The organism is Aquirufa sp. ROCK2-A2 (genome assembly GCF_054558485.1).
The window spans coordinates 1-57,671 of the sequence record NZ_JBPXKA010000011.1 but is presented as its reverse complement, the minus strand read 5'-3'; the positions used below and the strand labels follow the sequence as shown (position 1 = coordinate 57,671).

The 57,671-nt window shown below is 37.9% G+C and carries 49 protein-coding genes (1 of these 49 running past the window's edge); 22 read left to right on the top strand and 27 right to left on the bottom strand.

Going from position 1 to position 57,671, the window contains the following annotated elements; genetic code table 11:
• Positions 1 to 401, top strand: the 3' portion of a protein-coding gene (locus V7S76_RS12295; RefSeq protein ID WP_459510423.1) for a hypothetical protein. 1,186 nt of this gene lie to the left of the window's left edge; the window shows 401 of its 1,587 coding nt (coding positions 1,187-1,587); the start codon falls outside the window, past its left edge; the stop codon is at positions 399 to 401.
• 3 nt (positions 402 to 404) lie between these two features.
• Here V7S76_RS12295 and V7S76_RS12290 read toward each other — a convergent pair whose 3' ends face one another.
• Both V7S76_RS12290 and V7S76_RS12285 read right to left on the bottom strand, forming a co-directional pair.
• Positions 405 to 1,202: a hypothetical protein gene (locus V7S76_RS12290; protein ID WP_459510422.1), complete on the bottom strand. Its 798-nt coding sequence runs from the start codon at positions 1,200 to 1,202 to the stop codon at positions 405 to 407.
• 122 nt (positions 1,203 to 1,324) lie between these two features.
• Entirely contained in the window at positions 1,325 to 2,839 is a 1,515-nt protein-coding gene (locus V7S76_RS12285; protein ID WP_459510421.1) for a carboxylesterase/lipase family protein, read from the bottom strand.
• A gap of 149 nt (positions 2,840 to 2,988) precedes the next feature.
• Between V7S76_RS12285 and V7S76_RS12280 the strand changes: the two genes are divergently transcribed.
• Entirely contained in the window at positions 2,989 to 3,552 is a 564-nt protein-coding gene (locus V7S76_RS12280; protein ID WP_459510420.1) for a YceI family protein, read from the top strand.
• A 108-nt stretch (positions 3,553 to 3,660) separates the two neighbouring features.
• Positions 3,661 to 4,266 carry a Crp/Fnr family transcriptional regulator gene (locus tag V7S76_RS12275; RefSeq protein ID WP_459510419.1) on the top strand — a complete coding sequence of 202 codons (606 nt, stop codon included), beginning with the start codon at positions 3,661 to 3,663 and terminating at the stop codon, positions 4,264 to 4,266.
• Here the strand turns inward: V7S76_RS12275 and V7S76_RS12270 are convergent, their stop codons facing one another.
• Both V7S76_RS12270 and V7S76_RS12265 read right to left on the bottom strand, forming a co-directional pair.
• On the bottom strand, positions 4,267 to 5,307 hold the full coding sequence (locus V7S76_RS12270; RefSeq protein WP_459510418.1) for an SO2930 family diheme c-type cytochrome: 1,041 nt from the start codon (positions 5,305 to 5,307) through the stop codon (positions 4,267 to 4,269).
• Complete coding sequence (locus V7S76_RS12265; protein ID WP_459510417.1) at positions 5,307 to 6,503, bottom strand: parallel beta-helix domain-containing protein; 1,197 nt, start codon at positions 6,501 to 6,503, stop codon at positions 5,307 to 5,309. Before V7S76_RS12265 ends, V7S76_RS12270 begins: the two co-directional genes overlap by 1 nt.
• Positions 6,504 to 6,621: 118 nt before the next feature.
• Here V7S76_RS12265 and V7S76_RS12260 point away from each other — a divergent pair, with 118 nt between their 5' ends.
• Together V7S76_RS12260 and V7S76_RS12255 are read left to right on the top strand one after the other, a co-directional pair.
• A complete protein-coding gene (locus tag V7S76_RS12260) occupies positions 6,622 to 7,374 on the top strand; it encodes a transporter (protein ID WP_459510416.1) in 753 nt (250 codons plus the stop codon).
• Positions 7,375 to 7,442: 68 nt separating this feature from the next.
• Complete coding sequence (locus V7S76_RS12255) at positions 7,443 to 8,297, top strand: ChaN family lipoprotein (RefSeq protein WP_459510415.1); 855 nt, start codon at positions 7,443 to 7,445, stop codon at positions 8,295 to 8,297.
• A gap of 183 nt (positions 8,298 to 8,480) precedes the next feature.
• Here V7S76_RS12255 and V7S76_RS12250 read toward each other — a convergent pair whose 3' ends face one another.
• The gene (locus V7S76_RS12250) at positions 8,481 to 9,152 is read right to left on the bottom strand and encodes a TetR/AcrR family transcriptional regulator (protein ID WP_459510414.1); all 672 of its coding nucleotides are present in this window, start codon (positions 9,150 to 9,152) and stop codon (positions 8,481 to 8,483) included.
• Positions 9,153 to 9,281: 129 nt separating this feature from the next.
• Here V7S76_RS12250 and V7S76_RS12245 point away from each other — a divergent pair, with 129 nt between their 5' ends.
• From V7S76_RS12245 to V7S76_RS12230, 4 genes are all read left to right on the top strand, one after another.
• Positions 9,282 to 10,925, top strand: a complete 1,644-nt coding sequence (locus V7S76_RS12245) for an ATP-binding cassette domain-containing protein (protein ID WP_459510413.1) — start codon at positions 9,282 to 9,284, stop codon at positions 10,923 to 10,925.
• Complete coding sequence (locus tag V7S76_RS12240) at positions 10,909 to 12,225, top strand: HlyD family secretion protein (RefSeq protein ID WP_459510412.1); 1,317 nt, start codon at positions 10,909 to 10,911, stop codon at positions 12,223 to 12,225. Before V7S76_RS12245 ends, V7S76_RS12240 begins: the two co-directional genes overlap by 17 nt.
• Complete coding sequence (locus V7S76_RS12235) at positions 12,215 to 13,600, top strand: TolC family protein (RefSeq protein WP_459510411.1); 1,386 nt, start codon at positions 12,215 to 12,217, stop codon at positions 13,598 to 13,600. The genes V7S76_RS12240 and V7S76_RS12235 overlap by 11 nt, the downstream gene beginning before the upstream one ends.
• A 75-nt stretch (positions 13,601 to 13,675) precedes the next feature.
• The gene (locus tag V7S76_RS12230; RefSeq protein ID WP_459510410.1) at positions 13,676 to 14,605 is read left to right on the top strand and encodes an AraC family transcriptional regulator; all 930 of its coding nucleotides are present in this window, start codon (positions 13,676 to 13,678) and stop codon (positions 14,603 to 14,605) included.
• Here the strand turns inward: V7S76_RS12230 and V7S76_RS12225 are convergent.
• The gene (locus tag V7S76_RS12225) at positions 14,593 to 14,967 is read right to left on the bottom strand and encodes a DUF779 domain-containing protein (RefSeq protein WP_459510409.1); all 375 of its coding nucleotides are present in this window, start codon (positions 14,965 to 14,967) and stop codon (positions 14,593 to 14,595) included. The two genes, V7S76_RS12230 and V7S76_RS12225, sit on opposite strands and share 13 nt — an antisense overlap.
• 442 nt (positions 14,968 to 15,409) lie before the next feature.
• Between V7S76_RS12225 and V7S76_RS12220 the strand changes: the two genes are divergently transcribed.
• On the top strand, positions 15,410 to 16,399 hold the full coding sequence (locus tag V7S76_RS12220) for a hypothetical protein (RefSeq protein ID WP_459510408.1): 990 nt from the start codon (positions 15,410 to 15,412) through the stop codon (positions 16,397 to 16,399).
• Between the two features lie 188 nt (positions 16,400 to 16,587).
• On the opposite strand, the gene V7S76_RS12215 is transcribed toward V7S76_RS12220, so the two are convergent.
• Positions 16,588 to 18,087 carry an aldehyde dehydrogenase family protein gene (locus V7S76_RS12215; protein ID WP_459510407.1) on the bottom strand — a complete coding sequence of 500 codons (1,500 nt, stop codon included), beginning with the start codon at positions 18,085 to 18,087 and terminating at the stop codon, positions 16,588 to 16,590.
• A gap of 1,285 nt (positions 18,088 to 19,372) precedes the next feature.
• On the opposite strand from V7S76_RS12215, the gene V7S76_RS12210 reads away from it, so the two are divergent.
• A complete protein-coding gene (locus tag V7S76_RS12210) occupies positions 19,373 to 19,828 on the top strand; it encodes a hypothetical protein (RefSeq protein WP_459510406.1) in 456 nt (151 codons plus the stop codon).
• 58 nt (positions 19,829 to 19,886) lie between these two features.
• Here the strand turns inward: V7S76_RS12210 and V7S76_RS12205 are convergent, their stop codons facing one another.
• Together V7S76_RS12205 and V7S76_RS12200 are read right to left on the bottom strand one after the other, a co-directional pair.
• Positions 19,887 to 20,291 (bottom strand): hypothetical protein, encoded by a 405-nt coding sequence (locus V7S76_RS12205; protein WP_459510405.1) that lies wholly within the window; start codon positions 20,289 to 20,291, stop codon positions 19,887 to 19,889.
• Positions 20,292 to 20,368: 77 nt separating this feature from the next.
• Entirely contained in the window at positions 20,369 to 20,974 is a 606-nt protein-coding gene (locus tag V7S76_RS12200) for an LURP-one-related/scramblase family protein (RefSeq protein ID WP_459510404.1), read from the bottom strand.
• 100 nt (positions 20,975 to 21,074) lie between these two features.
• On the opposite strand from V7S76_RS12200, the gene V7S76_RS12195 reads away from it, so the two are divergent.
• The 3 genes from V7S76_RS12195 to V7S76_RS12185 all read left to right on the top strand — a co-directional run bounded on the left by V7S76_RS12195 (position 21,075) and on the right by V7S76_RS12185 (position 26,093).
• Complete coding sequence (locus tag V7S76_RS12195) at positions 21,075 to 21,932, top strand: glycoside hydrolase family 16 protein (protein WP_459510403.1); 858 nt, start codon at positions 21,075 to 21,077, stop codon at positions 21,930 to 21,932.
• A 178-nt stretch (positions 21,933 to 22,110) separates the two neighbouring features.
• The gene (locus V7S76_RS12190) at positions 22,111 to 24,705 is read left to right on the top strand and encodes a TonB-dependent receptor (RefSeq protein ID WP_459510402.1); all 2,595 of its coding nucleotides are present in this window, start codon (positions 22,111 to 22,113) and stop codon (positions 24,703 to 24,705) included.
• Between the two features lie 188 nt (positions 24,706 to 24,893).
• Entirely contained in the window at positions 24,894 to 26,093 is a 1,200-nt protein-coding gene (locus V7S76_RS12185; protein WP_459510401.1) for a multidrug effflux MFS transporter, read from the top strand.
• Between the two features lie 635 nt (positions 26,094 to 26,728).
• Here V7S76_RS12185 and V7S76_RS12180 read toward each other — a convergent pair.
• From V7S76_RS12180 to V7S76_RS12125, 12 genes are all read right to left on the bottom strand, one after another.
• Positions 26,729 to 27,703: a glycosyltransferase family 2 protein gene (locus V7S76_RS12180; RefSeq protein WP_459510400.1), complete on the bottom strand. Its 975-nt coding sequence runs from the start codon at positions 27,701 to 27,703 to the stop codon at positions 26,729 to 26,731.
• A gap of 76 nt (positions 27,704 to 27,779) precedes the next feature.
• A complete protein-coding gene (locus V7S76_RS12175; protein ID WP_459510399.1) occupies positions 27,780 to 29,108 on the bottom strand; it encodes a hypothetical protein in 1,329 nt (442 codons plus the stop codon).
• Positions 29,105 to 31,420: a hypothetical protein gene (locus V7S76_RS12170; RefSeq protein ID WP_459510398.1), complete on the bottom strand. Its 2,316-nt coding sequence runs from the start codon at positions 31,418 to 31,420 to the stop codon at positions 29,105 to 29,107. The genes V7S76_RS12175 and V7S76_RS12170 overlap by 4 nt, the downstream gene beginning before the upstream one ends.
• Positions 31,421 to 31,431: 11 nt before the next feature.
• The gene (locus V7S76_RS12165) at positions 31,432 to 32,265 is read right to left on the bottom strand and encodes an HpcH/HpaI aldolase family protein (protein ID WP_459510397.1); all 834 of its coding nucleotides are present in this window, start codon (positions 32,263 to 32,265) and stop codon (positions 31,432 to 31,434) included.
• 348 nt (positions 32,266 to 32,613) lie between these two features.
• Positions 32,614 to 33,657: a glycosyltransferase family 4 protein gene (locus V7S76_RS12160; protein ID WP_459510396.1), complete on the bottom strand. Its 1,044-nt coding sequence runs from the start codon at positions 33,655 to 33,657 to the stop codon at positions 32,614 to 32,616.
• Positions 33,658 to 33,769: 112 nt separating this feature from the next.
• Positions 33,770 to 35,416: a carboxylesterase/lipase family protein gene (locus tag V7S76_RS12155; protein ID WP_459510395.1), complete on the bottom strand. Its 1,647-nt coding sequence runs from the start codon at positions 35,414 to 35,416 to the stop codon at positions 33,770 to 33,772.
• A 33-nt stretch (positions 35,417 to 35,449) separates the two neighbouring features.
• A complete protein-coding gene (locus tag V7S76_RS12150) occupies positions 35,450 to 36,442 on the bottom strand; it encodes a GRP family sugar transporter (protein ID WP_459510394.1) in 993 nt (330 codons plus the stop codon).
• 11 nt (positions 36,443 to 36,453) lie between these two features.
• A complete protein-coding gene (locus tag V7S76_RS12145) occupies positions 36,454 to 37,410 on the bottom strand; it encodes a nucleoside hydrolase (protein ID WP_459510393.1) in 957 nt (318 codons plus the stop codon).
• The gene (gene rbsK / locus V7S76_RS12140) at positions 37,407 to 38,303 is read right to left on the bottom strand and encodes a ribokinase (RefSeq protein ID WP_459510392.1); all 897 of its coding nucleotides are present in this window, start codon (positions 38,301 to 38,303) and stop codon (positions 37,407 to 37,409) included. Before rbsK ends, V7S76_RS12145 begins: the two co-directional genes overlap by 4 nt.
• Before the next feature lie 6 nt (positions 38,304 to 38,309).
• Positions 38,310 to 39,836 (bottom strand): sulfatase family protein, encoded by a 1,527-nt coding sequence (locus V7S76_RS12135; RefSeq protein WP_459510391.1) that lies wholly within the window; start codon positions 39,834 to 39,836, stop codon positions 38,310 to 38,312.
• 112 nt (positions 39,837 to 39,948) lie between these two features.
• A complete protein-coding gene (locus V7S76_RS12130) occupies positions 39,949 to 40,590 on the bottom strand; it encodes a peptidoglycan DD-metalloendopeptidase family protein (protein WP_459510390.1) in 642 nt (213 codons plus the stop codon).
• A 2-nt stretch (positions 40,591 to 40,592) separates the two neighbouring features.
• On the bottom strand, positions 40,593 to 41,849 hold the full coding sequence (locus tag V7S76_RS12125) for a hypothetical protein (RefSeq protein ID WP_459510389.1): 1,257 nt from the start codon (positions 41,847 to 41,849) through the stop codon (positions 40,593 to 40,595).
• Positions 41,850 to 41,948: 99 nt separating this feature from the next.
• On the opposite strand from V7S76_RS12125, the gene V7S76_RS12120 reads away from it, so the two are divergent.
• The 3 genes from V7S76_RS12120 (at position 41,949) to V7S76_RS12110 (ending at position 43,683) form a co-directional block, all read left to right on the top strand.
• Positions 41,949 to 42,581, top strand: a complete 633-nt coding sequence (locus tag V7S76_RS12120) for a YdeI/OmpD-associated family protein (RefSeq protein WP_459510388.1) — start codon at positions 41,949 to 41,951, stop codon at positions 42,579 to 42,581.
• Positions 42,582 to 42,898: 317 nt separating this feature from the next.
• The gene (locus V7S76_RS12115) at positions 42,899 to 43,177 is read left to right on the top strand and encodes a type II toxin-antitoxin system TacA family antitoxin (protein ID WP_459510387.1); all 279 of its coding nucleotides are present in this window, start codon (positions 42,899 to 42,901) and stop codon (positions 43,175 to 43,177) included.
• A 107-nt stretch (positions 43,178 to 43,284) separates the two neighbouring features.
• Complete coding sequence (locus tag V7S76_RS12110) at positions 43,285 to 43,683, top strand: GNAT family N-acetyltransferase (RefSeq protein ID WP_459510386.1); 399 nt, start codon at positions 43,285 to 43,287, stop codon at positions 43,681 to 43,683.
• A gap of 492 nt (positions 43,684 to 44,175) precedes the next feature.
• On the opposite strand, the gene V7S76_RS12105 is transcribed toward V7S76_RS12110, so the two are convergent.
• Together V7S76_RS12105 and V7S76_RS12100 are read right to left on the bottom strand one after the other, a co-directional pair.
• Positions 44,176 to 45,576: a Gfo/Idh/MocA family protein gene (locus tag V7S76_RS12105; RefSeq protein WP_459510385.1), complete on the bottom strand. Its 1,401-nt coding sequence runs from the start codon at positions 45,574 to 45,576 to the stop codon at positions 44,176 to 44,178.
• 638 nt (positions 45,577 to 46,214) lie between these two features.
• The gene (locus V7S76_RS12100) at positions 46,215 to 47,126 is read right to left on the bottom strand and encodes a TolB family protein (RefSeq protein ID WP_459510384.1); all 912 of its coding nucleotides are present in this window, start codon (positions 47,124 to 47,126) and stop codon (positions 46,215 to 46,217) included.
• Between the two features lie 281 nt (positions 47,127 to 47,407).
• Between V7S76_RS12100 and V7S76_RS12095 the strand changes: the two genes are divergently transcribed.
• Genes V7S76_RS12095 through V7S76_RS12080 form a run of 4 tightly spaced genes read left to right on the top strand, consistent with a single transcriptional unit; the run spans position 47,408 to position 51,806 of the window.
• Positions 47,408 to 48,097: a porin family protein gene (locus V7S76_RS12095; RefSeq protein ID WP_459510383.1), complete on the top strand. Its 690-nt coding sequence runs from the start codon at positions 47,408 to 47,410 to the stop codon at positions 48,095 to 48,097.
• A 15-nt stretch (positions 48,098 to 48,112) separates the two neighbouring features.
• Positions 48,113 to 50,551 (top strand): arylsulfatase, encoded by a 2,439-nt coding sequence (locus V7S76_RS12090; protein ID WP_459510382.1) that lies wholly within the window; start codon positions 48,113 to 48,115, stop codon positions 50,549 to 50,551.
• Positions 50,552 to 50,595: 44 nt separating this feature from the next.
• The gene (locus tag V7S76_RS12085; RefSeq protein WP_459510381.1) at positions 50,596 to 51,072 is read left to right on the top strand and encodes a hypothetical protein; all 477 of its coding nucleotides are present in this window, start codon (positions 50,596 to 50,598) and stop codon (positions 51,070 to 51,072) included.
• A 5-nt stretch (positions 51,073 to 51,077) separates the two neighbouring features.
• A complete protein-coding gene (locus V7S76_RS12080; protein WP_459510380.1) occupies positions 51,078 to 51,806 on the top strand; it encodes a DUF3575 domain-containing protein in 729 nt (242 codons plus the stop codon).
• 1 nt (position 51,807) lies between these two features.
• Here V7S76_RS12080 and V7S76_RS12075 read toward each other — a convergent pair whose 3' ends face one another.
• The 3 genes from V7S76_RS12075 to V7S76_RS12065 form a co-directional block, all read right to left on the bottom strand.
• The gene (locus tag V7S76_RS12075) at positions 51,808 to 52,155 is read right to left on the bottom strand and encodes a VOC family protein (RefSeq protein WP_459510379.1); all 348 of its coding nucleotides are present in this window, start codon (positions 52,153 to 52,155) and stop codon (positions 51,808 to 51,810) included.
• A gap of 18 nt (positions 52,156 to 52,173) precedes the next feature.
• A complete protein-coding gene (locus V7S76_RS12070) occupies positions 52,174 to 54,513 on the bottom strand; it encodes a TonB-dependent siderophore receptor (protein WP_459510378.1) in 2,340 nt (779 codons plus the stop codon).
• Between the two features lie 149 nt (positions 54,514 to 54,662).
• Positions 54,663 to 54,929, bottom strand: coding sequence for a muconolactone Delta-isomerase family protein (locus V7S76_RS12065; protein WP_459510377.1), 267 nt, complete (start codon positions 54,927 to 54,929; stop codon positions 54,663 to 54,665).
• Between the two features lie 107 nt (positions 54,930 to 55,036).
• On the opposite strand from V7S76_RS12065, the gene V7S76_RS12060 reads away from it, so the two are divergent.
• Positions 55,037 to 55,372 (top strand): winged helix-turn-helix transcriptional regulator, encoded by a 336-nt coding sequence (locus V7S76_RS12060; RefSeq protein WP_459510376.1) that lies wholly within the window; start codon positions 55,037 to 55,039, stop codon positions 55,370 to 55,372.
• A gap of 22 nt (positions 55,373 to 55,394) precedes the next feature.
• Here the strand turns inward: V7S76_RS12060 and V7S76_RS12055 are convergent, their stop codons facing one another.
• Positions 55,395 to 57,398 carry a glycoside hydrolase family 3 protein gene (locus tag V7S76_RS12055; RefSeq protein WP_459510375.1) on the bottom strand — a complete coding sequence of 668 codons (2,004 nt, stop codon included), beginning with the start codon at positions 57,396 to 57,398 and terminating at the stop codon, positions 55,395 to 55,397.
• Positions 57,399 to 57,671 lie beyond the last annotated feature (273 nt).

Below are 57,671 nucleotides of genomic sequence, written 5' to 3'. Positions count from 1 at the left end.
CATATAATTTTGGAAAACCATTTAAAAATTTGGCCAATGAAAAACTGGTAGATTGGCTAAAAACACATAAAGACATTTCCAACAACTCCATAGTCATTCTGGGTTGGACGCAAGCTCAAGCTTTATATTACGTTCTTCGAAACGACTTCTCAAGCAATATTCGAACCTCGCATTCATTTTGTATCCGTGATTCATTTGAAAAGAAAAATTGGACGGATTTTCAAAAACAAGAGTCGATTTTTCTAGCAGATATCCAAAAGGAAAATACATTGTATATCGTCGATACTTGGAATCTAATTGAACAATTTAAAGGCCAAAAAATTTCCAATTACATTTCAACTCATTATGATTATCAAATCAGCTTTGATGAGAATAAAGTATATCGAAGGAAAAATAAATAATGATTACAACTTTCTAAACTTGATATTATACAAGTAATGTAAGCTGATATTCCAAACAAAATCATCCCCAGGAATATCCGATGATAATTTTTCGTTCAAAACGGATGAAATGAAAAAAGGCAGTTTTTTATGACTTAAGGTCAATGTCTCCGTCGTATAAAATCCTTGTCGATCATCCATTTTCAAGAAATATATTTGAGGATTTAATCGCAACGTAACATTCTTAACAATCGGAATATTGGAGATTGCACTGTTCAAGGTAATAAAATGGGTATTGTTGGTCGAACCTTCACTTAATCCATGTGAATACAAATAATACATGCCAACTGTGACATTTTTGGAAAGAACATAATTCGGAGCTAATTCATTGGCCCAATACTGCTGGTGTCCTAAAATGGAGGAAGGAACTCCTTTGGCATCAAACACTTGGAAATTTCTAAAAGCAACGGAGGGGTGAGTCCCAAAAGATAATTTGAATTTTTTGTTGTTCACCAACTTAAACCTCCACCAAAAAATAAAGGACCAGGGTTTGCCTTCCAAGGAAAATCTAAATTGTGGTTCAAAAGCTATTTTTTCACTTCCGACAGATAAATCAAAAATGGCCGCTGGTTTGCCCAATGTAAAGGTAGGAAGCAAAGAAATTCCATTATTGGTCACATTGGCTCCCGCTGTCAAATGATAAATTTTTGCTGTACTATCAGCATATTCTGCTGCCTGCACCTTCCAAGAAAGATTCGTTAAAACGTAAATCAATAAGATTTTTAAAAGTTTCGACACACCTATTTTGGAATATGATGGCATGATTGGATTTTTTTAAGAGAATTTATATGCGACACAAATTTAATAGCTTATTTGGCATTATTCTAATATTTATCATTTTGATACAATAAAGGTTTCAGCCATACCACCTTCCAATATTCTATCTATCGAAAATTTTCCAACACTTCCAATGCCTTTCTATTTGGTAGTTCCTTACTTTCTAAGGTTTCATCTAATAACAGAACTTCTTGTTTGTCTAGATCGAATACGGGCCATTTAGGAAGCGAATTTCCATTGGGATTTCCGGTTTTGACAAAATTTGCCCAATAATTCGACATACTTTCACTTAATTTATGATCAATCAATTCCCATGGCCTGTTTAAGGTGTGTAAATTGGCATAGGCATAGACTATTTCACCTGAGTGAAAGGCTCCAAATGCGGTTTTGGAATCGTAAGCAGGAAGCGACCGATTGAATTGATATAAATACACATTGGATTTACCCGTTGATTTTTGCGCCTTTGCCCAAGAATGAACCTGAATGCCGAAGCTTTCATCTCGACTCAAATTAAATTGTGAACTTTCCTGAAAAGAAGGATAATATTTCAAAACTTCACTCGCTCTTTCCAAATATCTCTTTTCTACATTTTTCTGAAATTCATTTTCAGGCAATGCCTTACCTGATACTTTATCGTCAGCATTCCATCCCATGAGCAAGGGTACGTCATTTTGTTTTGACTTTTGATAAATATCTTGAATGGAATGAGGAAGTACATATCCATCTTCATATGGGGAACTCAAACCACCAGATATCGCTTGAATTTTCTCTGCCGGTAATTTTCGTAAGTCCTCTGCATGTTCCACACCCAAAGATTTTGCAAAAGCAATTCCCATGTCCTCGGCTTGCCACTTTGTCAATTTCGGACGCAAAGGACTGGCCAAAATACTTCCACCACTTTCTGCGATAGCAGCTCTAAACAGTCCTTTTGCCAGCGGAGATGCACATAAAAAATTCACCGCAAATGCCCCTGCCGATTGGCCAGCAATGGTCACTTGATTAGGATCACCACCAAATGACTCAATATTTTCTCTCACCCATTTTAATCCAGCAATCAAATCCAATAAGGCATAATTCCCTGATGCTTCCACTCCAGATTCCGCTCTTAATTCAGGATGCGCCAAAAATCCAAAAACACCAACTCGGTAATTAATACTGACAAATAATATATCTTTCTGGGCCATGGATTCTCCATCATAAATAGGACAAGCCGTTCCACCACTTCGAAATCCACCTCCGTAGATATAGACCAAAACTGCTTTTTTCTTTGATTTATTGGTTGGAGCCCACACATTTAGATATAGGCAATCCTCACTTATCGGCGATTCTGGTATTAGGAACTCGGTTGACCAATACATAAAAGGCTGCGGTTTTGCTTGCATGGGACTGGGTCCAAATTCTTTGGCTGGGCGAATTCCTGCCCAGGGATTCATCACCTTAGGGGCTTTCCATCGCAAGTCCCCAATGGGCGCTTGAGCAAAAGGAATACCTAAAAACTTTTCAATTTTCGTTTTTGATTGATAAGTACCTTCTATTTTCCCCAAACGGGTTTGGACAATTACACTTTGGCCAGATAATTGTAGAAAGAATACACTAAAGAAAAGGATAAGGGAAATTTTCATCAATTGATAGGTTTACAATAATCAGCAAATTAGTCATTTTATTTGAAATGCATTTTTTTGTCTATTTTTTGTTTAATTTGGTCGTAAATAACTATGGTTCTGTTAATTATCCCCTAGTTTCAATCTTTCACTATTTAAATGAATACCCTATGAAAAAATTAACCCTAGCTTTAGGCCTTTGCCTAACATCCTTATTCGCTTCAGCTCAAACATTTTCCATTGACAAAGCGCATTCAAAATTAGGTTTTAGTGTTGTTCACCTTTCAATTTCTGATGTTGAAGGTTCTTTCAAAATTACTGATGCAACGCTTACCGCTTCTAAAGACGATTTTTCAGATGCAAAATTTGAATTATCTGCCGATGTAAATACCGTAAATACGGACAATGAAAGACGCGATACGCACTTAAAGAGTCCAGATTTCTTTGACGCAGCCAAATTTCCTGCTATCACGTTTAAAAGTAAATCGATTACCAAAACTGGCGATCGCAAATTTACGCTTGCTGGCGATTTAACTATGCATGGAGTAACCAAAGCGGTTAATTTAAATTTGACTTTAAATGGTGTAACCAAAAATCGTGCAGAGAAAAAAGTAGCAGGATTTAAAGTAACGGGCACATTGAATCGTACAGCTTGGGGTGTTGGATCTATGCCAGCAGCAATGGTTGGAGAAGAAATTGAAATCCGTGCAGGTGGAGAATTTATCCAAAACTAATTCCAAATAGCTTACTTGATTAACATAGGAGATGGATAATTCGTTATCTATCTCCTATTTATTTTGCAATAAAAAATAAGTTTGAATATCTTTGGTAAAATTTTTACCATGACCACTAATACAACAGAACCACAAGCGTTATCGACGCGTACACTTTTCAGCATTTTAGCTTTGTCAGAAATAACTCCTTTGTCCAAAGGCTTAAAAGTATTTTTGTCTCAAAAAATTCAGCAAGTCAACTACAAACGAGGAGAGATTTTTTGCCGCGAAGGTGAAATTTGCAATCGATTTTTCCTATTGAAAAAAGGAGCAGCAAGAGGATTTTTGAATTTCCAAAAATCAGAAATTACGAATTGGCTTTGCTTGGAAAAAGAGTTTGTCATTTGTTTTGATAGTTTTTTCAAAAACGAACCCTCTAAAGAAAATTTTCAAGCCTTGGAAGACTGTTATTTCGATTATCTAGAATTAGACGATTTAAGGTATGGAATGACCCATTTTCCTGAAATGGAAATCCTTTATCGGTCTATTTTGGAGAAGTATTATATGGCATCTCATGACCGAGAATTCGTTTTCAGAATCACCAATGCAACCGAAAGATTTAAGTATTTTAAAGAACATTTTAACAATGCCTTGTTGGAAAAAATTCCGGCCAAATATTTAGCCTCTTACTTAGGCATGCGGGCAGAAACCTATTGTCGTATCACAAAAGAATAACTATTTTAAGGAAGCAATCCAACTTCGAACCAATTCTACTCCTTCCTCGTGTGTCAGATTACGTCCTAATTCAGGCATCATGACCCCAGGATCTCGAGAGGACATTCGATAATGCATGATACTTTCCTCTGGCTTGCCAGCAACTATGTCATACGTTAAATTTCCAGAACCGCGCCCAGCCGCTACTGGTGGCTTGTTAAAACCATAGGAACTTGGATTGGTATTGTCCCAATTCAAAAATAATCCAGAGGACCGCGCAGGGCCTACAGAATTGTGACAATGAGCGCAATTAATATCTAGATACGCTTTTACTCGGTCGTTCAAAGAAGCGCTTAGGTTGGAATAAGTGACCAGATAGGGAATAACTTTTTTGTCGGAAGGAAGATTACTCAGCCATCCTTTTTCCGACCAATGTTCCAATTGATTTTTAGAACCCTCCGTATAAGCAAATTCTCCATTTAATTGTCGTACAGATGGCCCAATTGGGGTCATTTTGCCACTTCTTTCATGGCATCCTTTGCACTGATTCATGTTAGGCACCGCATACTCAAAACTTTGTTTTTGACCTTTTTGATTGACCCATGAAATCATTTCCTCGCCTCCAGCCACCTCTAAGACTGCCTCCGTTTGTTCTTTGTTCCAAATATAAGGCAAGGCTACCCAACCTTTCGGCTCATGCAATAACACCCTGGTTTCCATGATTTTTCTGCCCAATTTGTCATTTCGCTCATCGTTTTTGTAATAGAACGTTTTGATGATAGCCGTACCCACAGGAAATTGCAAAACAGAATCTGGATTGTAATTGACCTTCGTACCATTGGGCAATCGGACGAAACGTAATTTATAGGCGTAATCGGAAAACAAAGCGGAATTCAACTGGTAAGGAACAACTCCTTCTGCGGGTATTTGCTGTTTTATATCTCCTTGAAAAAAACCATATTCAGACAAATTTTCTTTGTAATTGAATTCTAATTTTTGAAAAGATGTCAAAAGCGACAAACTTATGCCTATCAACAAGAAGGATAAAAAAATGTTTTTCATTAAAATTTAACCGATTTGACTCTTCCTAATTCGCAATTAAATAAATCCGCGCCAACAACGATATTTTTAAAATCATGCTCTGCATCTAAAAAAGCAGATTTCTGATGGGTATTGTTTCGGACACAAATGCGATCTTCCGGATAATATTGACCATCTGGACCTATTTTTGCCGGATTTAAAATTCCATCATAGACCACAAATGGCAAATTCCGTCCAAATCTTAATTTAAATCGATATAATTTCCCAAAGCGACTATCTGCCGGTGCACGACCTGCTTGGCGTTCGAATTGATTGTCGTGAATAAATACCCCTGTAGGATATGGGTCATATTCTTTGTCTTTAATTTTTATTTCGGTCATAAAATAACTGATAATCGAAACTCCGATGGTCATATTATTCAAAATTTGATTATCAAAAATTTCAACATCACTAGTGGCTAAAACCATCATTCCCGTTCCTTTGGGAACATTCCCAACAATATTGCCTTTTGGAGCAAAATTCTTGAGATTATTTTCTTGGACCAAATTGTGATAAACTCGCACATGCCCACCTTTTTTCTGTATTAAATCCGGTAAATCAAAAACCAATATTCCACCCGTATTGCCTATGGCCTTATTGTTATAAACCTCTGCATTCAATGAATTTTCAATTTCAATACCAGCCACATTTTGATAGGCTTCACAATTTCGGACAATGATATTTTTCGATTGGCCAACATATATCCCAGCATCAGATGCTCCAATGGCGATGCAGCTATCAATTAAAATATTTTCACATAAAACGGGATACAAGGCATAACTACCGTTGGTCGATTTGGGGCCACCCGTCCATGCCGTTTTTAATCGGCGGAACGTCATCCCTTTTACATGCATGGTTTTGATTAAATCTCCTTTAGAATCCTCTGCCGTTAAATCTTCAATGATGATATTTTCACAATTAGAAATTTTAATTCCTTCAGCACCTTGAATTTGTCCTTTGAAACTTAAAACGGTTTTATCGATACCTTTTCCTCGAATGATGATATTTTTTTTCCCTTCCAAGGAAAGACTTTTCGTCAATTGGAAATTCCCCTCTTCAATTTGAATGGTGGAGCCATCTTCGGCCAAAATCAATTGCTTTTGCAATTTTTTCTCAAAGTCTACCTGGCCAAATGTCGCAGAAGAAAGGAAACAAAAAAGAAAGATATATTTTTTCATTGTTAATCGGTTTGAATAAGAATGGAAATTTAAACAATTATTGAAAGATAAAAAATTCAGAATTTTTATACTTACATAAAATATTTTTTAGGCTTATCTAAAATTTATATCTTGCAACATGAAAATGTGGATTCTAATCATATTGTCGATTTGTTGCCTGCAACATGTTCAATGTCAAGAAATTGGGAGAATTGAAACCGATCGACCCGATCAAACCGAATGTCCTTTTATTGTAAAAAAGGGCTATATACAAGCAGAAATTGGTTTCAACCAAGCCGTAAGTCAAAATGATCGCAGTTATTTATTACCCACCTCCTTGATCAAATATGGGCTTCATAAAAACTGGGAATTGCGATACACCTCAACTATTTCCACCAGTGTTCCTTTCCACCCTGTTTTTCAAACAGAATCGATGGGATTTAAAGTCCACTTGTTCAGTGGAGAAAAGTCGATTTTACCACGTACAGCCTTAATCGTTCAATACCATTGGGACAATGATAATAGAGATTTAAGTGAAAAAAATAAAGTACCCCATTCGATTGGGGAAACGATTTTTACTTTCCAAAACAATTGGACAGAAAAATTGGGCATTGGTTATAATTTTGGTGCGGAATACCATTCCAATGGAAAAGTGGAAGGAATCTATCGCATAGCGCCCAACATGAATATAGGAAAAAGAGGATATGCTTATGTGGAACTATTTGGCAGATTTCCTGCTTCATCCGATACGGAACAATGGGGCGATTTTGGACTTGCATATTATCTTTCAGAAGATGTTAAAATTGATTTTTCGGCAGGAAAAAGTATTCGGAGTAATTCAGAATGGTATGCGGCTCTAGGCTGCTCATTTCGCATGAAGGTAAAACCTTAGAAGAACTACGAATGTATCAATTGCCATAAAAAATATCTAAATTGATCCTCATAATCCCAAAACAACCTATGAAGAACCTCTTACTTTGGATTTTGCTATTATTCATCAGTCCCATGCTGTACGGGAAAGATCTACCTGCTTATCAACTTTTTGATGCAAAAGGAAAGAAAATTAGCTTTGAAAAAATGCTCAAAAAATTGGTTCAACAAGATGTCGTTTTGGTTGGAGAGCTTCACAACAATGCGATTAGTCACTGGATGGAATTAGAAATTACAAAAGCCTGTCAGCTTCAAAGATCCTTGGTATTGGGAGCAGAAATGTTTGAACACGACAATCAAAATGCCCTAAACAATTATTTGCAAGGAAAAATAAGTGCCAAAGGATTGGATTCTTCCGCTCGATTATGGAAAAATTACCCAACGGATTACGCCCCTTTGGTCAATTTTGCCAAAGAGCAAAAGATCGCATTTATTGCTACCAATATTCCTAGAAAATTTGCCAGCTTAGTGTCCAAGCAAGGTTTCGAAGCCTTGGAAAAACTTTCGGTAGAAGAAAAAACATGGATAGCACCATTGCCAATCCCTTATGATGCTGAATTACCCGGATATAAAAAAATGTTGACCATGATGGGTGAGCATACTTCTCCAAATATGCCCAAAGCTCAAGCGAGCAAAGATGCTACCATGGCCCATTTCATCGATACCCATTTGGGCGAAAATCAGCTTTTTATCCATTATAATGGATCCTACCATTCCGAAAATTTTGAAGGCATTTCTTGGTATCTGAAAAAATCAAAGCCCACAATAAAAATTGCGACCATCGCCACTGTGAGCCAAAAAGAATTGAAAAATCTAGAGAAAGAAAATCGCTATAAAGCCGATTTTATTTTGTGTGTGGATGAAGATATGACGAACACCTATTGAAGAGAGAAAAGAGAAAAGAGAAGAGCGAAGACGGGAAAAGAGAAAACGGGAAAAGAGAAAACGGGAAAAGAGAAAAGAGAAGAGAGAAGACAGGCAAAGAAACTCCTTTTACCTATTACCTATTACCTATTACCTTTTACCTATTACCTTTTACCTATTACCTTTTACCTATTACCTCTTCCATCATCCTACTACCTTAAAAATCAAATCTTTTAAATAGCGCTCAACAAATTTTTGCTTGTTTTCTTCCCCTACATCCGTCAATCTAGGTAAATAATTACTGAAAAAAAGTTGAGAATGCGATGTTTCCACCAAAGTGGAACTTAAAGAATGCGGGAAAGCATAATCCGGATGATGGGCCTTAATTATATCAGAAATACGTGCACATAAATCTTTGTAGGGTTTATATACCTCATTTTGATTGATCTCCTTGACCTCCTTGACAAGGTAAACCTTACTGCTTTCCGTAATGACAATTTGATGTAAATACTTTTTATTATAATCAGCCTGGCCAGCGCTATCGGGTAATTCTTGCGTTAGTAACTCGACCAAGCGATTTAATTTTTCCTGTGAATTAGCAATGGGTTGCAGCTGGAATACCACCAAATATTCCATATACGACCAATACCAATTCAATATATACAATAATAAACGATGTTTGTTTTCAAAATAACGGTAAATAGTAGCCTCGGTGGTGTTTAGTTCCAACGCTAATTTTTTAAAAGTAAAATGCTCAAAGCCCAATTGATGGATCAAATCAATAGCCCCTTTCACAATTAATTTCCCTAATTCCGTCCCTTCAGGGTCTCTTAAATAAATGCTTTCGTTAACTTTGAAACTTAAAGAATAATCCATGATTGATAGATTTAGATGACAAATCTACATGATAGATTTACTAACACAAAAAATATTTTTAATTTTATTTATAATAGTAATACTATTATTTAAAAAAGTATTTTTATTTTTGCCAACAAATTAATTCCGATGGAAAAGAAAAGCAGCTTTAAACGTATTTCTGAATTAGTCATTAGCAATAAAAAGGAGGTAATATCCATTTATTTATTTTCGATGCTAAGTGGTGTGGTGAATTTAAGTTTGCCGTTAGGCGTGCAAACCATCATCGGTTTGGTGATGGGTGCCACCATGGTAACTTCCATTTATGTGTTAATTGCCTTGGTTGTAATTGGTGTATTTTTGGTTGGTGTTCTACAAGTGAATCAGATGAAAATAATTGAGCGTGTACAGCAAAAATTATTCACGGAATATGCCTTTGAGTTTGCTAATCGACTACCCAAATTCGATTTAAAGAAAACGGATCATTATTACATTCCAGAGAAAATCAATCGTTTTTTTGACACGATGAATATCCAAAAAGGATTTGCCAAGCTTTTATTGGACATTCCCATCGCAAGCGTACAAATCATACTTGGAATTATATTATTATGCTTATATCATCCTCTATTTATCGTTTTAGGCATTGTTCTGCTTCTCATTTTAGGCCTCATCTTAAAATATACAAGCAATAAAGGAATTGAAACAAGCATCGAAGAGTCCAATTATAAATACAAAGTAGTAGGATTTTTTGGCGAAATGGCACGTACGTTAAAGTCGTTCAAATCTATTCAAAACTCCAAATTAAATCTAAATAAAACAGACAAAAATGTGGAAGGCTACTTGATTGCCCGTACCAAACATTTTCAAATTTTACTTTTTCAATATCGATCTTTGATATTTTTCAAAGTCAGCTTAACTATTTTAATGCTAACCCTAGGGACCTATTTGTTATTAAATCAACAACTTAATATTGGGGAATTTATAGCCGCAGAGATTGTTATTTTAATGGTCATTTCAGCTGTAGAAAAACTCATTGTGAGTTTGGATAGTCTATATGATGTAGTTACGGGTTTGGAAAAATTAGCCAGCGTTACGGAACTACCTTTGGAGGCGACAGGAAATTTGGATGCCGCACCGAATCAAGCGGTGGAAATCAAAATGGACAAATTTAGTTTTCAATTTGATCCTGCCAAAAAATTATTGGATTCCATTTCGGTACACATTTTACCAGGACAAAAAGTGAGTGTGAGTGGTGAAGAAGGTTCAGGTAAATCCTTGTTTTTACGTATTCTGACAGGAAACTACCAAGATTTCGAGGGCTCTTTTTTAGTCAATCAAATTCCCATTCATAATTTCAATTTAACTAACTTCCGTGGCATGACGGGTGTTTTGTTCCAAGGACAAGAGATTTTTGAAGGAACTGTTTGGGAAAACATTAGCCTAGGTAATCAAGAAATCCAAGCGAATGAAATTCTGCAATTAGCCAATCGATTGGGCATAGAAGACTTCATTGCTCATTTTAAAAACGGATTTGACCAAGTGATTGAACCCATTGGTAAAAAAACGCCCCATTCAACTATCCGGAAAATATTGCTACTAAGAGCTTTATCAGGCAAAAAGAATCTCCTACTTTTGGAAGAACCATGGAATGGCTTGGACGCGCAAAGTACTGAAAAAATTAAACAGTATTTATTAAATGAAACACCTTGTACATGTGTGGTAATTTCCAACGACCAAGTTTTCAATCAAAAAACAGACCTTCAATTGCGATTCAACCATGGAAAATCAATTTAAATCATTTAGATATATTTATCCGCTCGGAAAAGGAACTGCCATCAAACCTTGGCTGATCGGTTTTGGCCTATTTTTATTGGGCATTATTTTCCTGCCTTGGACTCAAAATATTAGGTCCAAAGGTCAAATCACTAGTCTTTTCCAAGAGCAAAGACCTCAAAAAATTTATAGCCCGATTGCCGGAAAAATTGCAAATTGGAGAGTAAAAGAGGGCGATTTTGTTAAAAAGGGCGACACTTTAGTGAAAATTTCTGAGATAAAAGCGGAATACTTGGATCCTAAATTGATTAATCGGACTCAAGAACAATTGGATGCCAAGAAAAATTCGATGGCTTATTATGAACAAAAAGTAGAGGCGACTCTTTCCCAAATCGAGAATTTAAAAACTTCCAAAAAGCTAAAAAGAGAACAATTAACGAATAAGGTGAGTCAAATTAGTCAAAAACTAATAGGCGAGAAAGCAGAGTTAGAAGCGAATATCAACGAGTTTAACTTGGCAAAAGATCAATTTGAACGAAATCAAAAAATGTACAAGGAAGGTTTGATCTCGCAAACTCAGTTTCAACAACGAAATGTGGCATTCCAAAATGCTTTGGCCAAAAAAACAATTACTGAAAATAAAGTCAGTCAAACGATACAAGACATTACCAATGCAAAAATTGAATTGAGAGGTGTTGATCAAGAATATGATGAAAAAATCAACAAAGCAGAAAGTGACCGTTTTCAGAATTTAGGTCAAATAGAAATAACGAGAGGCGATGTGGCGAAATTAGAAAATCAAGTGGCCAACTACACCATTCGAAATGGAATGTACGTATTGATTGCTCCTCAAGATGGGCAAATCATTGAAGCCAAAAAATCGGGATTAGAAGAAATCATCAAAGAAGGGGAAGAATTGCTGACCATTGTTCCTAACAAAAATAATTATGCCATCGAAATGTTTGTTCGGCCGGTGGACTTGCCTTTGATGACCATCGGTCAAAATGTGCGTTTTATTTTTGATGGATATCCTGCCATCATTTTTGCGGGAGGATGGCCAGAACAAAGTTTTGGGACATTTTCAGGAAAGGTATTGGCCATTGAAAGCACCATTAATTCCGATGGCTATTTTCGGGTAATTGTTCGAGAGGATAGCTCTGAAAAAAAGTGGCCGGAACAAATTAAAATTGGGACGGGTGTACAAGGAATTACCTTATTGAATGACGTGCCACTTTGGTATGAAATTTGGAGAAATATCAATGGATTCCCAGCAGATTTTTACAAAGGAAATAAAAAATCAGAAACGAAAAATGAAAAATAAATTCCTCGTTTTTTTATTGATTGGACATATTTGCCTTGGACAAGAAAAGATCCTACATCCGGAATCGTTTTTAAAAATTGTTCAAACCTATCACCCCGTGGTGAGAAATATGAATATAAATGTGCGAAAAAGTGAAGCAAGTATTCTTCAATCGCGTGGTGCTTTTGATCCCATTTTGTCGCATTACAGTGCCAAAAAAACATTGGATAACAAGAATTATTATGAATATCATTCTCCAGAATTGAGTATCCCTACATGGTATGGCATAGAATTGAATGCAGGGATAGAAAATTTACAAGGTGCCAGAATTGATCCAAGTCAAACTTCTGGACAAACAAGCTACATAGGAATCAATATTCCTTTGGCAAAAAACCTCTTAATGGACAAAAGAAGAGCTGCTTTGTCGCAAGCGAAAATAATGAACAAAATGGCCTTAGAAGAACAAAGAGCCGCCATCAATGACTTGTTAAACGAGGCCATGGAAACCTATTTTCAATGGGCAAAAAGCCATAGGGTTTTGAGAATCGTCCAACAAAACTTGGAAATAGCACAAAAAAGAGTGGGCTTTGTTAAGAGAAGTGTCGAATTAGGTGATCGACCAACGGTTGATACCTTAGAAGCCGTTTCTCAACAACAATATTTTGAGAATTTATACCAAAACAAGTGGCTGGATTACCAAAACAATACCTTGGCCTTGTCTGCTTTTCTTTGGTCAGAAAACAATTTGCCGATGGAATTGGACCCAAGTGTTTCCCCTCATTCGATATGGGAAAACTTTGCACTTTTTGCCAACTTCGATTTAAATAGAGAATCACTTTTGGAAAAAGCAATGTCCAATCATCCTGAATTGAAAACCTATCAATACAAAATGGAGGTCTTGCAGGTGGATAAAAAATTGAAATTTCAGAGCTTATTGCCCAAAATTGACCTGAGTTATAATCAATTATCAAAAGGTGCGCCGAATTTATATACGTCCAATTTATTGGACAATAATTTCCAATATGGGCTAAAAGTGGAAATTCCCTTGCGTTTTTCACAAGGCCGAGGAGATTATGCACAAGCTAAATTGAAAATAGACGAACAAAACATTCAAATGGCTCAAAAAAGACAAGGCATCGAAATTAAAGTCAATAGCTATTTCAATCAATTTCAAAGTTTAAAAAAACAAATCACTACCCAGGAAAAAGCCTTAAGCAACTACCAATCATTGGTAAAGGCGGAAGAGTCCAAATTTGAATTAGGAGAATCAAGTTTATTTTTAATCAATAGTCGGGAAACAAAAGCCATGGAAGCTGCCGAAAAACTGATTGACCTGAAGGCCTATTTATTTAAATCGGTTTATGCATTGCAGGCTAGCGCAGGTTTGCTGAATTAAAATCGGGGGGAGAAGGAATTTGCAAATAAATTACTATTTTTACTTGTAAATCTTCTATTCCTATTTTTTCGATTTATGTTTCTTCCTACTAAAATAGTACCGGTAGCCCCTCAACTTACGCATGAGAAATCACTAAAAACATTGGTCGAAAATAGAACCATCTATAACCTTGACCATTGCGAACTCAATTTATTTGAAACCTATCAGCAATCCGCTTTAGTTCCTTTGACTTTCAACGACTTAGTGGTGACAAGCATGCTGAGAGGAAAAAAAGTAATGCATCTTTTTGAAGATCCGGCTTTTGATTATTTACCCGGCGAATCCGTGATTATCCCTGCCAATGTAGAAATGAAAATTGATTTCCCGGAGGCTGATTTGCATAATCCAACCCAATGTTTAGCTTTGGCTATTGACAATAAAAAAATCATTGACACCTTGGATTTTTTAAATGAAAAATATCCGAAAGAAGGAATGCGCAATTATTGGAAATTAGATGAACGCAATTATTTTTTTTACAACAATGAAGAATTGGCGATGACCATCAATAAGTTGATACAGGTTTGCCAGAGCACTTCCATCAGTAAAGATGTTTTAGCTGACTTAGCCATACAAGAACTATTGATTCACATCATCCAAACGCAATCTGTGGCTAGTATTGAAAGTGGAAAAGACTATCCTACCAATCCAATAATCCAAAATATCCTCTTAATAATTCGTCAAAATATTGGTCAAAAAATTAACCAAAAAGACCTAGCTAAGCAATCTGGTTTGAGCGTTACATCATTGTATCGAATGATTAAAAGAGAATTGGGAATTAGCCCGATGGAATTAATCATTTTGGAACGAATTAAATTAGCCAAATCCTTATTAAAGAATCAGCATATTTACATCAAAAACGTCTGCTACGAAGCAGGTTTTGAAGATGCGAATTACTTCATAAGAGCGTTCAAGAGTCACGAAGGCATTACGCCAAAACAATATCAACAATTGAATCAATCCAGGTAAGTAAGCGGAGATAAATTGGCTCGTTCTTCGTCAGTAAACAAGCGAGATTGTGTGATAAAACGAAGACCCATAGGAATTTCCAAGGAAAATGAAGAACCTCTTCCAGGCACTACATCGATGCAAAGTTGGGTGTATTGCCAATATTCTTGTTGATCTTTGCTCATCCAAAATTCGCATCCATCAATTTCCCCAAGGCAAACATCGGATGCTCCTAATTTAAAGTCGCCTTTTTCAAAACACATGGGTTGTGAGCCATCACAACAGCCTCCGCTTTGATGAAACATTAATTCGCCGTAACGGGATTTGATTTGTTGCACCACTTCTTTGGCTTGATCAGAAATAATTACTCGTGGGGTTTTCATCTTAAATTAACATTCAAAAAGTTTTTACACTTATTACATCTTTAGAAGAGACCTAACTTATTCGTTTATCTATTTTCAGTTTTACATGAAAAGTGGATTTTTGCGAATTATATATTGGAGCGGAGAAGTATCCATGATTGAATCAATTATACGTCTATTAATTGTCATACTTCTTTTGACAGGTCAAACAATCTAAAATTTCTCTAAATTAGTGAATTTTGTATTTAAATCGCATTGAATTTTGCGAGTAAAAATACCTTTAGAAAATGGTAAATTATTAACCCATTCTCGTCTAAAATAAACCCTACAATTTTTTCATCTGAATGTTGGGTGATAAATTAACATGGAGATTTCTGAATTCCGAAAGGAATACCAATAATAACATGTATTTTTAGCTTGAACGTGTAAATTATATCGATACTACATTCATTTAATCTTTTCTATGCCTCATCATTCTAACAAAACATTAATTATCCTTATTGGTAATGCGAGAGGGGGTGAGGAAACATGGTCAACCATGTACAAAAACCTCTTGGAGCCCTATCAAGCGGATTTAGCTTTGTGTTTTGGGGAAGAAAAAGAAAAAAAATCATCCTTGTATCAAAGAGCAACATACCTTTGGGAAATACCCGAATATGCCAATTGGAGAGAATTTTATGAGTCTAATTTTCCAGCCAATTGGGATGGATTTATGAAAAATCAACGTTTCAAATACGCTGCTTTGATGGGCGGTATCGACGATAACAAAGGATCTGGAGCGATTATTTTTGCCTTCCGGCATTATCTATTGAAGAATCAACTCTCCACGCTTCAGCAATATGATCGAATTATTTTAACTCGGTCGGATTTTTATTACATCGACCAACAACCGATCTTACCTTTGGGTAAATTATATGCCGTTGAGGGAGAAGAATACGGGGGCGTTTCTGATCGTCATTTTATTTTTGACAGTGGAATGTCGGAAGAAGTCTTGGGGATTTTAAATTTTCTCTGTGATAAGCAAAATTTCGACATGCTTAATCAATTGGAAAAAGACAGTATCAACCCTGAAAAGGCATTGTTACTATTTTTTAAACATAACCATATTTTCGAAAAATTAGCATTTCACAAAAGGGTCCAATTTACTGTGGGTGCAGAAGGAGATTCATCTAGATGGCAAAATCCTTCACATTTTATCCCAGGTTTAAATGGGGTTAAATACAAATATGTGACCGAATATGAAGATGCTTTATGGAATTCAATGAAAAAAAATGGACTATTTTCCAAGTCAACTTATTTATACCTACTTCATTTTTCACATAAGTTTTTCTTCACCAAAGCAGGATACTACAAAATGGCAAAAGCCCTTTTTTATCCATTTAAAATGGCTTTCCCTTCTACTTATCAAACCATTTATACGTATTATTTTCCCGTGAAAAATTTCGAAAAATAATCGGGAAGAAGTTAAAAGAAATCAAATCTCAGATCAAATATGAATGTTGAATCCTTTGTTGGCAGAAAAAGGATAATAGTAATCATAGCCTTATAAATAAAAGGACCCACGGAATTCCATGGGTCCTTTTGCATTTCTGGTGATGGATTACATCATTTTTACCGATGAATGAATCCAACAAAAATGAATTAAAAGAATCCTAATTTCTTTTTATCGTAAGAAACCAACATGTTTTTGGTTTGACGGTAATGACCTAACATCATTTTATGTGTTTCTCGGCCAAAACCTGATTTTTTATATCCTCCGAATGGTGCATGTGCGGGATAAGCATGGTAGCAATTTACCCAAACACGACCAGCTTGAATGGCACGTGGTACTTGATACAATTCATGTGCATCTCTTGTCCAAACACCGGCACCTAAACCATATAAGGTATCATTTGCCATTTCAATTGCCTCCTCTGTTGTTTTGAAGGTTGCCACACAAACGACAGGACCAAAAATTTCCTCTTGGAAAATACGCATTTTATTATGGCCTTTGAATAAAGTGGGTTGAATGTAATAGCCATTTGCTAAATCTCCAGAAAGTTTTTGCACATCACCTCCACATAAAACCTCTGCCCCTTCTTCTACACCTAGCTTCAAATAAGTTTGAATTTTTTCGTATTGATCATTGGACGCTTGGGCTCCCATCATGGTAGTTGGATCTAAAGGATCCCCCATTTTAATGGCTTTTGTCCGTTCAATTACTCGACTCATGAATTTATCATAAATACTCTCATGCACCAAAATACGGGAAGGACAAGTACACACTTCGCCTTGGTTGACGGCAAATAAAACAGCGCCCTCGACAGCCTTATCAAAGAAATCATCGTCAGCATCTGCTACCGATGGAAAGAAAATATTGGGCGATTTTCCACCTAATTCCATGGTCACTGGAATTAAATTTTCAGAGGCATATTGCATAATTAAACGACCTGTTGTTGTTTCTCCTGTAAAAGATACTTTAGAGATTCTTGGCGATTGCGCTAGAGGTTTTCCAGCTTCTGGCCCAAAACCTGTCACAACGTTCAATACTCCAGCAGGAACGATGTCCTTAATTAATTCCAACAAACACATAATGGAAGTGGGAGTTTGTTCTGCGGGTTTAACGACTGTACAACAACCAGCGGCTAAAGCAGGTGCTATTTTCCAAGTTGCCATTAACAAAGGAAAATTCCATGGAATAATTTGTCCCACAACACCTATCGGCTCATGTAAACATATACTTACGGTGTTTTCATCGTGTTCCGAAATGGTTCCTTCTTCTGCTCTCAAGCATCCAGCAAAATATCTGAAATGATCGATGACCAAAGGTAAATCCACATTGACTGTTTCGCGAATGGGTTTTCCATTATCAATAGTTTCCACAGCGGCTAAATAAGCTAAGTTTGCCTCAATGGTATCAGCAATTTTTAATAAAACGGAAGAACGAGTATTGACCGAGGATTTTCCCCAAGTTTCAAATGCAGCATGAGCCGCATCTAACGCTAACTCTATATCCTCTTTGCCTGAACGAGCTGCTTTTGCGATTAATTTACCATCTACTGGGCTGTAATTTTCGAAATATTCACCCTTTACAGGTGGAACAAATTGACCTCCAATGAAATTATCATAATGAGGTTTGAAGGTGGGTCTTGAAGTAGACATAGTTTGAATTTTTAGTTTAAATATAGATTTTGGTTGCACAAAACTATGGATAAGCTTAAAACTCGAATAGCACTATTTCGTCAATTTATAGCATTTAATAAGCAGAGGGGGTAATAGGTAATAGGTATTAGGTAATAGGTATTAGATAAACTGTCTAATAACTAAACAATAATAACTAAACACTAATAATGCGAATTAAGGGTTAAAATATTCATTGATACCTCAAAATTCCATATAGCATTGCCATTTATTGGCTAATTCCTTTTCCATGGTATTTCTTTTTTTTAGAAAAAAAGAAACAAAAAAACTTAAATTCTCCCAGTTAATCCAAGACGAATCAGCAAGCTGACCGATTTTCACTACGCTCTCGGCTATTTTCTTTGACCCTGACGCACATACCCTATGCGCATTGTCAAAGCTCCGCCTACCGCTTCGTTCAAATCTTTCGTCGGATTAACCGTACATCTCGAGATTATTTAATTTCTGAAAAATGTTTTCGTGATTACTAACGATGGCTGTGCGCGCTTAAAATGAAACATCCTTAATAGTCGGGTTGTATAATCTTTGTGTCCATTGTGTTAAAAACAAATCTCTTCTTTATCTCAAAGGTGCCAATTACCTCCTTCCTTATTATCTCAACATTCCGATATCGCATTGCCAAAGTATCGAAGTCAAAAGCGGTAAAGGAAGAGATTAATCATTGGAAATTTCAACCCTTAATTCGCACTAATAACTAATAATGCGAATTAAGGGTTAAAAACTAAAATTCAGGATCTTTTCCAATAATTGTGTCTAAATCAAATTTAATTACATTTTTCCTGGCCAGCAATGCAATTTTCTGGCTAATTCATTTTCTATGGCATTTCTTTTTTTGAAAAAAAAGAAACAAAAAAACTTATACGTCGCAAGTTAATCCAAGACGAATCAGCAAGCTGACCGATGTTCACTTCGCTCTCGGCTATTATCTTTGACCCTGACGCACATACCCCTTGCGCATTGTCAAAGCTCCGCCTACCGCTACGTTCAAATCTTTCGTCGGGATTAACCAAAAGTTCATTGATGAGCTTGAAAAAAAAAGAAATAGCGTTGGCTGAGCGGCGACGAAGCCAAAAGCGGTATTTAGAGAAATGAAAATCTGATATTTTGACTCTTAATTCGCATTAATAACTAAACACTAATAACTAATTTACAAACAATAAATAGGCAAAAACAGAAATCATTTCATCACAAAAATGAAATAAATCATATTTTCTTATAAGTTTGTACTCATTCCAAACCTACCACGATGAAACAAGACCTAACCGAAACGAATGAATTGGAAGATTCACTTTCCGAAAACCAACTACTTCAATTTTCTAAAATACCTTGGATTTTCCAGCATATAATACCCACTCAGCTAGAAGTGGATGGCATAAAATTCCCGATTGATCAAACAATTGATTTAATGGATTTTAAAAAGACCTACGGTCATTACAGACTCCGTTTAGTATTTGTGGGATTTATTAAATCGAAAGCGGTAGTTGTGAACACCCATCTTTCTAAAAAAAGGATGAGACTTGTTTTCCGCGGAGAAAATTGGCTCTATTATCTATTTTGGATGCTAATTGTGGCTTATTTGATATTTTCAAAACCTTTCTCCATCCTAGGTTTGATAGTTAAAATTAGTGCTTTTTTACTTTTTGCGACCATCGATCTATTAACGAATTTTGTGCGAATAGAAGATGAAAATTCTGATTCATAAGTTAAGATGTATGAAATAAAAATACTTCATACATCTTGACCATATTGCTTAATTAATATTATTTAGCATAAATGGGAACTGGTTTATCTTTGTCAATTCGTTCTCCAACGGCATCAAACATAGACATTAGACTTCCTTCAAGATGATTTTCGTCTTTCTTTTTAAGATCTAAATTGACATCATAACCTTGAGCAGTGAAATACAAAGTGATTGCACCTTCTTTGATTTCTGATTTAGAAATGACAGAAATTTCTGTACCGGAAGTATCTTGAATAACTCCAGCTATTTCGCCGTCTTTTTTGCTTAAAATAAAGACCATTTGTGCATCTCCATTGGGAGTTCCTTTGATGACAATTTGCCATTTGCCCACAAAATAATCTAGATTATCCGCTGGCTTGGCGGTCGACAAAAATGAAATAAATAAAAATGCAATAATCGATAATACGCTACTTAGTTTTTTCATGGGTAATTTATTTTAGAGTTTGGGTAATAAATTTAGGGAATATAGGCGACAATCAAATACCTGGATTCATTTTGACTTTATGTACTTTCTTTTAAAACCATATCGATGGTAATTGCTGCTGAAAGAATAATGGCACGATGTTCTTTTAACGTTAAATTCGGATTGATTTCTACCTTATATTTATCTGCACTAGTGAATATTTCTTTCAAGGCTCCTGCCCATTTTTTGGTAATAATTCCAATCTCGACATCTGAACCATCTCGAATGCTAAAATCCCAAGCTTTCCAATCACCGGAAATAGTAGCAATCGTCAAGTTATTCTCATCAAATATAACAAACTTGGGTTTAAATAATTTGAACTTCTGTTGGATATAAGCCACTGTAAATCCTTGGCCATTTTTAATCTCAATTTTTGAAAGAAAAAAAGTCCAACCCCTTGAAATACTTGCCTCCACTTCATCGTTGGCATTCTTAATCTCTAACAAAAAGGGTAGTATTTTTTTATCAAGTAAAATTCTTTGCAATTTTTGACCAAAAGATAATTTTTGTTTGACCGCACCAACTTGCGCACCTTGGTCATCAAAAATATGATACGTATTTTCAAATTTGAACATATTGACTTTTTCGTCAATAAAATAAGTATTAAGATTAAAAAAGGAGAATTTTTGAGAATAATTATTCATGGCAGGTATTTATATTATTTGAATAAGAGTAAATTTATTAATTATTTAAAGTTTAACCATCTTTCAATCCAAAAAAATAAGTCAGGCAATTAAAAAGACAATGAAAATACATCTCCGATATTTATTATTCCTTAGCATTTCATTATTCTTTGCTTGCGGAACAGAAACCAAGGATAGCACTCCAACGCCAAATCCGACACCGCCTGCTCCTATCGTGGTTAAAGAATACAAGTTTGATACAACTCCAATTTGGGCAGATGAATTTGATAATGGAACAACTCCTGATCCGAGTAAATGGTCATATGATATTGGTGGAGGCGGATGGGGAAATAATGAGCTCCAATATTACACCAATAATGCCTCCAATGCCAGTATAAAAAATGGTATTTTAACCATCAAAGCAATCAAAGAAGGAATGATGGGCTCCGCCTATTCATCTGCTCGAATTGTCACAAAAGGCAAAGGCGATTGGCTTTATGGCCGCTTCGAGGCTCGCGCGAAAGTACCTGCAGGTAAGGGAACTTGGCCTGCATTTTGGATGCTTCCTACCGAAAACAAATATGGCATTTGGCCAAATTCAGGGGAAATTGATATTTTAGAGCATGTTGGGTATGCCCCCAATGAAATCAATTGTACTGTTCATACTTCCGCTTATAACCACACCAAAGGCACCCAGGTTGGAGTCAAAAAAACCATCCCTACGGCCATTACAGAATTCCATACCTATCGTGTCGATTGGACTCCGATTACCATCACAGGTTATATCGATGATGTCCCATATTTTGAATTCAGAAATTCCAATAGTGGTATTGCCGCATGGCCTTTCGATAGTAAATTTCACATCATATTGAATCAAGCAGTAGGTGGAAATTGGGGTGGCGTGCAAGGAGTCGACAATTCTGCCTATCCAGCCTCATTTGAGATCGATTATGTAAGGGTTTATAAATTGCTCGAATAGGGCAATAGTACTCTAAATTCCTCCGTTCTTCTCGCAATAAAACCTCTTTTCATCTCTAAAATACCGTTTAGCGAAGATAAAGATGATTCAACGACATGGATATTGTATCTTTGCGGTACATTTTGAAAGAAATTATTCAAAAAGCCTAAGTAGATAAATTGTACCATATCCATCACAAATGAAAAATTCCATCTTTGTAGCGTTATTATCGCTCATTAGCCTAACAACTTTTGCTCAATTCCCTGCGGGGAAAATGCCTGATATGAATCGAGGCCATGTGTTTGGGAAAGTAGTAGACGATCAAGGCAAACCCGTCGAATTTGCTTCTGTCGTTTTACTAAAAACCGTTCTTGATCCAACTACCAAAAAAAATAAAGATGTATTGGTAAAAGCTCAACAAGCGGAACTAAATGGCGATTTCAATTTCAAAGAAATTCCAGTGAATGTCCGTCTAAAAATCAAAATCAGTTTTGTAGGTTTCGTCAACTATGAAATGCCTGTGGCTTTCGCAATGCCGAAAATGGAAGGTATGACTCCAGGCCAACAGCCCGACCCCGCTATGATGGCTAAAATGATGTCTGCTTTTGAAAAAGATTTGGGGAATATCAAATTAGCGACAGACAATAAAGTTTTGGAAGGTGTAACCGTTACCACAGCAAAATCTTTGGTAGAAATGGATATCGATAAAAAATCCTTCAACGTTGGGCAAAATATTGTAACAGCGGGTGGTACGGCGATTGATGTCATGAGAAATATTCCATCTGTTCAAGTGGATATTGATGGTAACGTGAAAGTCCGCAATGCAAATCCTACTTTATTTATTGATGGTAGACCCACTACTTTAAGCATGGACCAAATTCCAGCGGATATTATTGAAAAAGTAGAAGTGATTACCAACCCTTCTGCCAAATATGATGCATCTGGAAGCATGGCGGGAATTATCAATATCATTTTGAAAAAGAACAAGAAGAACGGATACAATGGTATGGTGAATATCGGAGCAGACCGTTTTGGAGGTTCTAATTTGATGGGAAATTTCACCTATCAACAAAATAAATGGAACTTAACCGCCACGATCATGAATATGCGTAACCGAAATAATTCAAATGGTTATAGCGAACGTATAAGTAGCATCGGTGGTATCCAATCGAATGTCTATCAAGATATCGAAAGTAAAACACAAGGAATGATGTTGTTTCCACGTTTCTCTGCGGATTATGCCATCAGCAACCGAAGTACTATTACTTTAGGTACATTCTTCGGTGGTGGAGGTAAATTTACGCCCAATGAAGACATCATGATTACTAGCACCGTGAATGGGGTAAAAACCTTGAGTCACCGTGTTTCTGAAAGTACTCGTGAATTTAAACCACAAGGTTTCCAATTAGGATTCAAACATACCTATCCGAAGGCGGGAGAAGAATTAACCATGGACATGAACTTTTTTGGAGGAACCAATAAGAATGATGGTATTTTCACGACAGACTATTTAAAAAACAATGCTGTTACAGGTACTCAAATTCAAAGAAATCTAGGTTCTGGAAATAACAAATTCGTCACACTTCAAACCGATTACGTAAAGCCAATCAAAAATGAAGGCACCCTTGAAATGGGCTTAAGAGCTCAAATCAATGAAATAGCCAATGAAAATAACAATACCATCAAGGCAGTGGGTTCGGATGTGTACAAACCTATTACTTCAGCGTCCATTAATTACAAGAGTAAAAACGATGTGTATGCTGCTTATATTTCGATTTCTGGCAAAAACACGGCCTTTTCTTACAAAGTAGGTTTACGTGGAGAAAGCTCTAATTACGATGGTGAGTTATTGAACACGAAGCAACAATTCAGCAATAAATACCCTTTGAGCTTGTTCCCTTCCATCTTCTTGAAAAAAGATTTATCCAAAACGGATGCCATTCAATTAAGCATTACTCGCCGAGTAAACCGTCCGAATTTTTTCCAAATCATTCCATTTGTCGATTATAGCGATAGCTTAAATATCACTCGCGGAAATGCTGATTTAGTACCAGAATTTACCACATCAGGAGAACTTGCGTATAGCAAAACAAAAGGTTCTGCCACCTTTTTGGTATCGGGTTATTACAAATACACCGACAATTTAATTACCCGTTATTTGAAACAAGAGATCAACCCTATCAGTGGTAAAACGGATTTAATTAACACTTTTGTTAATGCAAACTCAAGCATCAATTACGGAACAGAATTTACTTATACCAATAAATTGCAAAATTGGTGGGACATCACTGCAAATATGAATTTTTACAATTCAAAAATTAACATTGCGAACATTGATGCCAATCAGGTTTCTGATGCCATGTGGACAGCCTTTGGAAAGATCAACAACAACTTTATGTTACCCAAAAAATGGGTGATTCAATTGTCGGCAGATTACCAAGGAAAAACCAATTTGCCAGTTTCACAAAATCAAGGAATGCAAGGCCCTCCAGGCATGCAAGCACAAAGCTCCTCTCAAGGATACATTGAGCCGTTTTATGGCGTGGATTTAGCCATCAAAAAATCATTTTGGAAAAACGACATGGCCTCTTTGACTTTATCATTTAATGATATGTTCAAAACACGTGGAAATACCCGTATTTCTTATGGCGAAGGTTTTACACAATCGTACTATCGTATTTCTAATCCACAGCAAATTCGTTTAACCTTCTCTATCCGTTTTGGAAAATTTGATATGAGTACCATCAAAAAAATGTCCAATTCAACGGGATCAGAGGCTATGCAGATGCAATAAGAAGAAGAGAGAAGAGAGAAGAGAGAAGAGAGAAGAGAGAAGAGAGAATAGAGAAGAGAGAAAAAATGTTATACCTATTACCTTTTACCTATTACCTATTTCCTATTACCTTTTACCTCTTTCCTCTCTTCTCTTTTCTAAATAAAATAGCCGTATTTTTGCGCTTTCGTAAATTTGAAAATTCCATAATGACTCAAGTATCCAACCGGACTAAAATCATTTTAGTATTAGGTATATTATCCGCCATTGGCCCCCTATCCATTGATATGTATTTGCCAGCATTCAAAAATATGGCAAATGCTTTGCATTGTTCAGAGGAACAAATTGGCTACACACTATCCAGTTTCTTTTTTGGAATATGTTTAGGCCAATTAATCAATGGGCCTGTTTTGGATCATTTTGGAAGGAAAAAAGTGCTTTATGTGGGTTTATCAGCCTATGTACTTAGTTCATTGGCCTGTGCATTTTCTACGACAGTTGAGCAATTAATCTTTTTTAGATTTATCCAAGCCATCGGTGGTAGCATCGGAATGGTGGCTCCCAATGCGATCATTCGGGAAACCTTTGAGGAAAAAGAACGCCCGCGAGTGATGTCGTTGATGATATTAATTCTTGGTGTTTCGCCCATTTTAGCTCCTTCGTTGGGTAGTTTATTGTTAATAGTTTCAAGCTGGAAATTCATCTTTGCGCTTTTAGCCATCATTATTTTTGTGATTATTTTTTTAATCAAAATCTGGTTACCTGAAAAAGTGGATCGTGAAAAAGGCGGTGCATTCAAATTGGGAATTATCATTCAATCCTACCGCTCCTTATTTACGCAAAAGGAATTTCTCATTTTTGCATTTGCGGGTTCGATCGGCGCTGGAACCATTTTTACCTTTGTCGGTGGCGCACCTTTAACATTTTTAAATTACTATGGCGTGGATGAAACCCAATTCGGTTGGATTTTTGCCATCGTTGCCTCTGGAATTATTGGTGCGAGTCAATTGAATCATATCGTATTAAAAAGATTTACGAGTTTACAAATTTTAAAAGTTACGCTACCCGTTCAATTGATCCTATGTTCCATTTTTGCGATCCTTGCCAAAATGGGTTGGATCACGATGGAAATCAATATTCTATTATTGTTTTTGACGCTTGCTTGTCAAGGATTTAATTTCCCGAACGTGGCCTCACTGGCTTTAAGACCATTTCACCAAGGCGCTGGATCAGCCTCCGCCATGATGGGCTCTATTCAGATGGCTTGGGGTTCTATTTGTTCCATGGCGATTGGATTGTTATTTGATGGAACAGCCTTCACCATGGCCATCGTCATGTGCTTTTGTGCGCTGTTGGCCAATGTGATTTTGTTTGTGGTTGGTAAAAAAGTGGTAAGAGGTAGTAGGTAATAGGTAAAAGGTAATAGGTAAAAGGTAATAGGATTTTTTACTTTTCATTAATTTGGCACAAGTGCCTTTGAATCCTTCCTGGTCCATCAGTGGTAAATCATGCATTTGAACACAAAGGCCACTGTTATTTCATATTTTCAATCTTTAATTAGCGTTTTTGGCTTCCATACTTCTATTGGCTCTGTAACTGAGCTAACCCATTGGGTACCTATTACCTATTAATGCGAATTAAGAGTTGAAATTATTATTAAGGTCTGTTCTAAACGTATGTTTAAAAGCGAACTTGAATTTGCTAATTCCTTATTCGTTTTACAGAAATGCAATTTACTGGCTAATTTTTTTTCTATGGCATTTCTTTTTTTGAAAAAAAAGAAACAAAAAAAACTTTTTTCTTTAGCTTAATCCAAGACGAATCCGCAGGCGGAACGATTTTCACTCCGCTCTCGGCTATTTTCTTTGACCCTGACGCACATATCCCATGCGCATTGTCAAAGCTCCGCCTTGCCGCTACGTTCAAATCTTTCGTTAGGATTAAGCGTTGGCCATAAATAAATTTTTGTAACGAATAATCCCAATGTTTTTAACCCTTAATTCGCATTATTACCTATTACCTTTTACCTACAACCTATTACCTATTACCTTTTACCTATATAGGGCCCTTTCCTCAAAGCCAATAATCTAGGAAAAAATTGCAGGAGAATGATTACTTTTTGACTAAGCTCTGACTGGTTCTTTGTATCATGAAGCCAATTTTTACCGGTCAATATGTTCAGGACAATTTTCCAAGTCCAAAAAATAGGTACCAATAAGACATAATTGAAATAGATCAAAAGCAAAGCGCCGATTCCATAGCTTTTTCGAATCCATAATAAATTGGATAATTGAATTTGAATGGCAAATCGGTTAACCCAGGAATATTCTGTGCGACGGAATTCATTTTCTTGGATCAAATGAATAAATTTCACATCTGGAGAATAGGCCAATTTCCCCAATTTGGCTAAACGGAAACTTAATTCAGCATCTTCCGCATACATAAAAAAGTCCTCGTCCCACTTGCCTACTCGTAAAAAATCCGACTTAGCCGTCATGATAAAAGCACCAACCAAATTATTGGTTTCTCCCTTTGGAAAACTCTCCTTTGGCAATAGGGCAGTGATGCATTTTTGTACGACAGGTAAATTAGGAAGGATGTAAAAGTCCTTTCGAATGTCATTTAAGGTATAATAAAACGGAATTTCTACTTGATTTTGATCTAACTGTATGCCACCTATCGCTACAAAATCCGATTTTGTTTGTAGAAATTCAAAGGCTTTGAAAATAGAATTATCCACAATTAAGGTGTCGGCATTTAAGAAAAGGACATATTCGCCTTGGGCATGTTCCACACCGATGTTATTGCCTTTTGAAAAGCCCACATTTCCTCCCGAATTAATCCATTGAGTATTTGGAAATTCCGTCAAAATTGCCTCATTTGCTCCCTGTTCCAAACTATTGTCCACCACGATGCATTCGTAGGAAAGTCCAGAAGTAAAGTGTGCAATACTTCTTAAACAACCCAAAAGCAATTTTTCGGTTTTGTAATTAACAAAAATGATGGATAAATGGACCAAGGGTGATTCTATTTTGGTTCAAAATTAGCTTCATTTTAGGATTTATAAAGCATTTTTCTGTCTTTTCTTTCAAAGACTAATCTCCCTCCAAAGATTGGAACACGCTGTATGGGCAAGCGACGCTGGTCATGTAAACTGGATTTTGTTGATTATCCGCCGTAAAACATTCCCAAGGTGAACCGAATTTTTCCCCTTTCCGAAAATCGCCATCACGTAATTCTTGTACATATTCTTTGATTAATTTTCTGGCATTTTCAGGGTGGGTTTTTACCATTAATTCAGCAACCCATCCCAGGGGAGTCCCCCAATAGGCACCATTTTGATAGGTATTTCGATCAGCCAAACTTTGTTCCCAAGCGGTGTTTTCATTAAAGTCGTCAGAGGTCAAAATATGCCGAATGTTTCCTCGAAAGCTAAGATTTCCTTTTTCATACGCTTGGTTTAAGGTTTTTGAAGCAGTTTGTATTTGTTTTTTCGACAATAATCCTAGATGAGCAGCCAAAGCGGTACTCCAAACATCTTTTTGCCCACTTTTTCCGGTACTTGCTTTGAGCAATCCCGATTCGGTAATAAACATAAGTGGTATTTGATTTTTCAATTCATTCGCCAACTTTTTATACAATTCAGCCTTTGGGGTTTGCTTCAAAACAGCAAATAGTTGGGCTAATTCTTGAGCTGCTTGAAATTTCAAAATGGATGAAAAACACAAATCGCCGGTCATATATATGGCATCTCTAAAACCGAAATCTACCCCTCGATTTTGCTCATTCACACTAACTAATTGATTTTTTTTCGATTTGGGCACAGAAAAAAAAGCCAATTCGAGTCGGTCAATCAATGCCAAAGAATCGATTTTCTCTACTAAAATTTCTTTCTTTTTTTCTTTAATCGCATAAAAATAGGCCATGTGAATAAAGAAAAATGCATCGCAAAAAGGAGGTTGCATACCCCATTTGGGTTCACCTTGTTTCTCCACTTGATAAGTTCCTGGAAAATAAATAGGTTTAGCATCATCGATTCGGATATGGTCGGCTATCGCTCCACGAGGAATGAAGGTGCCCCATTTTGTCTGCTGATAACGGTTCGATTGTGTTTTGGCGGTTAGTAACAATAAATGTTTTTGTTCATTTATACTAAACATTCCGGCATCCAGTGCCATCGCATAATCTCGTATCCAAAAAGCTGGATAACTGGTTCTGCCGCCCGGGCGAATCAACGTTCCGCCCGTTTGATTGGACCCAAATTCAGCGGATATGCTTTGACCAGGTCGAATTCGGGAAGCTTCAATGACATCCTTGGTCATATGTTTCAGAAAAAGAAAGTCGCTCCGACTAATCAAATGCGATTTTTGAGCAAAGGAATTTATCGCAAAAAATACCCCAAAAAAAGCCAATCGTTTTATCATTCTTTCAATAACCAAATATCAAATACTTTGGAATGTTGCCTCCAATTCAAATGCGATTCTTCCGGTTGGTCAAAGGAAACCGAAATTTTGCCATCACTTACAAATTTAGGATTCAAAGGGAATTCCTTGAATTCTTCAAAGCCTTTAGGATACAAGGTAGGCTCTATGCGTTCCCCATCCACTCTTAACAAAGCATCTCCGTAACCTGAAATACGAATAAAATAATGCCCTTTGGGGTCTAAATCAGCATACTCTAATTGCGGAAAATTTTGAAAAAGTTGAGTGGATAATCTTTTTCTACTCATTCCATTATTTTCCCAAAGCACGTCGGTCGCATCATCGGTCCGGGTTTTTACTCGAGGTCCTTTGGATAGATCGGAAATGTTGTCGTAATAACTTCCCTGGCCTGGATTTTCCCAAGTGGCCAAAATCTGTATTCGGTTCAATTTCTGCTCTTCATTGGGCATTTTCTTGATTTTCTCAAATTCATCTGCCAACCACCAGCGATTGTTCAAAGGGTAATCGATGAAGTCCAATATTGCACCTCGTTCGTATCCACTTGCTTGGTATTTTGGAACGCTGGTTTGCATACCTATGGATTGAAACAATGCCTCGCAATAATTCACTATTTTTTCTCTCAATTCGGGTGAAATACGTGTCAAATCAGCTTGATTGACTTTTACTAGGGCTAATTCCATCGCTTTTTCTGCTCCCAATGCTTTTGCTTGAAGAAGAATTTGATTGGCTTCTTTTTCCAAATTTTGTTCATACCATTTTCTTCGCTTCACATAGGTATCGTAATAGGCTCGCATGACCATTTGTTGCCAACGCCAATTGCCTTGTAATCCTGGATTTTTCATTTCCAAATTTTGCCAATATTGCAAGGTCGTTTCGATGGCACCATTTTCTTCCACCGGTCCCACCCAATTTCGTTCCAAAGCCAATACCCCATCTGCAACGGATTCCGCCAAGGCACTTCCATAAAATACTCGGGCATATTCCACCACGACTTGTCGAACATCCTTTTGTGGATCCCAGGCCATTTGACTCCAAATCACCTTATTTACATCATCATGAACTCCATCGGAATAAGCTAAAAATCCATCTGTTAAAGCTGCATATCGATTATGCACTTTGGCATAGTAAAATGGTTGAGGATTAGACACTTCTCTACCTTCGGTTAAGGCAAAAGCTTGATCCCAATTTTCGGTGGGGTATTGACATCGGACAGTATGAGTCAAATCAGGATAATGCCGATGTTTATATTGTTTGGGTAGGCGATAACGGGTGGTAGCCATGTCTGGACTACTTGGCCCCGAAACCACACCTGTTAACCAAGTGGGTTGATATTTATCCAAATAATCGTAAAAATAATTCACCTGTGCATCGCTAAATCCTTGCAGAGAAATCCACATACCAGCTTTGGGATGCGACTTTTTTAATTCCCCTGCAATGGCTTTTAAAAAGGGCATAACATCTTTTGGGTGGTTACTTCCAGGGTCTCCGCCCGGAAAAAACACGCCATCTAATTGTGGGCATTTTTGATAAAATGCTGCATGTTCTTTAACCTCTGCCTCGAATTGATCCGGCTTGGATAAATCAACATCTCCGGGAGTCCAAACCCAATATTCCAATCCATAATCCCGGCAAATTTCACTCATTTTCAGGTTCATCTCTTCCCTTGGAATTTTCATATGTGGGCCGGGAGCGCCATCTTGAAAAGGAATATTTTCAATGGCATTTGTCCCAAAAAAAGCTAATTCACGAATGTATTTTTCATATTGAGGAACCGTCCATGCATCCCAAGAATTGGCGGTATTTCGGTAGCCTAATTGATGACCTCTTAATGCGTATTTGGGAGCCGTTTCAATCTCCGATTTTTTATCAAAGAGCACTTTGTTTTTGGATAGTTGGGCAGTTCTAAAAAACTCGCCAATGGCAAACAACACTCCCCGCTCATCTGCCCCAATTAACCATAAAACATCCTTTCCTTGGATATTTTGATGAATCATTTTATAGCCTTCTGCATGGCTAGAAGACAAATTCGGAACGAGGTAATTTCCGATTTTTTCATCCTTCTGAGTCGCTAAAATAATGAGCGGCGATTTATCGGAAAGCAAGGCTAATTTGCTTTGGGTTCTAGCCTGCCATTCTTCATTAAAAACTCGTTGATAAGTCGCTTTTTGAGGAGAATTGATTTGATCCGAGACCAACAATCCTGCCTTTGAGAGATCAATTATTTGAGCATGAGAAACAAAAGTACACAGCCAAACACAGGCAACAAATAATTGCCCGAAAAACATTTTTTTCATGGTAAACAGGTTTAAATACTTTCGGAATACGCCTTTTTATGGCTTGCTAGTCCGAGTGTATTTTTTATTTGATTAAAGTCTTCTTGTAATTTATCGGCCGACAAAAACATGTCTGAACAATGTAAAATAATATTCGCACCATTTTGGGACCAATGTTTCTGCAAGTCTAAGCTCCCACGATATCCTGTATGGCCTCCAGCTGAAACGCCTAGTTTTCGCGCTTGTTGGATAATCTGAGTGCTCAATTCAATAAAAGCCTTCGAAGAATATTGCTCAGGCATTTCATAGGAAGTTGATAAATCATGTGGACCCAAGACAATTCCATCTACACCAGGTCCGTCCAACGAAGGAATAGCCAAAAAATCTGCCATTTTTTGGACACCTGTTGGACTCTCAATATTGATCAAAAGTGTATTATTTCGATTATGATGTTGAAGGTAAGCGGTTAATTCAAGAGACGGTTTCTCTTCACCATGCAATATTTTTTGTAATTTTTTTCCTTTCAGAGGCCTAAATTTCACCGCTCCAATAAGATTCAAAACATCTTCCACCTCTTCCACATAAGGAACCAAAATGGCGGAGGCGCCAGCATCCAAAGCTTGCGTTGCCAAAAAAGGACTAGGTTCCAGAATTCGAATGATGGGATTGATGCCCGCTGCTTTAAAAGCACGACACATCCAACTCAAGGTTTCAGGATTATAACTAACATGTTCCGAACAAAAAAAGACAAAATCCAAGCCTAAACTAAGAACGGAATCAAACATTTTAGGGGAAGTAGATGTAATCAATGTTCCAAAAACAGTTCTTCCTGAACGTAGGGAATCTCTAAAGTCTTGACCGACCATGCGTTTGATGATTAATTAAATAGGTTGCCAAATATAGAGAAAATTACCTCTCTAAGGATAAATTTAAGAATTTTTCTGGTTCCTCTGAAAAGTGAAAACTAGCGAAGTGAATTGTAGGTAATAAATTTTTAAATTAAAACCATTAAAAAAAGAACTAGTCAAGTCTGGAGTCATTTTATCAAATAACTTAACATAAAAACCCATAAATTGCAGGGGGTAAGGGGAGCATGTTCCCCTAAAAAAAGAATGGCAAAGTCACAAATAAATAACTGATAAATTCAATCAATAAGTTAATTTTTAAAGGAAATCCCTTCGTCCATTAGAAAAACAGATATGAGAATTTAATTCTCAAAGAACAACCTGAGCTAATTTTTCCAATTCCTCTGAATAATCAAATCTTGGAGGCCCAGCGAACGAGAATTGTTCCAAATGCTTAGACATTTCTGCCAATTGTTGCACAATGATTTCTGGCCGAAGGTCTTCACAAATTTGTCCTACTTGATCATCCACTATCAACGTTGATCCTCCTGAATTCGTTGCCAAAACAGGTATTTCCAGCGCAATAGCTTCCATCAAGACCAGGCCCATCGATTCTTCTCGAGAAGTAGATAAAAAGATATCCGCCCGACTAAATAATTCCAAATACTCTTCTTGCGTAACGGTTTGAATAAATTGAATCGAATTCGTTTCCTCGTTTTTCAACCGAATAATTTCCGAAAATGCCGTGGAGTTAAATTTACCTAACCAGACAAATTCGAAACCTTTATTTTGTAAAATTTGAGCTACTGCATAAAACAAATCAGCTCCTTTTCGATGACAAATAGTACCCGAGGAAATCACCCGAATCTTTTGATTAGCTTTCGTGATTTTATCCTTTTTGAATCCAACTATTTTAGTAGGATCAATGGTGGAATTAATCACACGAATCGGCTTTTTGAAAAAAGGCAAAAAGAGATGTTTGACCAATTCAGAACAAGCAATTAAATGATCCGCATGATTGATCATCGATGACAATTCCTCTGCCTTTACTGAATCAAAATTGTAAATCAATTCATGAACGTGCACATAAGCCTTGCATGCATATCGATCTTTGTATTTCAATAAACTGACATGATCAATGGTATTAAAATACCAAACATTGGCAGAAAACTGATCTTGAATTTTTTGAATTTTCCTGCCAATCACATCCACTCCCGCATGAAAAAGAAGCTTTTCTTTGATGCTAAACTCCAAATTCAAATAAAAAACAGGAATATTTTTCGCTATTTCTGGCACCAACTCTCCCCCCTCTTTGAGCAATACAATCCCAATGTTGGCCTGATTTTTTTTGTTCAAATCATTGATCAAATTCAAAATGAGCGTCTCAGAACCTGTCCGGTTTAAATTATTCACAAAAAATAAAATTCTTTGACTCATCTGATAACGCTCTTGGCAATTCGCCGATTTTACAAACAAAGTTTAAAATTACACAATTGGCCTGTATTTTAAAATTAAACGGTTTTATCTACAAGGCTTTCCTTCCTTCCGCATCTGGGTTATTGACCAATTGTGCCACATCATCCAAAATCATAGTTTCCCCATTTTCTGAACTGTAAGGTTTCCAATTGGGCAAACCTCCTCCATTGGGATTTCCAGTTTTTGCGAAATTCAAGAATGATTTGGCCATTTTTGTCGCCAAGGCTTTAGGTCTTTTCCCACCACCTGTATGCGTCAACATCAAATCGGTGTTGTAAAACCAAAAACAGATATCATCACAATGAAAAGCACGCATTCTGCCATCAAATAAAGGGGGCTGCCAGCCGAACCAAGAAAGATAAACAGGCGCTTTTTTTTGAGCAGACTTTGCCTCCGCCGTTGCAATGGCATTTTTGCGGTTCGATAAAATCAATGCCCAAATTTCAATGGGTTTTGCCTTCGGAAAATTTCGTTGAAATGCCTCCGCTACCTTACGAGAATTGTCTCCAAATCGAGAAGTGATTTTCTCAATAACTCCATCCAAGGTAATATTTTCCAAATTCGCATCGGTTCTGCTTGGACTCTGTTCATGGAAATTCGTGTTGATCATCAAAGGAATTTCTGCTGAAAAATGAGCGGCATCTGAGAAAAAAGCTTGGTCATTTAAACTAACTCCGTCTGCTACGGGTGAAAAACCTCCCCGACTAATATTCATTTTTTTGGCTTCTTCAGCCATTTTTTCCACTGCCCGATTGGCAATATCAATGTATTCTCTCCACGGAATGGCTTGTAATTTATCTATTTGTCCAACCTGTAAACCCGCTTCTTGCATGATTTTCACACCCAATTTTTCGGCATATTCTTTGTTTACACCCGACAAAGAACTTCCACTCAATGCAACCGCTTTGTGAAATAATCCTTTTGCCGAAGGCATATTCATCAACGTTGTTACCTTGGAACCGCCACCCGACTGGCCAATGATCGTCACATTGTTGGGGTCGCCACCAAAATTAGCAATGTTGTTTTTTACCCATTCCAAAGCGGCTACCATATCCAAATTCCCTACATTTCCTGAAAGGGGATGTCCACCAGCCGCTTTCAAATGCGAATAGCCGAATGCACCTAATCGGTGATTGATGGAACAAAAAACAATGTTCCCCAAACGGGAAAGATTTTCCCCATGATAACCATCTTGTTCAATGGAATTGCCATTCACAAAACCTCCACCATGCAACCAAACAATAACGGGTCTTTTGCCTTGATCGATCGCTGGAGTCCAAACATTTAACTTTAAACAATCTTCCGAAACATCGTCGTAATTCCAATGATCCACGAAGGAAGCATATTGATTGGCATACCGCTTTTCCATGATTTGAGGTGCCGTATTTCCCCACCAAACACAAGGTTTGATTTGGGACCAAGCCTGCGGCTTTTTAGGAGGCATAAAACGATTGGCCCCGGAGGTATCCGCCCCATAAGGTATTCCCAAAAATTGATGGATTCCTCGCAAAATAAATCCGCGAACTTTGCCATGTTCCGTGTTGGCAAGGGCGATGGAATCTCCTACAAAAAGTACTTGTCCATCGGAATTTGTGCCTTCTTTGGTAGAACTGCTGGTGTTTAGCGGAGTGCCCACACTTAAACTGGCAGCACCCAACCCCAAGGATTGAATAAAATTTCGGCGATTTGATTTCATGATGTTAATAGGTTTAAATTAAATGTCTAAAATTTATTTGGAATAAATCAATAAGGCTAATCCCAGTACGTATAAAATCAGCATAATGTTCAAGATGTTTTTAGTGGATTTGGATGCATTTTCAAATTCTTTCCAAATGAAAATTCCCCAAATTGCCGCTACCACCGTTGCCCCTTGTCCCAAACCATACGACACAGCTGCACCTGCTTTTTCAGAGGCTAAAATGCTTAATGCCATTCCCAAAAACCAAATAGCACCGCCCAACATACCAATCAAATGGTCTTTTAATTTACCCGCAAAATAGTCCGCAAAAGAAACAGCTGATCCTTGAAAGGGACGAAACATTTGCCAGGTATTGAATACAAATGAACTGATCAAAATTCCCAAGGCAAAGAAGACCAAAGCCGTATAAGGCGTCAATTTGCCCATTTCAGGCTGAGAAAAATCGGTAGCCATGGATAAGGCCACATATTTATAAAATAATCCCATCAAACAACCGCTCAAAACACTTAAGACCAATCCTTTGGTCGACATCCCTGCAGCTGCTCCATTTTTTTTATAGGCTCGTGCATTCAAAATAATCGCAACGCTGATGAGCAACACTCCTCCGAAGATGATGATGGGATTCCCCACTGGATTTGCCAAATAATTAACTAAAACGCCTAATACCAAGGCAATGCCGATGCCCACGGGAAAAGCAACCGACATCCCAGCGATTCCGATGGCTGCTACAAGTAAAATATTGGCAGCGTTAAAAATAACTCCGCCTAAAATGGCAGATTGCAAACTTGATTGATCAGCCTGCGCTAAATCATTTAAAAATGATCGACCGAATTCCCCTTGGCTGCCCAATGTAAAGGCTAAAAGCAAAGAAGCAACTAAAATTCCCAAGGCATAATCCCAATAAAACAATTCAAAGCGCCAAGTGGAGGTAGTTAATTTTTGCGTATTGGCCCAAGAACCCCAACAGATCATGGTGATGATGCATAAAATAACAGCGGAAGAATAATTTTCAATGATGAACATGGTAAGATAATTTATGGTTTTCGACTAAAATTTTGATGGAGGTATTTTTTCATTATTTGTTGAACAAAGGCGTTTTTATCAATCGATATCCCAATTTCCGCATTGGGAATACCAGGAATTATCCGAGTAAACCCTTTGTCATCCACGCTTATTCGTACCTTTTCGGTGCTAAACATCTTTGGGAAGGCTTCCATTCCAATCGCAACAGGATCAAACAAAGTAGGCGTTTCTTGTCCCCAAAGTACATACAAAGCGCTCAATGCATTGCTTAAAACGGATTGCCTTTGAAGTATTTTTAAGCGATTGGCGGCATCCAACTTCACCATGGCCGTAACATCTAGGCCAGCATAAATGATGTTGGCTCCTGAATTAACAAATTTTTGTGCAGCAGGAATATCGACCAACACATTCCACTCGGGAATGATGGGCGCTTTTTCATTGTAACCGATATGGAAAGAGCCAAACATTGCATAAATGGCCTTCGCCTTTTTTAATACTTGGGGATCTTGGTCAATGATGTCGCTAAAATTGGTGACAGGCCCAACCGAAAAGATAATGACTTCACCCGGGAATTGATTCAATTTTTGCTGAATAAAATCCGCTGCCGGTAGGGTATTTTTGGCTATTTCAGGATGCGATGAATAAAAATCTTTGGACCAATAAAATTGTTCGGCGTACCAATTGGCGCGACTGTCTTTTTGGGATGTATTACGTCCCAAATAAATTGGAATATGCTGCTGGCCCGTTTCCCAAAGCAATTTTTGTGCTAATTCTGCCCGGTCATTTGTCCTTCCATAACAGGTTGTAATTCCCAAAATCTCATACCGATCTTGCATGGTCAACAATAAACCCAAGGCATAAGCATCATCTATATCGTCCCCTAAATCACAATCAAAAATGACTTTTTGTTTGCTTTGGCCAAACAGTTGAACAGAAATCAACAACAATAGCAGTATTTTTTTCATCATATATCTTTTAAATAAGGCATGGAAGCTTGTGCTCCTGGTTTGGTGACGGATAAAGTGGCGGCTCGACAAGCAAATTGGATGGATGCTAGCCAAGATTTCTGATTGGAAAGAGCCACAGCCAAAGCCCCGTTGAAACAATCGCCTGCGGCGGTGGAATCAATGGCCTGCACCTTTTCTGTTTCTACTAAAAATGATTCCATGGCAGATTGGTAATAGGCACCTTTTGAACCTAGTGTGACGATGACATGTTGAACACCTCTTTGCAATAATATGTCCGCGGCTTGTTGGGCTGTTGCCAAATCCATGACCGGTATGCCCGTCAATAACTCCGCTTCCGTTTCGTTCGGAGTAATGGCAAATAAATGCGGATAGAGATCCAATGGTATTTCAGCTGCAGGTGCTGGATTCAAAATGACCTTTAGCCCTTTTTCGGCTGCTTTTCGGATAGAATAATCGACCGTTGCCAAAGAAATTTCCAATTGAATTAATACATAATCGCCAAAAGAAAAAAGTCCCTGTGCCGCGGCTATATCTTCTTGATTCAAGGCAGCATTGGCGCCCGAAGCGACGGTAATACTATTTTCTCCTTCGGAATCGACATTGATTAAAGCAATTCCAGAAGCATGAATTGGATCTATAAAGACAAAAGTGGAGTCAATACCTTCTTGTTCAAATTGGGCTTTTGCCATTTGTCCAAAAACATCATTTCCAACTTTGGCCACAAAATGTGTTTGTCCTCCTAATCGGGCACAAGCAACCGCTTGATTCGCCCCTTTTCCTCCAGGGTTCATAAAAAAAGAGCCCCCTAAAATGGTTTCGCCTGGCCGAGGAATTCGACTTGTTTGAATGACCATATCAGTATTGGAACTGCCTATAACAATGATTTTTGGCATCGCTAATTAATCTTTTTGGTTGAAAATACGTAAAGCATCTTGGTCTTTTAAACGGACAATTTGGCTTTTCAATTGATTTTTAAGTTGCTTGATAAGTACTTGATAGGCAGGATCGGAGATTAAGTTATGTAAATTTTGTGGATCTTTTTTAATATCATATAATTCCCAAAAATTCTTTTCACCATAAAATCGTGCAAAGGAATATCGCTCGGTCCGAATACCAAAATGGGGATAAACATGGTGTGGCTGAGGATATTCGTAATAATGATAGTAAGATTCGTTTTTCCAATTCGTCTTTTGTCCTTTCAAAATCGGTAAAAAAGATCTTCCCTCCAATGCCTTTGGAGCCTCCGTTTGCATGATATTTAATAAAGTTGGCGCCCAATCGACATTGGAAACCACTTCATTCACTTTCATGCCCGGCTTGATAACACCCGGATAACGGATTAAAAAAGGTGTTTTTAAAGACTCCTCATAGATAAATCGCTTGTCAAACCAGCCGTGTTCCCCTAAATAAAATCCTTGATCCGAGGCATAAATAACAACCGTATTTTGAGATAAACCCTTTTGATCCAAATAATCCAATAACTCTCCCACGTTACGGTCCAAGGAATTGGCGGTAGACAAATATTCCTTCATGTAACGTTGGTATTTCCATTCTGTCAAAGCCTTGCCCGTCAACTTGAGTGAATCAAATTCCGCAGAAATTTTATTGTAATAAGGCTGAACTTTGGCCGCTTGCGCAGGATTTAGGCGATAATTGGACAAACCTTTGCCTTGGCTGAAATCCAAATGAATTTTTAGGTCGTCCATCAATGTCATCGTTTTCTCTATCGACATGTCCTGATCTTGGGCAGCCAACCTACCTTCGTAATTATCATAAAAAGTAGCTGGTAAAGGGAATTTCACTTGGTCATAAGCGCCCAAATCTTGAATGGCTGGAATCCATGAGCGGTGGGTTGCTTTGTGCCCAACCACCATAAAAAACGGTTTCTCTTTATCGCGATTTTCCAACCATTCTTTGGATAATTGCGTAATCACATCCGTTACGTAGCCTTCGTGACGAATTTTTTGATTTTGACTATTCACAAAATCGGAATTATAATACCAACCATGACCGGGTAATATATTCAGGTAATCGAAGCCATGAGGCAAAGAGCCTAAGTGCATTTTACCTACCCAAGCCGTTTGATAGCCATTTTTTTGCAATTCTTCTGGAAAGACGGCCTGATTGATATCAAAAACCTTTTCGTTCAGCTTATATCCATTGGAATGACTGTATTTGCCCGTCAATAGCGTTGCTCGACTAGGTCCGCAAATGGAATTGACCACCACATTGTTGTACAAAATAGCCCCATCTTTGGCAATTCGATCAATATTGGGTGTTTTAGCAAGCTTACTGCCATAGGCGCTAATCGCTTGCGAGGTATGATCATCCGTGATGATGAAAATCACATTCGGTCTTTTTTGTTGTGCCCAAATAGAGTTAGACAAGGCATAAAACAACAAAAGGAGTATGGTAAATTTTTTCATAGGTTTAGATTTTCTGGATAGGAAGACAGCTAATTTAAATAATTAATAGATCTTTGTGCCCTTCGTGTTAAAAAAATATTGATTCGTTTTAAACACAGAGGGCACAAAGTTTTTATATATATTTTCTTTCCCACAAAACCCTTGGATCCGGGCAGTTTTGCGCATAAAAGGCCTGGTCACGTTCTAAACAAACACCCGGATAATCGCCCACAAAATGCTGTAAATCGCGAATACATTGAACATGCAAATGAGGAGGCCAAGAACCATTTTCGGATGAATGACCCAAATGACAAAACACGTCGCCTTGGCGAATATATTGCCCAATTTTTAAAGGCTCTAAATCCTTATGCGACAAATGCCCATATAAACTGTACAAGGTTTGGCCACCAAATTCATGTCGCAAAATAATGGTTGGGCCATAATTTCCTAAGCCCTCATTGATTTGTAAGGCATGAACCACGCCATCTTGGGGAGCCAACACGGGTGTGCCCGCTGCCGCCCAAATGTCTATTCCCAAATGAATATTTCTAAAATCACTTTGCTGTGTCGCAAAATTACTATGTGCCTCGTAAATCTTACGATGTTCCAAATAGCCTCCTATTCCCCAATTTGGACCGATTAATTGATTGATGTAGGTAGAAAATAGCTCTACATCTTGAAAAATATCCGTCTTCAAATTGGGATTATTTTTACTCAAATCTAACTGAACGGAATTTTCGGAGGTAAAATCCTCTGAAAAAATGGGCTTAAACATCTTTATTGAAACTGAAAAATAAGCGGTAAAACAAATATCACAAAAATCAACCAAAGCGCATAAAAAAGAAAAAGACCGGTTAGGCTTTTGCCAAGTGACTCCACTTCCATTTTTCCTCGGCAAATTTGGACCAAGGTTTTGGCGACCCAAATTAAATTAATCATGATCAGGATATTACTGCCTAAAACAGCGATTCGATTAGGCGTTGAGCCAAATTCAATCACACGAAAGCCAATGGCAGATAAGGCGATGGCATTGTTGACAACAGCTAAAAGCGCCAATCCGGTTAAAGAAAACAATTGAAATCGACCAATGGAATCCTTGCTAGCCTCGCTCACCGAAAATAAAATCAAGGCCATTACTCCCAATAAAATGATGTTGAACACCAACAAAAATTCTCGGTCATTGTAAGGATCTTTTCCTGTCAAAATCAAAGCTAGAAGAAATCCCGACAAGGTAATAAAAACCAAAGGAGTAAATATTTTGGCGATGATGGGTGAGATTTTGTTCACCAAGGAAGGATTCGATTGAACCAAAAAGGTGGCAAGAATGGGAATGGAAGGCAGGGCTGAAAGGACCCCATATTCAAAATACCATTTTTCAATTTTCAGGTCAATTACCTTAAACAAGCCAATGGTCAAGGCTGTAAATATCCCACCTGCCAAAACCAGCACCGCCATCATGATCAACAAATTACCATTATAACGTAAAAAATCCATGCGCTTGTCACTTGATTTCCAATCATCCCCGATAAAGTTAAAGCCCACCAGCAACCAAATGAAAATGGGCAAATGAATGCAAGCTAAAATGAGCGTATTGCTATTGGTTACATTTGGCAAAACATTGATATAAATGGCAGAAATGGCGAGTATCCCCAAAGAGAATTGAACAGGCCGAGTAAAAAATCCTTGTTTTTTGGCAAAATACGCAGCAATAAAAGGGAAAGATACAAAACCGATATTTCGGGGATAATAGAAGTCGTTTGAAAAATGAAAAAGGCGAGGAAATTGTATCAAAAATGCAGCCAGGATAGCAAAAATGCCAAATAAAAACCAATCTTGTTTGTTGCCAAACTGGGATTTACTAGAAGAATAATTCAAGCGATGGTACCAAACCTGCGCGATGGGCGAAGGATGGATGCTTGGGTACATATTGAAAAAGGCGGATTTAAATTCCTCTGGATGAGCTTGATAAAGTTGTTCCAACTGAGCAGGCTGATCGAGATGATCCTGTATTTTTTGTGTCAGATTTTTAGCCATGATGGACAAAATTTAGGAGGAAAGAAAAAATTAATACTTAAATTCGAAGTTAGCGATAAAACAGGTAAGCAAATTTCCATTCATCCCTTTATTTGACAAATGAACCCAAAAGTTGATGCCTTTTTAGTACAAGCCAAAAGCTGGCGAGAAGAATTAAGTGTTTTGCGAGGCATTATTCTCCAAAGTGTATTGGAGGAGGAGCTGAAATGGGGTTCTCCCTGTTACATGTTGGATAAGAAAAACGTGGTCATTATCCATGGATTCAAAGAATATTTTGCAATTATGTTTTTCCAAGGAGCGATCATGAAAGATCCCTTGGGCCGATTGGTGAAACCCGGTGAAAATACGCAGGCAGGCCGACAAATGCGGTTTAAAAACATGGATGAATTGGTGCAGGATGAATCGTTGATCAAATCTTACTTGGAGGAAGCCATATCCCTAGAAAAAGCCGGTGCGAAAGTCGTGTTCAAAGATCCATCGGAATTCAACATACCGAATGAATTTCAGGCGCATTTGGAGAAAAATGCCGCATTAAAAACAGCCTTTGAGAAACTAACTCCTGGCCGACAAAAAGCGTATTGCGTGTATTTTGCGGACAGCAAGCAGTCGCAAACCCGAGAAAACCGCATCGAAAAATTCATTCCTAGAATTCTAATCGGCAAAGGCATGACGGATTGCACTTGCGGTTTATCCAAACGTATGCCCGGCTGTGATGGTTCGCATAGAGGATAGAAGAGAGAAGAGAGAAAAGAGAAATGAGACAAAGAGAAGAGGGAAAAAATATAAACCTATTACATTTTCTCTCTTCTCTCTTCCAATTTTCTCTCTTCTCTCTTCTCTCTTCTCTTTTCTCTCTTCTCTCTTCTCTATGTGTAAAAAAAATCAAGGAATTGATAATCGTTCTTACTCATTTAACAAACAACTATATTTTTTCTATTTTTGAAATCTTAAACATGTAAGATGTTTGGAGATAAGCGATGGTTTTTTTACCAGAAAAAACACCAAACATTGTACGTATAATATCCGTACATTTGTAAAAAATATCCTTAATGAAAACATCCACAAAAGAACTTTCTCGCTTTGATGCTCGGATTCCATTGGAACAAAAAATGTTGTTTGAAAAAGCCGCGGCGATAGGTGGTTATCGAAATCTAACGGATTTCATCCTAATGGCTGTACAGGAAAAAGCCAAAGAAATCATCAAAGAAAACGAACAAATTTTGTCATCTGTTGAAGATGCTGAAATTTTCTATCAAGCATTAATCAGTCCAAAAAAGCCATCTGAACGACTAAAACAAGCTTTTAAAAAACATAAAAACCTTTCATAAGCGCCAGGACTATGTTTGAATTGTTAAACAGTCGGCACCAACGAACTGACTTTGATTGCGGAAATGAAATGCTAAATAGGTATTTAACATTTCAAGCGGGACAAGACATGAAACGAAAATTAGCAGCGTGTTTTGTGTATTTGGATAGCCAAGAGCAAGATATCATTGGCTATTACACCCTTTCCAATACCAGCATCCCTCTCGACTATTTTTCGGAGCCAATTCGCAAGAAACTCCCACCTACTTATCGGTCCATTCCAACTACCTTATTGGGCCGATTGGCTATTGATCAAAAATACCAAAGCCATGGACATGGAGAGAAAATCCTCATGCATGCCTTAACAAAATGTTATGAAACTTCCTTGCAAATTGCCTCCTTTGCCGTTGTGGTAGACCCCATTGACCATGCTGCAGCCCAATTTTATCAGAAATATGATTTCATCTCATTACCCGATAGTCAGAAAATGTTTTTACCTATGAAGGTCATTGAAGAATTATGCAGGTAGGAAAACGGGAAAAGAGAATAGAGAAAACGGGAAAAGAGATGCTTCGACAAGCTCAGGAACCGAGCTAAGCCAACGCTATTTATTTTTTTAAAACTTACAAATGAACTTGCGGTTAATCCGACGAAAGATTGGAACGAAGCGGTAGGCGGAGCTTTGACAATGCGCATGGGCGATGTGCGTCAGGGTCAAAGAAAATAGCCGAAAGCGGAGTGAAAATCGGTCAGCTTGCTGATTCGTCTTGGATTAACTTGCGAGGTATAAGTTTTTTTGTTTCTTTTTTTTCAAAAAAAGAAATGCCATAGAAAATGAATTAGCCAGAAAATTGCATTGTTGGCCAGGAAAAATGTAATTAAATTTGATTTAGCCACAATTATTGGAAAAGATCCTGAATTTTAGTTTTTAACCCTTAATTCGCATTAATAACTAAATTTCTCATTTTCTCTTTTCTCATTTTCTCTTTTCTCTTTTCTCTTTTCCCGTTTTCTCTCTTCTTTATTTCAACTTCATATTCACCGGATCCCAATGAATGATTTTCTTTTGGAAATAACTTTCGTTACAGGCTAAGGCTGGGGCAGCAGCGCGGAAGCCAAATGCCGCATCTTCCACCACCGTTTTGCCCGTTCTGATCGCATCAAAGAAATTCGTGAAGTGATCTACGTGCTCGTCGTATCCCGCTGGGGCCTTGAAAGAAATGTCTTCTTTGATTCTTCTCTTTCTTTGCGACTCAGTCCATTTTTCATTGTACTCTTTCGTCATCTCTTCCTGCATGCTTTTGGAGAAAGTAAATACCGAATCATAACCACCAAATCCAGGGGCTTCTGGCATTAAACTGTGCTTAATCGATATCGTATTTCCTTTTACATCCATCACTCCTTCTGAACCGATGAAACGTGTCACCTCTTGTCCACCTGTACCACTGATAAAATTCACTTGCAAGGTCAATTGAAAAGCTGGATGCTGAGGAGTTTCACCGTATTGCATAATGCCCGACATCACATCCGGCAAATTACGTCCGTCTTTCCAATAACTAAATTGTCCTGTACTAAAGATAGTTTCCGGTCCCAATGAATTCGTCACAAAATGCGTACCGCTCAATAAGTGAATGAATAAATCGCCCGCTACGCCTGTTCCAACTTCTTTGAAGGCTCTCCACCAAAAGAATTTTTTCGCATCAAATTCCATTTTTCCAGTCGCTTCAATGAAACGGCCCCAATCGGTTGTCATGGCATCCGCATCTTTAGGGATGGTATATTCCCAAGCGCCAATGGAACTTTGACGGTCATAAACCGCATTCACCATGTTTAATTGACCTATTTCACCCGCTGCCAATAATTCTTTGGCTTTCGCTAAACCAATGCTACTTACCCGTTGTGAACCAACTTGCAACACTTTGTTGTATTTCTTTTGTGCTTGAATCACTTTTTGGCCTTCATCTATTTTATAAACCATGGGTTTTTCGCAATAGACGTGCTTTCCTTTAGCCAAAGCATCAATCGTAATTTTTGCATGCCAAACATCATGCGTAGCAATGATCACCGCATCAATGTCGGCTCTGTCCAATAATTCCTTGTAATTACGTGTCGTGTATAAGTCTTTGCCGTATAATTCTTTGGCATTCTCGATGCGTCCCGTATATAAATCGCAAATTCCTGCCAGCTCAACACCCGGCACTTTCAAGGCAGATGCCAAATCAAAATGTCCTTGTACACCAAATCCAATAACACCTACTCGTATTTTTTCACCGGCAGATATTTTTCTTTCGTACATCAATATACGTTCCTCGGCTTTTTGTTGTGCTGCATATGACTGCAAGGGCGCTGCCGCCGCAATCATACTTGTTGCGCCAATTTGTTGTAAGAATCTTCTTCTAGATGCTTGGCTATCGTTTTTCATTTTCATAAGTTGTTTAGGCGTACAATTTATGAAAAGAAGTGGGAAAAGAGAAGAGAGAGGAGAGAAAACTGGAAAAGAGAAGAGAGAAAACGGGAAAATGGGAAATGGGAAAAGAGAAAAGAGGAAAACTAATAACTGATAACTAATAATTGATAACTAATCAAGCTCATCAATGAACTTTTGGTTAATCCCAACGAAAGATTTGAACGCAGCGGTAGGCGGAGCTTTGACAATGCGCAAGGGCGATGTGCGTCAGGGTCAAAGAAAATAGCCGATAGCGAAGTGAAAATCGGTCAGCTTGCTGATTCGTCTTGGATTAACTTGCGGCTAATAAGTTTTTTTGTTTCTTTTTTTCAAAAAAAGAAATGCCATAGAAAATGAATTAGCCAGAAAATTGCATTGTTGGCCAGGAAAAATGTAATTAAATTTGATTTAGCCACAATTATTGGAAAAGATCCTGAATTTTAGTTTTTAACCCTTAATTCGCATTAATAACTAAATTTCCCCGTTTTCTCTTTTCCCGTTTTCTCTCTTCTCTTTTCCCGTTTTCTCTCTTCTCTTTCCCCGTTTTCTCTCTTCTCTTTTCCCATTTTCTCTCTTCTCTCTCCCCGTTTTCTCTCTTCTCTTTCCTCTCTTCCCTAATTCAATTCATATCGCACATACGCGAATTGTTTGCCATCTGGACTCCAAGAGGGAACATTGATCGTTCCTTGTCCGCCGTAAAAGGCATCGGTTAAATCCTTGATTTTCTTGGTTTTTAAGTTCAATAAACGCAATTTGACTTGGTGGCCAAAGGGGTGACTTTGTTTTTGGTCCTCTATATAGGAAATGATGGTTGCCACTTTGTTATTGGGTGCAATGTGCGCAAACCAATTGGACATGTTATCAAAAGTCATTTGCTCTGGTTCTGAACCATCGGGTTTCATTCGCCAAATCTGCATCATGCCAGTTCGATAGGAATTGATATAAATGTACTTGCCATCGGGTGAGAATTCCGGACCATCATCCAATCCTTCGGTGGAAGTCAAACGGATTTCTTCTCCGCCCGCGCTGTCCATTTGGTACACATCATAATTCCCATTTCTAGCCGCACAATAAACCATGGTTTTACCATCGGGGGAAATGCCATGCCAATAAGAGGGCGTTAAGGGTGTCAACTGAATGGGTTCTCCACCGGCTGCATCAACTTTGTAAATAAAAGAACTTCCGCCTTTGATTTCCGGCTTTCCGCTAGAGATAAATAAGGTTTTTCCATCAAAAGTATAGCCATGGTCGTTATTGGCTTTTTGGACAGATCCGGTGGCTAATGTGCCTAACTTTTCTCCTTTTGGACTCACTTTTTCCAATTTCCCCAAGGCATTGATCAACAAAAATTGACCATCCCTCGACCAATTGGGTGCTTCAAAATGCCTGTTTTCTTTTAGAATCAACTCGGATTTGCCAGAGGCTAAATCGTAGATGTACAAGGAACTAATGACCTTTTTCCCTTCGGGGATTTGTGCCTTTACTGAGCAAGTAAAAAGGCAGACAAGGAGAAACCAATTTTTCATAAATATGTCTAGGTTTGAGGTAAATGACCATTGTTTCAACAATAATTGATCCATCTGGTTAAAAAAAGCGATAAAATTGATTTCCAAACATAGTCAAAAAATATTCAATTTGGGTTTGATTTGTAGGGAGAAGGCCCTAAAATTCATTCTCTACTCCGTGGCAATGTCCATTTTTGGAAAACTAGATGAACATAAATGAAAAGGAAAATTTGAATTTTCTAAAATTGAATATACCTTTGCAATCTGTTACCAATAAAATTCTTTGCGAATTTTGATTACCAATGCCTAACCAACAATTATACAGAGTCATTCTTTTTTTATCCCTCCTCTTTACTTATTCCAGTCAAGCACAGGAAGTCTTTGTCGAAACGGAGGCCGGAAAGCAATTCACAACTACCCCCAACAATACCTTTTTTGTAGAAGGAAATTGGCGACACATTTTAACGGAGTCGGGCTGGAATCGTTTTGGCTTGAGTGTTTGGTATCGAAAAGATCTAAAGAATCATTGGTCCATCGCTGGAGGTTTGGATAATTACTTGGTGTCGGACAAGAAAACGGCCAACTACAACGAATTACGTCCTTGGGCAATGGTCAGCTTAAAGTCCAAAGTGACCGACCGCCTAACTTTCCATCAATATGTCAAAACAGAATGGCGGCATTATTTCTATAGCGAATATTACGATTACGACAATTATAATCGCTTGAGATACCGAGTCCTTTTGGATCTTGATCTAGGTAAAACAAAAAACAAAAGCGTTTCGCATGCCATTAAACCTGGAGTTGAATGGTTTTTAATGGACAATCCTTCTACTGGAGAAAGGTACACCAACTCAAGGGAATATTCATTGAAATACACTCGTTCATCCCTTAACAAAGAATGGAGCATCGCCTATAAATTCGAGACCTTTTATAAGACTTTTAACCCCAATAGTTTGAACGCAAATACCTTTTTTATTGAGTATAAATTTTAAACATTTCATTTTTTTATGCTAAAACCAACCATGATTACGTCGATGAGACAAATGCTTTCCCTAGCCATTTTAAGCTTATCTGTACATTCACAAATTGCCTTGGCACAGGCAGATCCAAGAAAAGTGCGAGCCGAAAATTTCAAAGGCGAGATCCAATTGGATGTTCGCGCCTCTAAACCCGATTGGGCACCTTACACGCCCAAAAAAGCCCCTGCGGGGTCTCCCAATATTTTATTGGTCTTATTTGATGATACAGGTCTTGCGACTTGGTCTCCCTATGGTGGTGCAGTGAACATGCCCACCTTGGATAAATTAGCCAAAAACGGATTAATTTATTCCCAATGGCATACCACTGCCCTTTGTTCTCCTACCCGCTCTACCTTATTAACAGGTAGAAACCATCATTTAACCGGCAATGCAGCCATTACAGAAGGGGCCAATGGTTTTCCAGGGGCACATGGACGTATCCCTGCACAAACAGCTACCATTGGCCAAGTTTTGCAAGATAATGGTTGGAGTACATTTTGGTTGGGTAAAAATCACAACGTTCCTGAACAAGATATTTCTTCCGGTGCGAGTCGGAAACAATGGCCCACCCAAATGGGATTTGACCGTTTCTATGGATTTATGGGTGGAGAAACCAACCAATGGTATCCTGATTTGGTGGAAGACAATAGCTTTATTGAAGCGCCTTATGGCCCTGAAAAAGGATATCATTTATCAAAAGATTTAGCAGACAAGGCTATCCAATATTTGAAAGATCAAAAATCAGCCAATCCGTCTAAACCTTGGTTCATGTGGTATTGCCCGGGTGCCAACCACGCACCACATCATGCGCCCGAAGAATACATTGCTAAATACAAAGGGAAATTTGATGAAGGATATGAGGCTTACCGAAAATGGGTTTTACCACGTATGATTGCGAAAGGTATTGTGCCAAAAGACACTAAACTGACTCCGTTTAATCCCATTTCAAATGATATCGCTGCTCCTGGCGATTATGTTCGCCCATGGGATCAATTAAAGCCGGAAGAGAAAAAACTCTTTGCTCGTATGGCGGAGGTATATGCTGGATTTTCAGAATACACTGATGTTCAAATCGGACGAATTGTGGATTATTTGGAAAAAACGGGTCAATTAGATAATACGATTGTCATCTATGCTGCCGATAATGGCGCATCTGGAGAAGGTTCCCCCAATGGATCCGTGAATGAAAATAAGTTTTTCAATGGCTATCCAGATGAATTAGCGGAAAATATGAAATACATCGATGTATTGGGCGGACCTGATACCTACGAACATTTCCCAACAGGTTGGGCTGCGGCATTCTCTGCCCCTTTCAAAATGTTCAAGCGTTATTCAGATTATGCAGGAGGAACTTGCGATCCATTGGTCATTTCTTGGCCAAAAGGCATTCAAGCACGAGGAGAAGTTCGAAATCAATTTCACCATTCAACCGATATTGTACCCACTATCCTAGAAATTTGTGGATTAGAAATGCCTAAAATGTACAAAGGGGTTGATCAATACCCACTGTCAGGCGTATCCATGAAATACTCCTTTGAAAGCACGCCAGATGCTAAAACCCAAAAGAAAAGGCAATATTTTGCCATGTTAGGGACACGCGCAATTTGGGAAGATGGCTGGAAAGCTGTTGCGAAACACGTACCCATCACGGGACAAGGTAATTTTGAAAAAGACGAATGGGAATTGTACCATGTGGATGTAGACAGAGCAGAATCCAATGATTTGGCTAAGCAATATCCTGACAAACTAAAATCGCTTGTTGATGCATGGTTTGAAGAGGCTGATAAAAATTTGGTATTACCCTTGGATGATAGAAAACCAGTGGTGCAATTGGCGCTTGAAAGACCATCCGAAGAAAAAGCACGTGATCGTTACATATATTACCCACATACTGCACCCGTTCCAGAAGGAGTTGCCGCAAATGTGAGAGGTCGTTCCTTCAAAATATTGGCAGATGTTGAAATCACAGATGCCGATGCTAATGGGGTTATTTTTGCCCATGGATCAAGATTTGGCGGACATTCATTGTTTATCAAAGATCATAAATTACACTATGTCTATAATTTCCTAGGTATAAAACCGGAACAAAAATTCACCTCGACCAGCACCTTACAAGCTGGTAAATACGTGTTGGGGATGGAATTCAATCGAGAAAAAACAGGTGCCAATGGAGAGCAAATCGGTACGATGAAATTATACATCAACGATAAAGTGGTAGCAGAAGGCCCAATGCGTACTCAGCCGGGCAAATTTACCCTTTCTGGCGATGGTTTGTGCGTCGGTTACGATAGCGGTGATTCCGTGAGTCAATCCTACAAAACACCTGGCACATTTACGGGAGGAGAAATCATCGGAGTCGGCATAACCATTGAAAAAGCGCAATACTTAGATTTAGAAAGAGAAGCGAGATCGAAGTTTAGAGATTAACAAAATCCATATTTAACCAATCATTAACCATAAAAAAAACAATCATGAAACAAACAATTTTAATCACGGGTCTATTTCTTATCTCCTTTTTTGGCAACGCTCAAAACACACAAAAAGATGAATTACAAATTATTCAAACACTTTTTGGAATGGGGAAAAAAGAATTAATTGCTAGCTATATAAAAGCTCCTGTAGATAAACAAGATGCATTTTGGGCAACTTATGATCAGTACGAAACAAAAAGACAAGCTTTAGGAACTAAGCGTTTTGAGATCATCAATGACTACGCGAATAATTACTTTCAGTTAACAGATACCAAAGCAAATGAATTAGTAGGCGACGTTATTTTGAATAATGTGCAATTGGAAAAGTTGAATTACGTCTATTTTAAAAAATTCAAGAAATTATTAGGTGGAGTTGAAGCAGCGAAATTGATCCAATTGGAAGTGTATATTCAATCGCAAATCAAATCTGCCATGCAAAATACCATTCCGTTCATTGGAGAAATAAAAATTAAATAATCAAGATGAAATCCATTCTAACTATCTTTTTATTCCTTCCCATCGCCCTATTGGGTCAAGGAAGAAAAAATACCCTTAGATACAATGTTTCCAACCCCCTTATTTTGGGGGTTGATAACATTATAATTGGGTATGAACACATTGTTAAACCCTATCAGTCGTTTGTGGTCAATTTCGGTGTCAATCATTTGCCCAGCTTAAATCTAAAATCGTTTAGCAAAGACCAAACAACAATCAATTTAACCAAAACAAAAGATAATCCGGGTTACCATTTTTCCATGGAATACCGCTTTTATTTGCCTACGGAAAATAAATTCAAAGCACCCAGAGGGATTTATGTTGGCCCCTATTATTCCTTTAATTCTTTTTCCAAAAACAATTATTGGTTCGTGCAGTCGCCGCAGTACAATGGCGATTTAATTACAGATATTGATTTGAAAATTCATACCATAGGTGTAGAAATGGGATATCAATTTGTCTTGTCTGATCGGATTGCGGCAGATATCATTTTTCTTGGACCAGGCTTAGGAAATTTTGATATCAATGCGAAAATAAATGGCTACATCAATGCTGACGACAAAAAAAGTATTTATGATAATGTTCAAAGCCTTATAGCTGAAAAAATCCCAGGATACAACTTTGCTATAAACCCTCAAGAAATCGACAGCCAAGAACACATTAACGTTAATCGCTTAAACTATCGATTCATGGTCAATGTTGGTTACCGATTTTAGATCATTTCATTTCTTGTCCAAAATGGATAATATTCCCGCTATTGTCCAAAATACTAAACTGCCGCATGCCCCAAGCCATGTGCTGTAATTTGCCATTGGGGTGGACAATGCCTAGTGATTGACATTGTCCATAAAGCTCATCTATTTCATTCACATATACATAACAACCGGTATTCTTGGGGATATTTTCATCGTCACAGCACCATAAATGAATGCTGATGTCATCTCGATGAAACATCAAATAGCCATCCCATGCTGCATTACTTTCAAAACCTAAATTCTGATAAAAAGTAATCGTTGCTTCACGTTCTAAATAGGCAAGAATAGGAGTAGCTTTTAATAAGGTCATAATAGCTTGGAATAAATTTTACCAAACATACGAAATTCCTGCACTAAAATTTCGGGGATTGATGGGATTAACCGAGTTATCATCGTGAACATGATAACTCAAAACATCACCCACATTGCCCACCTTCCCACGTACCATGACATTTTTATATCGGTATGAAAGGGTAAAATCTACTTGGGTAAAATCGGGTAATTCAATCAAGCGATAGGCATCATTCGCCACAGCAATTCGAGTGGATCTTCCAGCAAATCGTTGTCCCAAATACACCGCTGTAATTCCCATTTGCAATCCATTTTTCTTGTATTGAATGCCTAAATTTCCTGTATGATTCGGATTGTATTTCAACAAACTTCCTTCTACATACGTGTTGCTTTTCACATATTTGGTTTCATTGTAACTATACCCTCCCGTAAATGAAAATCCAGCAAAAGGCTTAGTACTTACATCCAGTTCCAATCCTTCACTTTGAACCGAACCGACCATTTCTTTGGTATAGGCATAGGTGGTAGCATTGACTAATACATTTTGAGCCAAATTATTATTCAAAATTCGGTAGGCCGTCAAATTCGCGGAAAGTAAACCATTAAACAATTCATTTTTTACTCCAACTTCGTATTGATCAATCAAAGAAGGCGGAAGCGCTTTGTTATTGATATCTACTCCGGTATTCAAGGTAAAAGAATTGGAATAACTCGCAAAAATGGAATGTGCTTGGCTTGGTTGAAACACCAATCCCAAACGAGGTGAAAAGGCACCATCGTAGTTGTTGGAAACAGACGTTTTCTGAGAACTAAACGTATAAAGCTCACTGGTGGTTTGTTGGTAAGAATAGCGCAATCCCGCCAATAATTTAAACCGATTACTCAAATGAATCAAATCTTGCGCATATACCCCTACTCGATTAACCGGAGCAGTGGTGGTGGTGGAAGGATTTAACACAGGTTGATCTGTACGGGCCAAGTACTTTCGAGTACCAAATACGTTAACGGTATCGTAGGATAGGTAATTTTGAAAAGCTTGAGTAAGGGTCAAATAATAATCGGTATCTGCCCCGATCAATATTTGATGTTTGACAGAACCTGTTTGCAGATTTCCCATTAAATCCACCTGAGCCATTCCATAGTTTTCATTGATCTTGGATTTCTGTAAATTTCGTACCCAGCGGCCATCTTCTGCAACAAAAGTTCCTGAATTGGGCCGCATGTTGGAAATGATATCCAAGGAATTTTGACGTAAACCAAAAAGAGTTTTTAAGGTCCATCGTTCGTCTAGGCGATGCGTCAGAGTTGCCGTTATACTTCCCTGATTTTGTTGAATATTCGACCAAGCAATGCCTAAAAAACGTTCTCTTGGGATATTGGCGATTTGGTAATTAATGATTCCTGCACCAAAGTCGGGCGTGCGTTGATCTTCCAAATAGTCCGCTTCTAGCAATAATTCTGTGTTTTTGCTGAGTTTAAACAACAAAGATGGATTAACATAAACCCTGCTGGAACTTACCCCAATTCGGAAACTATTGGCTTTTTCGTAAGACGCATTCAAGCGAGCAGCAACATGCTTACTGAGGCCACCATATACATCAACACTAGGTTTAAACAAATCCCATGAACCTGTTTTCAATCCTACTTCACCTCCAAAATTAAATTTGGGTTTTTTAGTAATTAAATTCAACACGCCACCCGCAGCCACATTCCCAAACAAAATTGCGGAACTCCCTTTCAAAACCTCCACTTTTTCCACCCCACTCAATTCACTCATGACCCCATTGGCAAATCGCATTCCATTTTTAAAGGTGTTGGAACTACCCAAGGCAAATCCTCTTGCCGAAATTTCTTCTTGATAACCGCCCGTGGTTCCCATGATGTACATCCCATTGGTGTTCATCAACACATCGCTCATGCTTCGCACTTGTTGCGCATCCAACAGCGATTTGTCGATGGTCATCACACTTTGCGGCAAATCCATTGGACGTATGGGCAGTTTACCAATATTGATCGGTTTTTCATTTTGACTCACATACCCGACTACGACAATTTCTTTTAAGTCGGTAGAAGACTCCAGCAATTCCAACCCGAGGTTCAGCATTTTACCTTCTTCCAAATTGATTTTTTGGATAAGAGTTTTAAATCCGACAAAAGAGGCTTTGAGTGTGTAGCTGCCGCTTGGTAAGCTAGGAAAAGAAAAATTTCCTTTTTCATCAGACATTTGACCTTTCTTTAATTCGGATATTTGGATGGAAACACCCGGAACTGGTTGATTTTGAGCATTATTGACAATCCCGACTAAAGCAGATGATTGGGCAAAAATGGCAGCAGAGATAAAGATAAAAAGGGCACTTAGGCGAATGGAACGATACATTTGGTTTCAATATTTATTTAGACTAATTATAAATAATGCACAAATGTAAGGGACACATCCATACAACGCAAGCTTATTTAGAATTATTTTAAATAGCGTGTCTCCTTATGAAAATGTCCCCAATATCAAAAAGTTGGATCCTAGTTGAATTAAAAATCCTTGATTAAAGGAAAGAACTCTTCCGATTTCATGAATGGATACAAAGGAAGCGTTTTAACCAATTCACGAACAGCGGTTTCTTCAATTCCTTGAAAAATTAAGACTGCGCCATTTCGAGTTGGACGAAGAAAAAGTTGCTCCAAAATACCCTCTTCGCGCCATTGGGCAATAACAGCTCTTTCATGTTGGATAATTTCTGGAAAATTAGCGGGCAGGTTCTCTGTTTCGATGGTTAGTATAAATAATACACGATTCATAATGGATGAAGTTTTAAAAATGATTTTGCAAAACTAAATCCAACACTTTACTTTTGCAAGTAGGAACACATTTGTATAGTAATAACACTAAGTAAAGTATTAAGTCCATGGCCTCAAAAGAAGAAAAAAAATTAGAAATTTCGGATGAAAATTGTCCCATAAAAAACGTAGTTGAAATATTAGGAGGTAAATGGGCCTTTTCCATCATCTACTTCTTGTTACAGGGAACCAAGCGATTCAAAGAAATAGAACATGGCATTACAGGAATCAACACCCGAATGTTGGTCAAAGAGTTGAAATCCATGCAGGAAAATAAAATTCTTACGCGAAAAGCCTATCCCACCATCCCGCCAACGGTAGAATATACCCTGACCGAAAAAGGCAAAAAACTGGAACCCATTTTGCAGGAGTTATATAAATGGGGAAAAGCCTATGATGTATAAATTCTCATTTTTACCTCATACCTCAATACCCTATTCCCGCTCCGAATTTAAACAAAGGATAATTCGGGCCTTCTAAGTAACCCGGCACATCAGATTTGTTTTCTTCCACGACTTGCATGTTTTTTGGCGTGGTAAATGGCATTTTTCCGCTTGGATTATATTTACCTGTCACAATATCCAAAAGCGCTTCTTGTGTTGTTCCGAAAGTCGCAATGATTGTTTGGGTATTGGCTTGATCGATTTCTTCAATGACCCATGGATTCGTATAGTTGATGGCGACAATCGTTGGTTTCGACTGAATCAATTCATTGGCATGTTTAACATCGATTCGGTTGGCAGAAAGATTCAAATCAATTTTTGTTCCTTGGGAGCTAAATAATCCGCCGCTACTTGGAATTAACCAAAGTAAAATAACATCCGCCTCTTCTTTGGTTGATACAAATTCAATGTTTTTATCGTCGTAATTGGGTTTGGCAACTTTGATTACATCGGCATTTCTACCCGTATTCATGTAGGTTTCAAAATACACTTTGGTCTTTTTTACCAAAGGCAAAACCTTCTGATTATTTCTTAATAATACGATGGATTTTCTTAAAGCTAAATTAGCAAATTCTGTTGCTTCTTTATTCCCAACGATTTTTACTGCATTTTCAACATCCACATAGGGGTTTTCAAATAAGCCTAGTTCAAATTTCTCTTTCAACAATTTTTCTACCGATTGGTCTATACGTGCTTCGCTAACCATTCCTTTTTTAACTACCTCAATCAAAGTGCTTGGATCAGCTGCGCCTGAAAAAATATCCACTCCGGCATTCAAAGCTTTTTGGTAACGCTCCATAATGCTTAAATTTTCTACTCCCCATGGCATCATCTCAATCGGGCCCGTGTCCGAATTGATGATTCCATGAAAGCCTAATTTTTGTTGCAAAAGATCATTGATCATAGCTTTGTTGAATGAAAATCCTACATTTTCAAATTCTTTTCCTTTGGGAGCTGAATAATAGGGCATGATGGCCGAAGTTCCTGCCTCTATGGCTGCCTTAAAGGGTTTTAAGTGGAAATCAAACATGCCACCTGGGTAATGCGCAAATTTTCCCCAATCGAAGTGTGAATCTTGTCCGCCCTCTTGTGGCCCTCCTCCTGGAAAGTGTTTGGTGGTCATGGCTACAGAATTGACTCCCAAGTTTTTACCTTGAAATCCCAAAACGATTTCTCGAATCATGTTAGAAGTTAAATCGGCATCTTCGCCAAAAGTGCCTTCCACACGTTGCCAGCGAGGTTCCGTGGCTAAATCAGCCATGTACATATACCCTTTGCGTAAACCAACTGCTTTCCATTCTTGAGCAGCAGTCTCCGCAAATTTACGGGTCAAAGCAAAGTCGCGCATAGCCGCCAAACCTAATTCGCCGGGCCATTTTGAAAAGGCTGTTACTCCTACGCTTAGTCCGACAGAGGCATCTGTCGTAACGTGATTTCGTGGATTGGATGCCACAATCGCTGGAATTCCCAAACGAGTAGCTTCACAAAGTTCTTGAAGATTATTGGACCATTTTGCCATCGTGGATGGGCTAGTATTGGCTCTTAAAATAAAATGGCGCAAATGAAATTGTTGAACCCCTTTTGTTGTTCCTGCTGCTGCCATATTGGGTGCTCCCAAGGGTTTGCGAGTGAACATATTCGTATTTTGTACCAAATCCTCTTCGTTAAAACCTTCCGTAATCGGAGTTCTTGGGCCAGCTTGAACCCCTTGAGCAAAGACATTGTCGCCTGCCATCCGAGTAGTACTGATGAGCATAAAACCCAGTTTTTCCTCCAATGTCATTTTTGATACCAAATCTTTAACTCTAGCATCCACTGGTAAACGCCAATCTTCGTATTTGTCGAGCTGATTGTTTTTGTTTAAATCTTTGAACTGAAGGTTCTTGATTGTTAATGTTTGTGTTTTTCGAGCAACTAGTTTTGGTTGATTTTGTGCGAAAAGGCTTGTTGAAAAGATGGTCGCAAGAAACAAATATTTCACTTTCATAGCAGAACAATAAGGGTTTTGTACTAAAAGCCTGAAAGGTACTTTTTCTAATCAAAAATGCCGTTATTCATTAGGGCGTATGGCTTATGATGATTCCGTCAAAAGATTATTGAGCCTGTCAAAGTATACCTCTTACCTTTTACCTCTTACCTATTACTGACGGTGCCTGAAAAAAGTTGACACATCTTTCTTCTTTTTAAACAAGAAGAAACATGAAAAAAACATCATTTAGAGTTCAGCTGATCTTTTCGGAAGAACTTCGCAAAGAAGTTG

What these genes read in the sequence shown, in the direction of transcription:
- V7S76_RS12190 (WP_459510402.1), top strand. Translation starts at nt 22,111, where the DNA reads ATGAAAAATTCCATCTTTGTAGCGTTATTATCGCTCATTAGCCTAACA.
- V7S76_RS12235 (WP_459510411.1), top strand. Translation starts at nt 12,215, where the DNA reads ATGAAAAATAAATTCCTCGTTTTTTTATTGATTGGACATATTTGCCTT.
- V7S76_RS12175 (WP_459510399.1), bottom strand. Translation starts at nt 29,108, where the DNA reads ATGATAAAACGATTGGCTTTTTTTGGGGTATTTTTTGCGATAAATTCC.
- V7S76_RS12070 (WP_459510378.1), bottom strand. Translation starts at nt 54,513, where the DNA reads ATGTATCGTTCCATTCGCCTAAGTGCCCTTTTTATCTTTATCTCTGCT.
- V7S76_RS12130 (WP_459510390.1), bottom strand. Translation starts at nt 40,590, where the DNA reads ATGTTTAAGCCCATTTTTTCAGAGGATTTTACCTCCGAAAATTCCGTT.
- V7S76_RS12155 (WP_459510395.1), bottom strand. Translation starts at nt 35,416, where the DNA reads ATGAAATCAAATCGCCGAAATTTTATTCAATCCTTGGGGTTGGGTGCT.
- V7S76_RS12245 (WP_459510413.1), top strand. Translation starts at nt 9,282, where the DNA reads ATGGAAAAGAAAAGCAGCTTTAAACGTATTTCTGAATTAGTCATTAGC.
- V7S76_RS12170 (WP_459510398.1), bottom strand. Translation starts at nt 31,420, where the DNA reads ATGAAAAAAATGTTTTTCGGGCAATTATTTGTTGCCTGTGTTTGGCTG.
- V7S76_RS12260 (WP_459510416.1), top strand. Translation starts at nt 6,622, where the DNA reads ATGAAAATGTGGATTCTAATCATATTGTCGATTTGTTGCCTGCAACAT.
- V7S76_RS12165 (WP_459510397.1), bottom strand. Translation starts at nt 32,265, where the DNA reads ATGGTCGGTCAAGACTTTAGAGATTCCCTACGTTCAGGAAGAACTGTT.
- V7S76_RS12100 (WP_459510384.1), bottom strand. Translation starts at nt 47,126, where the DNA reads ATGAAAAATTGGTTTCTCCTTGTCTGCCTTTTTACTTGCTCAGTAAAG.
- V7S76_RS12060 (WP_459510376.1), top strand. Translation starts at nt 55,037, where the DNA reads ATGGCCTCAAAAGAAGAAAAAAAATTAGAAATTTCGGATGAAAATTGT.
- V7S76_RS12110 (WP_459510386.1), top strand. Translation starts at nt 43,285, where the DNA reads ATGAAACGAAAATTAGCAGCGTGTTTTGTGTATTTGGATAGCCAAGAG.
- V7S76_RS12275 (WP_459510419.1), top strand. Translation starts at nt 3,661, where the DNA reads ATGACCACTAATACAACAGAACCACAAGCGTTATCGACGCGTACACTT.
- V7S76_RS12230 (WP_459510410.1), top strand. Translation starts at nt 13,676, where the DNA reads ATGTTTCTTCCTACTAAAATAGTACCGGTAGCCCCTCAACTTACGCAT.
- V7S76_RS12220 (WP_459510408.1), top strand. Translation starts at nt 15,410, where the DNA reads ATGCCTCATCATTCTAACAAAACATTAATTATCCTTATTGGTAATGCG.
- V7S76_RS12270 (WP_459510418.1), bottom strand. Translation starts at nt 5,307, where the DNA reads ATGAAAAACATTTTTTTATCCTTCTTGTTGATAGGCATAAGTTTGTCG.
- V7S76_RS12105 (WP_459510385.1), bottom strand. Translation starts at nt 45,576, where the DNA reads ATGAAAAACGATAGCCAAGCATCTAGAAGAAGATTCTTACAACAAATT.
- V7S76_RS12255 (WP_459510415.1), top strand. Translation starts at nt 7,443, where the DNA reads ATGAAGAACCTCTTACTTTGGATTTTGCTATTATTCATCAGTCCCATG.
- V7S76_RS12195 (WP_459510403.1), top strand. Translation starts at nt 21,075, where the DNA reads ATGAAAATACATCTCCGATATTTATTATTCCTTAGCATTTCATTATTC.
- rbsK (WP_459510392.1), bottom strand. Translation starts at nt 38,303, where the DNA reads ATGCCAAAAATCATTGTTATAGGCAGTTCCAATACTGATATGGTCATT.
- V7S76_RS12225 (WP_459510409.1), bottom strand. Translation starts at nt 14,967, where the DNA reads ATGAAAACCCCACGAGTAATTATTTCTGATCAAGCCAAAGAAGTGGTG.
- V7S76_RS12115 (WP_459510387.1), top strand. Translation starts at nt 42,899, where the DNA reads ATGAAAACATCCACAAAAGAACTTTCTCGCTTTGATGCTCGGATTCCA.
- V7S76_RS12210 (WP_459510406.1), top strand. Translation starts at nt 19,373, where the DNA reads ATGAAACAAGACCTAACCGAAACGAATGAATTGGAAGATTCACTTTCC.
- V7S76_RS12150 (WP_459510394.1), bottom strand. Translation starts at nt 36,442, where the DNA reads ATGTTCATCATTGAAAATTATTCTTCCGCTGTTATTTTATGCATCATC.
- V7S76_RS12240 (WP_459510412.1), top strand. Translation starts at nt 10,909, where the DNA reads ATGGAAAATCAATTTAAATCATTTAGATATATTTATCCGCTCGGAAAA.
- V7S76_RS12090 (WP_459510382.1), top strand. Translation starts at nt 48,113, where the DNA reads ATGCTAAAACCAACCATGATTACGTCGATGAGACAAATGCTTTCCCTA.
- V7S76_RS12280 (WP_459510420.1), top strand. Translation starts at nt 2,989, where the DNA reads ATGAAAAAATTAACCCTAGCTTTAGGCCTTTGCCTAACATCCTTATTC.
- V7S76_RS12080 (WP_459510380.1), top strand. Translation starts at nt 51,078, where the DNA reads ATGAAATCCATTCTAACTATCTTTTTATTCCTTCCCATCGCCCTATTG.
- V7S76_RS12285 (WP_459510421.1), bottom strand. Translation starts at nt 2,839, where the DNA reads ATGAAAATTTCCCTTATCCTTTTCTTTAGTGTATTCTTTCTACAATTA.
- V7S76_RS12135 (WP_459510391.1), bottom strand. Translation starts at nt 39,836, where the DNA reads ATGAAAAAATTTACCATACTCCTTTTGTTGTTTTATGCCTTGTCTAAC.
- V7S76_RS12200 (WP_459510404.1), bottom strand. Translation starts at nt 20,974, where the DNA reads ATGAATAATTATTCTCAAAAATTCTCCTTTTTTAATCTTAATACTTAT.
- V7S76_RS12265 (WP_459510417.1), bottom strand. Translation starts at nt 6,503, where the DNA reads ATGAAAAAATATATCTTTCTTTTTTGTTTCCTTTCTTCTGCGACATTT.
- V7S76_RS12290 (WP_459510422.1), bottom strand. Translation starts at nt 1,202, where the DNA reads ATGCCATCATATTCCAAAATAGGTGTGTCGAAACTTTTAAAAATCTTA.
- V7S76_RS12065 (WP_459510377.1), bottom strand. Translation starts at nt 54,929, where the DNA reads ATGAATCGTGTATTATTTATACTAACCATCGAAACAGAGAACCTGCCC.
- V7S76_RS12205 (WP_459510405.1), bottom strand. Translation starts at nt 20,291, where the DNA reads ATGAAAAAACTAAGTAGCGTATTATCGATTATTGCATTTTTATTTATT.
- V7S76_RS12185 (WP_459510401.1), top strand. Translation starts at nt 24,894, where the DNA reads ATGACTCAAGTATCCAACCGGACTAAAATCATTTTAGTATTAGGTATA.
- V7S76_RS12085 (WP_459510381.1), top strand. Translation starts at nt 50,596, where the DNA reads ATGAAACAAACAATTTTAATCACGGGTCTATTTCTTATCTCCTTTTTT.
- V7S76_RS12125 (WP_459510389.1), bottom strand. Translation starts at nt 41,849, where the DNA reads ATGGCTAAAAATCTGACACAAAAAATACAGGATCATCTCGATCAGCCT.
- V7S76_RS12120 (WP_459510388.1), top strand. Translation starts at nt 41,949, where the DNA reads ATGAACCCAAAAGTTGATGCCTTTTTAGTACAAGCCAAAAGCTGGCGA.
- V7S76_RS12145 (WP_459510393.1), bottom strand. Translation starts at nt 37,410, where the DNA reads ATGATGAAAAAAATACTGCTATTGTTGTTGATTTCTGTTCAACTGTTT.
- V7S76_RS12095 (WP_459510383.1), top strand. Translation starts at nt 47,408, where the DNA reads ATGCCTAACCAACAATTATACAGAGTCATTCTTTTTTTATCCCTCCTC.
- V7S76_RS12055 (WP_459510375.1), bottom strand. Translation starts at nt 57,398, where the DNA reads ATGAAAGTGAAATATTTGTTTCTTGCGACCATCTTTTCAACAAGCCTT.
- V7S76_RS12075 (WP_459510379.1), bottom strand. Translation starts at nt 52,155, where the DNA reads ATGACCTTATTAAAAGCTACTCCTATTCTTGCCTATTTAGAACGTGAA.
- V7S76_RS12250 (WP_459510414.1), bottom strand. Translation starts at nt 9,152, where the DNA reads ATGGATTATTCTTTAAGTTTCAAAGTTAACGAAAGCATTTATTTAAGA.
- V7S76_RS12215 (WP_459510407.1), bottom strand. Translation starts at nt 18,087, where the DNA reads ATGTCTACTTCAAGACCCACCTTCAAACCTCATTATGATAATTTCATT.